Annotated in this window: 56 protein-coding genes, 2 tRNA genes and 1 pseudogene (1 of these 59 running past the window's edge); 22 read left to right on the top strand and 37 right to left on the bottom strand. The window is 61.9% G+C overall.

Going from position 1 to position 54,506, the window contains the following annotated elements; genetic code table 11:
• Nucleotides 1–786, bottom strand: the beginning of a protein-coding gene (gene lepA, locus HMPREF2792_RS02090) for a translation elongation factor 4 (RefSeq protein WP_070519533.1). It extends 1,062 nt beyond the left edge of the window; 786 of the gene's 1,848 nt are visible here — the first part of the coding sequence; the start codon lies at nucleotides 784–786; the stop codon falls past the left edge of the window.
• 18 nt (nucleotides 787–804) lie between these two features.
• On the opposite strand from lepA, the gene HMPREF2792_RS02085 reads away from it, so the two are divergent.
• From HMPREF2792_RS02085 to HMPREF2792_RS02070, 4 genes are all read left to right on the top strand, one after another.
• A complete protein-coding gene (locus tag HMPREF2792_RS02085) occupies nucleotides 805–1,326 on the top strand; it encodes a type II toxin-antitoxin system PemK/MazF family toxin (protein WP_070519531.1) in 522 nt (173 codons plus the stop codon).
• Between the two features lie 118 nt (nucleotides 1,327–1,444).
• Nucleotides 1,445–1,708: a 30S ribosomal protein S20 gene (gene rpsT / locus HMPREF2792_RS02080; RefSeq protein ID WP_070519529.1), complete on the top strand. Its 264-nt coding sequence runs from the start codon at nucleotides 1,445–1,447 to the stop codon at nucleotides 1,706–1,708.
• A complete protein-coding gene (locus HMPREF2792_RS02075) occupies nucleotides 1,709–2,518 on the top strand; it encodes a DNA adenine methylase (protein ID WP_070519526.1) in 810 nt (269 codons plus the stop codon).
• Nucleotides 2,511–3,689 carry a type II restriction enzyme gene (locus tag HMPREF2792_RS02070; protein ID WP_232748429.1) on the top strand — a complete coding sequence of 393 codons (1,179 nt, stop codon included), beginning with the start codon at nucleotides 2,511–2,513 and terminating at the stop codon, nucleotides 3,687–3,689. Before HMPREF2792_RS02075 ends, HMPREF2792_RS02070 begins: the two co-directional genes overlap by 8 nt.
• Here HMPREF2792_RS02070 and HMPREF2792_RS02065 read toward each other — a convergent pair.
• From HMPREF2792_RS02065 to HMPREF2792_RS01970, 20 genes are all read right to left on the bottom strand, one after another.
• Nucleotides 3,686–4,327 carry a LysE family translocator gene (locus HMPREF2792_RS02065; RefSeq protein ID WP_070530474.1) on the bottom strand — a complete coding sequence of 214 codons (642 nt, stop codon included), beginning with the start codon at nucleotides 4,325–4,327 and terminating at the stop codon, nucleotides 3,686–3,688. The two genes, HMPREF2792_RS02070 and HMPREF2792_RS02065, sit on opposite strands and share 4 nt — an antisense overlap.
• The gene (locus HMPREF2792_RS02060; protein WP_070530472.1) at nucleotides 4,324–4,692 is read right to left on the bottom strand and encodes an ankyrin repeat domain-containing protein; all 369 of its coding nucleotides are present in this window, start codon (nucleotides 4,690–4,692) and stop codon (nucleotides 4,324–4,326) included. The genes HMPREF2792_RS02065 and HMPREF2792_RS02060 overlap by 4 nt, the downstream gene beginning before the upstream one ends.
• A gap of 11 nt (nucleotides 4,693–4,703) precedes the next feature.
• Nucleotides 4,704–5,651: a DNA polymerase III subunit delta gene (holA, locus tag HMPREF2792_RS02055; RefSeq protein WP_070519517.1), complete on the bottom strand. Its 948-nt coding sequence runs from the start codon at nucleotides 5,649–5,651 to the stop codon at nucleotides 4,704–4,706.
• Complete coding sequence (locus tag HMPREF2792_RS02050; RefSeq protein ID WP_070530470.1) at nucleotides 5,648–6,898, bottom strand: ComEC/Rec2 family competence protein; 1,251 nt, start codon at nucleotides 6,896–6,898, stop codon at nucleotides 5,648–5,650. The genes holA and HMPREF2792_RS02050 overlap by 4 nt, the downstream gene beginning before the upstream one ends.
• Nucleotides 6,895–7,497, bottom strand: coding sequence for a ComEA family DNA-binding protein (locus HMPREF2792_RS02045; protein ID WP_070530468.1), 603 nt, complete (start codon nucleotides 7,495–7,497; stop codon nucleotides 6,895–6,897). Before HMPREF2792_RS02045 ends, HMPREF2792_RS02050 begins: the two co-directional genes overlap by 4 nt.
• 103 nt (nucleotides 7,498–7,600) lie before the next feature.
• Complete coding sequence (locus HMPREF2792_RS02040; RefSeq protein ID WP_070530465.1) at nucleotides 7,601–8,389, bottom strand: DegV family protein; 789 nt, start codon at nucleotides 8,387–8,389, stop codon at nucleotides 7,601–7,603.
• Nucleotides 8,389–9,087, bottom strand: coding sequence for a histidine phosphatase family protein (locus HMPREF2792_RS02035; protein ID WP_070530463.1), 699 nt, complete (start codon nucleotides 9,085–9,087; stop codon nucleotides 8,389–8,391). Before HMPREF2792_RS02035 ends, HMPREF2792_RS02040 begins: the two co-directional genes overlap by 1 nt.
• A complete protein-coding gene (rsfS, locus tag HMPREF2792_RS02030; protein ID WP_070530462.1) occupies nucleotides 9,084–9,551 on the bottom strand; it encodes a ribosome silencing factor in 468 nt (155 codons plus the stop codon). The genes HMPREF2792_RS02035 and rsfS overlap by 4 nt, the downstream gene beginning before the upstream one ends.
• A gap of 107 nt (nucleotides 9,552–9,658) precedes the next feature.
• Nucleotides 9,659–10,276: a nicotinate-nucleotide adenylyltransferase gene (gene nadD, locus HMPREF2792_RS02025; protein ID WP_070530460.1), complete on the bottom strand. Its 618-nt coding sequence runs from the start codon at nucleotides 10,274–10,276 to the stop codon at nucleotides 9,659–9,661.
• A complete protein-coding gene (locus tag HMPREF2792_RS02020) occupies nucleotides 10,269–11,126 on the bottom strand; it encodes a cutinase family protein (RefSeq protein ID WP_070530457.1) in 858 nt (285 codons plus the stop codon). Before HMPREF2792_RS02020 ends, nadD begins: the two co-directional genes overlap by 8 nt.
• Nucleotides 11,127–11,136: 10 nt before the next feature.
• Nucleotides 11,137–12,057, bottom strand: a complete 921-nt coding sequence (locus HMPREF2792_RS02015; protein WP_070530455.1) for a cutinase family protein — start codon at nucleotides 12,055–12,057, stop codon at nucleotides 11,137–11,139.
• A gap of 64 nt (nucleotides 12,058–12,121) precedes the next feature.
• Nucleotides 12,122–13,390 (bottom strand): glutamate-5-semialdehyde dehydrogenase, encoded by a 1,269-nt coding sequence (locus tag HMPREF2792_RS02010; RefSeq protein WP_070530451.1) that lies wholly within the window; start codon nucleotides 13,388–13,390, stop codon nucleotides 12,122–12,124.
• Between the two features lie 75 nt (nucleotides 13,391–13,465).
• On the bottom strand, nucleotides 13,466–13,972 hold the full coding sequence (locus tag HMPREF2792_RS02005; RefSeq protein ID WP_070530449.1) for a DUF1707 SHOCT-like domain-containing protein: 507 nt from the start codon (nucleotides 13,970–13,972) through the stop codon (nucleotides 13,466–13,468).
• Complete coding sequence (locus tag HMPREF2792_RS02000; protein WP_070530447.1) at nucleotides 13,972–14,877, bottom strand: D-isomer specific 2-hydroxyacid dehydrogenase family protein; 906 nt, start codon at nucleotides 14,875–14,877, stop codon at nucleotides 13,972–13,974. Before HMPREF2792_RS02000 ends, HMPREF2792_RS02005 begins: the two co-directional genes overlap by 1 nt.
• Nucleotides 14,878–14,892: 15 nt before the next feature.
• Nucleotides 14,893–15,822 carry a D-isomer specific 2-hydroxyacid dehydrogenase family protein gene (locus HMPREF2792_RS01995; protein WP_070519494.1) on the bottom strand — a complete coding sequence of 310 codons (930 nt, stop codon included), beginning with the start codon at nucleotides 15,820–15,822 and terminating at the stop codon, nucleotides 14,893–14,895.
• Nucleotides 15,822–17,054, bottom strand: coding sequence for a glutamate 5-kinase (proB, locus tag HMPREF2792_RS01990; RefSeq protein WP_070519492.1), 1,233 nt, complete (start codon nucleotides 17,052–17,054; stop codon nucleotides 15,822–15,824). Before proB ends, HMPREF2792_RS01995 begins: the two co-directional genes overlap by 1 nt.
• A 19-nt stretch (nucleotides 17,055–17,073) precedes the next feature.
• On the bottom strand, nucleotides 17,074–18,603 hold the full coding sequence (obgE, locus tag HMPREF2792_RS01985; protein WP_070530445.1) for a GTPase ObgE: 1,530 nt from the start codon (nucleotides 18,601–18,603) through the stop codon (nucleotides 17,074–17,076).
• A gap of 155 nt (nucleotides 18,604–18,758) precedes the next feature.
• On the bottom strand, nucleotides 18,759–19,037 hold the full coding sequence (gene rpmA, locus HMPREF2792_RS01980; RefSeq protein WP_070519487.1) for a 50S ribosomal protein L27: 279 nt from the start codon (nucleotides 19,035–19,037) through the stop codon (nucleotides 18,759–18,761).
• A 43-nt stretch (nucleotides 19,038–19,080) separates the two neighbouring features.
• Complete coding sequence (gene rplU, locus HMPREF2792_RS01975; protein ID WP_010190885.1) at nucleotides 19,081–19,386, bottom strand: 50S ribosomal protein L21; 306 nt, start codon at nucleotides 19,384–19,386, stop codon at nucleotides 19,081–19,083.
• 201 nt (nucleotides 19,387–19,587) lie between these two features.
• Entirely contained in the window at nucleotides 19,588–22,740 is a 3,153-nt protein-coding gene (locus HMPREF2792_RS01970) for a translation initiation factor IF-2 N-terminal domain-containing protein (protein ID WP_070530443.1), read from the bottom strand.
• A gap of 156 nt (nucleotides 22,741–22,896) precedes the next feature.
• On the opposite strand from HMPREF2792_RS01970, the gene HMPREF2792_RS01965 reads away from it, so the two are divergent.
• A complete protein-coding gene (locus HMPREF2792_RS01965) occupies nucleotides 22,897–23,700 on the top strand; it encodes a hypothetical protein (protein ID WP_209167744.1) in 804 nt (267 codons plus the stop codon).
• Here the strand turns inward: HMPREF2792_RS01965 and arsB are convergent.
• A complete protein-coding gene (gene arsB / locus HMPREF2792_RS01960; protein ID WP_070530482.1) occupies nucleotides 23,697–24,761 on the bottom strand; it encodes an ACR3 family arsenite efflux transporter in 1,065 nt (354 codons plus the stop codon). The two genes, HMPREF2792_RS01965 and arsB, sit on opposite strands and share 4 nt — an antisense overlap.
• Before the next feature lie 114 nt (nucleotides 24,762–24,875).
• Here arsB and HMPREF2792_RS12550 point away from each other — a divergent pair, with 114 nt between their 5' ends.
• Nucleotides 24,876–25,226, top strand: a complete 351-nt coding sequence (locus HMPREF2792_RS12550; protein WP_083299213.1) for an ArsR/SmtB family transcription factor — start codon at nucleotides 24,876–24,878, stop codon at nucleotides 25,224–25,226.
• A gap of 110 nt (nucleotides 25,227–25,336) precedes the next feature.
• On the opposite strand, the gene ndk is transcribed toward HMPREF2792_RS12550, so the two are convergent.
• Genes ndk through HMPREF2792_RS01930 form a run of 6 tightly spaced genes read right to left on the bottom strand, consistent with a single transcriptional unit; the run spans nucleotide 25,337 to nucleotide 31,728 of the window.
• The gene (gene ndk / locus HMPREF2792_RS01955; protein WP_070519481.1) at nucleotides 25,337–25,747 is read right to left on the bottom strand and encodes a nucleoside-diphosphate kinase; all 411 of its coding nucleotides are present in this window, start codon (nucleotides 25,745–25,747) and stop codon (nucleotides 25,337–25,339) included.
• Between the two features lie 59 nt (nucleotides 25,748–25,806).
• The gene (locus HMPREF2792_RS01950) at nucleotides 25,807–26,118 is read right to left on the bottom strand and encodes a hypothetical protein (RefSeq protein WP_070519479.1); all 312 of its coding nucleotides are present in this window, start codon (nucleotides 26,116–26,118) and stop codon (nucleotides 25,807–25,809) included.
• Between the two features lie 5 nt (nucleotides 26,119–26,123).
• On the bottom strand, nucleotides 26,124–27,008 hold the full coding sequence (locus HMPREF2792_RS01945) for an alpha/beta hydrolase (protein ID WP_070530441.1): 885 nt from the start codon (nucleotides 27,006–27,008) through the stop codon (nucleotides 26,124–26,126).
• Nucleotides 27,009–27,017: 9 nt separating this feature from the next.
• Nucleotides 27,018–27,464 carry a DUF4233 domain-containing protein gene (locus HMPREF2792_RS01940; RefSeq protein WP_070530438.1) on the bottom strand — a complete coding sequence of 149 codons (447 nt, stop codon included), beginning with the start codon at nucleotides 27,462–27,464 and terminating at the stop codon, nucleotides 27,018–27,020.
• Nucleotides 27,461–28,990, bottom strand: a complete 1,530-nt coding sequence (locus HMPREF2792_RS01935) for a bifunctional tetrahydrofolate synthase/dihydrofolate synthase (protein WP_070530436.1) — start codon at nucleotides 28,988–28,990, stop codon at nucleotides 27,461–27,463. The genes HMPREF2792_RS01940 and HMPREF2792_RS01935 overlap by 4 nt, the downstream gene beginning before the upstream one ends.
• On the bottom strand, nucleotides 28,990–31,728 hold the full coding sequence (locus HMPREF2792_RS01930; RefSeq protein ID WP_070530434.1) for a valine--tRNA ligase: 2,739 nt from the start codon (nucleotides 31,726–31,728) through the stop codon (nucleotides 28,990–28,992). The genes HMPREF2792_RS01935 and HMPREF2792_RS01930 overlap by 1 nt, the downstream gene beginning before the upstream one ends.
• A gap of 57 nt (nucleotides 31,729–31,785) precedes the next feature.
• Here HMPREF2792_RS01930 and panB point away from each other — a divergent pair, with 57 nt between their 5' ends.
• Together panB and panC are read left to right on the top strand one after the other, a co-directional pair.
• Nucleotides 31,786–32,607 carry a 3-methyl-2-oxobutanoate hydroxymethyltransferase gene (gene panB / locus HMPREF2792_RS01925; protein ID WP_070530431.1) on the top strand — a complete coding sequence of 274 codons (822 nt, stop codon included), beginning with the start codon at nucleotides 31,786–31,788 and terminating at the stop codon, nucleotides 32,605–32,607.
• Nucleotides 32,608–32,617: 10 nt separating this feature from the next.
• On the top strand, nucleotides 32,618–33,439 hold the full coding sequence (gene panC, locus HMPREF2792_RS01920) for a pantoate--beta-alanine ligase (RefSeq protein ID WP_070530429.1): 822 nt from the start codon (nucleotides 32,618–32,620) through the stop codon (nucleotides 33,437–33,439).
• On the opposite strand, the gene HMPREF2792_RS01915 is transcribed toward panC, so the two are convergent.
• Nucleotides 33,436–34,398, bottom strand: coding sequence for a malate dehydrogenase (locus tag HMPREF2792_RS01915; protein ID WP_070530427.1), 963 nt, complete (start codon nucleotides 34,396–34,398; stop codon nucleotides 33,436–33,438). The two genes, panC and HMPREF2792_RS01915, sit on opposite strands and share 4 nt — an antisense overlap.
• Nucleotides 34,399–34,573: 175 nt before the next feature.
• Here HMPREF2792_RS01915 and HMPREF2792_RS01910 point away from each other — a divergent pair, with 175 nt between their 5' ends.
• Nucleotides 34,574–35,317, top strand: coding sequence for a TetR/AcrR family transcriptional regulator (locus tag HMPREF2792_RS01910; RefSeq protein WP_070519465.1), 744 nt, complete (start codon nucleotides 34,574–34,576; stop codon nucleotides 35,315–35,317).
• 199 nt (nucleotides 35,318–35,516) lie between these two features.
• On the opposite strand, the gene clpX is transcribed toward HMPREF2792_RS01910, so the two are convergent.
• On the bottom strand, nucleotides 35,517–36,812 hold the full coding sequence (gene clpX, locus HMPREF2792_RS01905) for an ATP-dependent Clp protease ATP-binding subunit ClpX (RefSeq protein ID WP_070530424.1): 1,296 nt from the start codon (nucleotides 36,810–36,812) through the stop codon (nucleotides 35,517–35,519).
• A 198-nt stretch (nucleotides 36,813–37,010) separates the two neighbouring features.
• Here clpX and HMPREF2792_RS01900 point away from each other — a divergent pair, with 198 nt between their 5' ends.
• Together HMPREF2792_RS01900 and fabG are read left to right on the top strand one after the other, a co-directional pair.
• On the top strand, nucleotides 37,011–38,315 hold the full coding sequence (locus HMPREF2792_RS01900; RefSeq protein WP_070530422.1) for an MFS transporter: 1,305 nt from the start codon (nucleotides 37,011–37,013) through the stop codon (nucleotides 38,313–38,315).
• 41 nt (nucleotides 38,316–38,356) lie between these two features.
• Nucleotides 38,357–39,127: a 3-oxoacyl-ACP reductase FabG gene (gene fabG / locus HMPREF2792_RS01895; protein WP_070530421.1), complete on the top strand. Its 771-nt coding sequence runs from the start codon at nucleotides 38,357–38,359 to the stop codon at nucleotides 39,125–39,127.
• A gap of 53 nt (nucleotides 39,128–39,180) precedes the next feature.
• On the opposite strand, the gene HMPREF2792_RS01890 is transcribed toward fabG, so the two are convergent.
• Together HMPREF2792_RS01890 and HMPREF2792_RS01885 are read right to left on the bottom strand one after the other, a co-directional pair.
• Nucleotides 39,181–39,804: an ATP-dependent Clp protease proteolytic subunit gene (locus tag HMPREF2792_RS01890; protein WP_070530420.1), complete on the bottom strand. Its 624-nt coding sequence runs from the start codon at nucleotides 39,802–39,804 to the stop codon at nucleotides 39,181–39,183.
• Nucleotides 39,805–39,825: 21 nt separating this feature from the next.
• Nucleotides 39,826–40,425, bottom strand: coding sequence for an ATP-dependent Clp protease proteolytic subunit (locus tag HMPREF2792_RS01885; protein ID WP_010190917.1), 600 nt, complete (start codon nucleotides 40,423–40,425; stop codon nucleotides 39,826–39,828).
• Between the two features lie 138 nt (nucleotides 40,426–40,563).
• On the opposite strand from HMPREF2792_RS01885, the gene HMPREF2792_RS01880 reads away from it, so the two are divergent.
• The 6 genes from HMPREF2792_RS01880 (at nucleotide 40,564) to HMPREF2792_RS01860 (ending at nucleotide 46,028) form a co-directional block, all read left to right on the top strand.
• A complete protein-coding gene (locus tag HMPREF2792_RS01880; protein ID WP_070530419.1) occupies nucleotides 40,564–41,244 on the top strand; it encodes a metal-dependent transcriptional regulator in 681 nt (226 codons plus the stop codon).
• A 115-nt stretch (nucleotides 41,245–41,359) separates the two neighbouring features.
• On the top strand, nucleotides 41,360–41,827 hold the full coding sequence (gene nrdI, locus HMPREF2792_RS01875) for a class Ib ribonucleoside-diphosphate reductase assembly flavoprotein NrdI (RefSeq protein WP_005324049.1): 468 nt from the start codon (nucleotides 41,360–41,362) through the stop codon (nucleotides 41,825–41,827).
• Between the two features lie 50 nt (nucleotides 41,828–41,877).
• On the top strand, nucleotides 41,878–44,073 hold the full coding sequence (gene nrdE, locus HMPREF2792_RS01870; protein ID WP_070530416.1) for a class 1b ribonucleoside-diphosphate reductase subunit alpha: 2,196 nt from the start codon (nucleotides 41,878–41,880) through the stop codon (nucleotides 44,071–44,073).
• Between the two features lie 51 nt (nucleotides 44,074–44,124).
• Nucleotides 44,125–45,150, top strand: a complete 1,026-nt coding sequence (nrdF, locus tag HMPREF2792_RS01865; RefSeq protein WP_083303852.1) for a class 1b ribonucleoside-diphosphate reductase subunit beta — start codon at nucleotides 44,125–44,127, stop codon at nucleotides 45,148–45,150.
• Nucleotides 45,134–45,406, top strand: coding sequence for a hypothetical protein (locus tag HMPREF2792_RS12950; protein ID WP_168164035.1), 273 nt, complete (start codon nucleotides 45,134–45,136; stop codon nucleotides 45,404–45,406). The genes nrdF and HMPREF2792_RS12950 overlap by 17 nt, the downstream gene beginning before the upstream one ends.
• 40 nt (nucleotides 45,407–45,446) lie before the next feature.
• Nucleotides 45,447–46,028, top strand: a complete 582-nt coding sequence (locus HMPREF2792_RS01860) for an NADPH-dependent FMN reductase (protein ID WP_070530414.1) — start codon at nucleotides 45,447–45,449, stop codon at nucleotides 46,026–46,028.
• Between the two features lie 173 nt (nucleotides 46,029–46,201).
• Here the strand turns inward: HMPREF2792_RS01860 and tig are convergent, their stop codons facing one another.
• The 3 genes from tig to HMPREF2792_RS01845 all read right to left on the bottom strand — a co-directional run bounded on the left by tig (nucleotide 46,202) and on the right by HMPREF2792_RS01845 (nucleotide 48,661).
• Nucleotides 46,202–47,557, bottom strand: coding sequence for a trigger factor (gene tig, locus HMPREF2792_RS01855; protein ID WP_070530412.1), 1,356 nt, complete (start codon nucleotides 47,555–47,557; stop codon nucleotides 46,202–46,204).
• 73 nt (nucleotides 47,558–47,630) lie between these two features.
• A tRNA-Pro gene (locus HMPREF2792_RS01850) sits at nucleotides 47,631–47,704 on the bottom strand.
• Between the two features lie 138 nt (nucleotides 47,705–47,842).
• Nucleotides 47,843–48,661, bottom strand: coding sequence for a hypothetical protein (locus tag HMPREF2792_RS01845; RefSeq protein WP_070530409.1), 819 nt, complete (start codon nucleotides 48,659–48,661; stop codon nucleotides 47,843–47,845).
• A 202-nt stretch (nucleotides 48,662–48,863) separates the two neighbouring features.
• Here HMPREF2792_RS01845 and HMPREF2792_RS01840 point away from each other — a divergent pair.
• Nucleotides 48,864–48,938 (top strand) — tRNA-Gly (locus tag HMPREF2792_RS01840).
• A 172-nt stretch (nucleotides 48,939–49,110) separates the two neighbouring features.
• Nucleotides 49,111–49,941, top strand: a complete 831-nt coding sequence (locus HMPREF2792_RS01835; RefSeq protein WP_070524646.1) for an aldo/keto reductase — start codon at nucleotides 49,111–49,113, stop codon at nucleotides 49,939–49,941.
• Here the strand turns inward: HMPREF2792_RS01835 and HMPREF2792_RS01830 are convergent.
• On the bottom strand, nucleotides 49,938–50,411 hold the full coding sequence (locus tag HMPREF2792_RS01830; RefSeq protein ID WP_046647313.1) for a ribose-5-phosphate isomerase: 474 nt from the start codon (nucleotides 50,409–50,411) through the stop codon (nucleotides 49,938–49,940). The two genes, HMPREF2792_RS01835 and HMPREF2792_RS01830, sit on opposite strands and share 4 nt — an antisense overlap.
• Before the next feature lie 107 nt (nucleotides 50,412–50,518).
• On the opposite strand from HMPREF2792_RS01830, the gene HMPREF2792_RS01825 reads away from it, so the two are divergent.
• A complete protein-coding gene (locus HMPREF2792_RS01825) occupies nucleotides 50,519–50,890 on the top strand; it encodes a hypothetical protein (RefSeq protein ID WP_070524643.1) in 372 nt (123 codons plus the stop codon).
• Here HMPREF2792_RS01825 and HMPREF2792_RS01820 read toward each other — a convergent pair.
• On the bottom strand, nucleotides 50,887–51,501 hold the full coding sequence (locus tag HMPREF2792_RS01820) for a mycothiol-dependent nitroreductase Rv2466c family protein (RefSeq protein WP_070530407.1): 615 nt from the start codon (nucleotides 51,499–51,501) through the stop codon (nucleotides 50,887–50,889). The two genes, HMPREF2792_RS01825 and HMPREF2792_RS01820, sit on opposite strands and share 4 nt — an antisense overlap.
• Nucleotides 51,502–51,602: 101 nt before the next feature.
• Between HMPREF2792_RS01820 and pepN the strand changes: the two genes are divergently transcribed.
• On the top strand, nucleotides 51,603–54,143 hold the full coding sequence (gene pepN / locus HMPREF2792_RS01815) for an aminopeptidase N (protein WP_070530405.1): 2,541 nt from the start codon (nucleotides 51,603–51,605) through the stop codon (nucleotides 54,141–54,143).
• Between the two features lie 181 nt (nucleotides 54,144–54,324).
• Nucleotides 54,325–54,506, top strand: a pseudogene (locus tag HMPREF2792_RS01810) (HNH endonuclease); the annotation flags it as partial.

Raw genomic sequence — 54,506 nt, 5'->3', positions numbered from 1 at the left:
CATGGTCGGTGAAACAATGCCCACCTCCAGAAGCTCGTGGTTGGCACCCGTGGACATCATGGTGACCTTCTGGCGCGGGGTGAGCTTGCCGTCCATCATGCGGATATAGGTCACCACGCCGCGGTAGGTGTCATAAACCGAGTCAAAGACCATGGCACGGGCCGGGGCATCGGGCCCGAACTCGGAGGTGGGCGCCGGGACAAGCTCCGCAACCTTGTCCAGCAACTCCGCCACGCCCTCGCCGGTCTTGCCGGAGACGCGCAGCACCTCTTCCGGCTCGCAGCCAATGATGTGGGCGATCTCCAGGGAGTACTTCTCTGGGTCGGCCGCGGGCAGGTCAATCTTGTTAAGGACCGGGATGATCTCCAGGTCATTCTCCATGGCCAGGTAAAGGTTGGCCAGGGTTTGGGCCTCGATGCCTTGGGCGGCGTCGACAAGCAGGATGGCGCCCTCACACGCCTCCAGCGCGCGGGAGACCTCGTAAGTGAAGTCCACGTGGCCGGGAGTATCGATCATCTGCATGACGATCTCCTCCCCCTTCAGGGGACCGGACTGGGGAATCCAGGGCAGGCGCACGTTCTGGGCCTTAATGGTGATGCCGCGCTCGCGCTCGATATCCATGTTGTCGAGGTATTGGTCGCGCATGTCGCGCTCCTCCACCACCTGCGACAACTGCAGGATGCGATCAGCCAGCGTCGACTTGCCGTGGTCGATGTGGGCGATAATGCAAAAGTTTCGGATCTTGGACGGATCCGTAAACGTAGTAGCCGCGAAGTTTGTAGACATGCGTTTAGAATAGACGACATGTCTAGGTTGGCCCGCATTCTCGGCATCGGAGGCCCCGAGCCTGTCGACGCCGGCCTCGAGCGCATCACCGAACGCTTGGGGTTGAACCAAAACGATTCCGTGACGGAACCCCGCAAGGCCGCCGATATCCGCGTCGAGGCCGCCTCCGCCCACCCGCGCAGCGTCTTCTTCACCCCCGACATGGACGGGCAGGCTGACTCCGGGGAGGTCGTGTGGGTGTGGGCGCCCTCCGATGGCAAGCAATCCCCGCCGCGCGAGCGCGCAGTGCTGATTGTCTCCCGCACGCGCACCACGGTGCTCGGCCTTCTCATCTCCTCCAACCCGGGTCACGCGAACAAAGAAGAGTGGCTCGATATCGGCACCGGCGAGTGGGATGAAACCGGCCGGCAATGCTGGGTGCGGATGGATCGAGTGCTGGAGATTTCGGAGGAACAGTGCCGCCGGCAGGGAACGCTCTTTCCGGAACGCCGCTTCGAGCGCATTGCCAACCGCCTGCGCTCCCGCTATCACTGGGCGTGATTTGGGGATTTAGCCTGCGCCCTGATAAATTTCTTGGGATGCCGGGGCACGCTGGCGGTCAGGACCTTGGGTCCGCCTTCCTCGGTAAAGAATTCCTACGACTCTAAGAGGTATATCGATGGCAAACATCAAGTCCAAGCAGAAGCGCATCCTGACCAACGAGAAGTCTCGTCAGCGCAACAAGTCCGTACGCTCCGCCGTGCGTACCGAGATCCGCAAGTTCCGCGAGGCCGTCGCCGCTGGTGACAAGGCTGCAGCCGAGAAGCAGCTGCGCGTTGCTTCCCGCGCACTGGACAAGTCCGTGTCCAAGGGCGTCTTCCACCGCAACACCGCGGCTAACAAGAAGTCCGGTATGGCCAACGCCTTCAACAAGATGGCCTAAATGAAACCGCTCCTGAAGTGGGTGGGGGGAAAGCGCCAACTGCTACCCATTATCCACTCCATGCTGCCCGAGAGCTTCGACACTTATGTCGAGCCTTTCTTGGGCGGCGGGGCGGTTCTTTTTTCTTTGGCGCCCGAACGCGCCCGGGTCAATGACCTGAACACCGAGCTCATCACCGTCTACGAGGTGGTCCGCGATGACGTGGACGAGCTCATTGCCCTTTTAAAGGGCTATCCGAATGATTCGGATTTCTTCTACGAGATGCGCGCCCGCGACCGCGAGCCGGAGTTTGCGCACTTGAGTCCCGTGGAGCGGGCTGCACGCACGATTTATTTGAATAAGACCTGCTACAACGGTCTTTATCGGGTGAATAACTCGGGTCAGTTCAACGCCCCGTTTGGCCGCTATGCCAACCCGAAGATCTGTGATGAGCCGAATCTGCGCGCGGTTTCGGAGTACCTGTCCTCCCACGACGTGACGTTCTATAACGGCGATTATGCCGCGGTGGAGGCCAACGAGGGGGATTTTGTTTACTTCGATCCGCCATACGATCCGGTCAACCCCACGAGCAATTTCACCGGCTATCAGTCGGGGGGCTTCGGCCGCGAGGACCAGATTCGGCTGAAGGAAACCTGCGATGCCCTTACTGCGCGCGGGGTGAAGTTCCTGCTGTCGAATTCGGCGACGGACTTCATCAAGGAGCTGTACGCGGACTATCGCATCGAGATCGTGGGGGCTACGCGCGCGGTGAATTCCGTGGCGTCGAAGCGCGGCAAGGTCGATGAGGTGCTCGTGCGCAATTATGCTTAACGACGCCGCCTGGGACCGTGTCTATCCCCACCTCGCCGCCGACATCGCGGACCAGGGCTATGTGGTGTTGCCCGCCGCGAAGCTCAAGGAGCTTTCCGGGCGCGAGCCGCGGTTGATGGCCAAGCATGATTTTTCCGCCGCGCGCCCCGAGGTGTTTCGGCAGCACGGGTTGTCCATGCTGCCGATTCGCCGCGATGCCTACCTGATTGGCCGCTTTGACCTGTACCAGCCTTTTCCGGAGCAGGCCGGGCCGCTGAAATCGATGCCGGTTCCGGGGCACATCCAATCCATTGACTTCGAGAACCTGACCTCGGAGGCCACAGCGTTGACCGCAGCACACTTAAGCGGCATGCTCGATGATTTCCTGGGCGGTGAGTTGGTTCCTACGGTCAGCGGGCGCATGTCGACGCTCACGCTGCCCATGCGCATCGGCGGACGCGATATCGAGGTGGACCGCGCCCAGATGGAGATCGACGCCGGCTTCGAATCCGCCGAGCACCTCGTACTCGTGGAGGCGAAGAACCACGTCTCCCCCGATTTCAACATCCGCCAGCTCTACTTCCCTTTCCGCCGCTTCTCGCTGGCTCTAGATAAAGAAGTGGTGCCAGTGTACCTGGTCTATTCCAATGGCATCTTTCACTTCTACCGCTACGCGTTTAGGCAGCCGGAGGACTTCCGCAGCATCGAGCTGGTGAGCGCGGCGCGCTACGTTTTGGGCGAGTCCGGTGTGACTGATGCGGCGGTGCGCGAGGTTCTGGAGCACACGCAGGTCCACGGCACACGCGTTCCCTTCCCCCAGGCGGATTCCTTTGCCCGCGTCATCAGCTTGCTGGAGAACCCCGTGCCGAAGGCGGAGATGCCCGAGGCCTTCGGCTTTACCCCGCGCCAGGCTGATTACTACACCAACGCCGCCCGCTACTTAGGTTTGACCAAGCTCAGCGGCACGCGCGACGAGCGCAACCTCGCCCTCGTTGAGGCGCTGGCCTCGCGGCCGGTGTTCCGGGAGATGGTACGGTATGTCGTCGATAAGCACTGCGCTCTGAGCAAGGCCGAGGCGGCCGGGTTCATGCGCGCGGCGAACCTGGGCCTGAGTGAGACGACCCTGCGCCGCCGCTCCGCCACGGTCGCGGCGTGGTCCCAGTGGCTCAAAGAACTACTCGATCAGTCCTAGGCGGCCTGGATACCGGCCCACACCAGCGCACAGCCGGCCACCACGAAGAAGGCACCGGAACCGATGTCGATCCACGGGCCAGCGGCCAGCAGGCGGCGGCGAATCGCGCGGGTCGAGATGACCGCCGAGAGAACAACGAAAAGCAGGTAGCTCGACAGCGACAGGCTCAACACCAAAGCCACCGATACCCACACCGGCGGATGCGGCGGCAGCAGCGGGGCAACCATGGCGGCGAGGAAGAGCACGATCTTAGGGTTGGATAGGTTGGTGGCCAACCCCGTGCGGAAGACCTTGCCCACCGAGCCCAAGCGGGCGGCGGCCTCCTCCTCATCCACCGGCGGCTGCTTGCGCAGCTCCAGCCCGGAGCGAATGGAAAGCACGCCCATGAAGACGAGGAAGCAACCGCCAATCACCTGAATCAGGGAGAGAACTCCCGGGAAGGCGGTCAGCAGGGCGGCCGCGCCAAACACAGTCAGCGTGCACCAGAACAGCACGCCGACCTGAATGCCCGTCGACGCCGCGATGGCGTGGCGGCGCGAGCGCGTGGCATAGCGTGTCACCAGCACAATGTCGGGGCCGGGTGCCGCCGCGCCGACGAGGTTCATGAGGAGGATGGCCGCAAACGCGGACCAGCTCATGACAGGCGCTCGAGAAGATCCTCACGGCCGAACATGCGAGCCGAGTCGAGGGCATTTGGCTGGCCGGCAGTGGGGTCGGCGCCGGCGTCGAGAAGGGCGTCGATCACCGCGTCTTCCTTCTTGAAAATAGCCCCGGCCAACGGCGACTGGCCGCGATCGTTGAGGAGGTTGACGTCGGCACCCGCCGCGGCGAGCTGGCGCACCAGCTCCGCATGGCCGTGGTAGGCGGCGAGCATGATGAAGGACTGCCCGTCCTGGTTCACCATGTCCACGTTGACGCCCTGCTTGATGTACTCGAGCAGCGTGGCATCGCCGTTGCGGGCAAAATCGAAAAGCTTGGTGGCAAAGTTCTGGATGTCATCCATGGAGGGTTAGTCTAGCGCGCCAGCTCCGCCACCCGCTTAACGGCCGCCTCGATGGCGAAGTCCTCGTCCCCGCCCTGACCCTTGACCGCGGCATCCAGCTCCGACATGAGGATCACGGCCTTGGTGATATTCTCTCCCGACCAGCGCCGCGCCACCGGCTGGGTGAGTTTGATGGCATAGGGCGCCATGCCGGTCTGGGAGGCCAGGGAATACTGATCCCCGCGCGCGGTGTAGAGGCGCGCGATGTTGCCCACCTTGTTCGCCAGGGCAGATGCAATGGCCACGGGGCTCGCCCCCAACTGCAGCGCGCGGCGGCACGTGGACACCGCCGCCTCCACGCGGCCTGCCACAGCGGCATCCGCGATATCCCAGTTGGCCACCTCGGCCACACCTACGTAGTACGCGTGCACCGCCTCGCGGGTCACCTTGCCGCCTGTGTCGAAGACGAGCTGCGAGATGGCGGAGGCGAGCTCGCGGAGGTCGGAGCCGACGCCGTCGAGAAGCGCCTGCACCACATCCGGTGTAGGCCGCACCCCATGCGAGGCGAACTCACGCGTAGCCCACTGCGCGAGCTCGTTCGGGTAGAGGGAAAAGACCTCATGCACCTCGGCCGTCTTGCGCAGCGCCGCGATGAGCTCCGGCGGCTTCTTCTTTTTCTTCAGCGTCTTCGCCGTCACCGAGTACATCAAAATGAGCGTGATACCGGGCATGGGGTTAGCGCAGGCGTCGAGGAGGATCTTCGTGACCTCCTTGCCGGCCCTCTCCACGTCGCTGATGACGATGACGCGGTCCTCCCCAAACAAGGAGGGGCTGGTGGCTTCCAGGATTTCGCCCTCGCTGACCTCGGAGGCCTTGAGCTTGGTTACCTCGCCCTGTTGGATGGAAAGGCGGGCGCGCTCGGCCAGGAATTCATCATCGCCGAGGATGAGGTGCACGGGGGCAGAAGACATGCCTGTCATCTTAGCAACGCCGCAATGACCCACCCGCCAAGCAGGAGCATCGCGACGGGCCCCGCCGCCACGGTGGTCACCGGCATCGAGGAGGCGACGAAGTGGATCCAATCCGCCAGCGGCTCAATAAGGATCACCAGGGGCCTGCCCCACCCCACCTGCGCCAGGACGGCGGCGATGAGCCCCACGACGGTGATGATGGGCACGACTGGGGCCACCAGCACATTCGCGATGACAGACACCACCGAGACCCGCCCGCTCATCAGCGCAATGAGCGGCATGGTCACGATGTCCGCGGCGATGGCCACCGCAAAGGCCCGGGCCACAATGCCCGTGCCCAGCACCCGCAATAGCAGCGGGCTGAGTACTACGATGCCGGCGGTGGCCGCCACGGAGAGCGCGAAGCCGAAGCTGACCGCTAGGTCGCTGTCCGCCGCGAGCAGAAAGAGCACGCCAAGAGCCAGGGCATGGAGCGGTTCCATCTTCGAGGAGCTGAGCACCGCCGCCAGTCCCGCCAGCCCGGCGACGGTGGCGCGCTGGACGGAGGGTTCCCACCCCACCAGTGCTACGAACAACGCCAACGCGCTTGCCGACGCCCCCACTCTCACCCTCTGCCCCGGCACCACCAACGCGGCCGCGGTACACACGATGGCAACGTTGGAGCCGGACACAGCACTCAAATGCGATAGACCCGTGTCGATGTAGAGCTGCTTATCCTCGGGGCTTTGCAGGCTGGTATCGCCCAAGACCATGCCGGGGATAAGGCCGTTGTCACACACGGCACGGAAGTTTTCTGCGACCGTCGCCGTCCAGCTATGGGCGTGCGCGGTGAGCTCGCCGCTGAAGATGGTTGTGCCCACCCCTACCTGATCCGAGGGGCCGGGGTGACCGTGCACCGTCACCAGCGAGCCACCGAAGGCCTCCGGTTCCTCCTTGAGGAAGACGGGCAGCTGCGCCGGGTAGCCCGGCACGCGCAGGCGCACCATCCACCCGGATGCCGTCTGAACCGGGTCGGCGGCGAGCTTTCCCGTCACCTCCGAGCCGAAGTGGAACGCCGCGGCGCGCACCGAGCGCACATAAGCCAGGGTGGCGAAGATGACCCCGCTCGCCGCGCACAAGATGCCCTGCCCGCGCCACTGACCACGCGCTAGCGCGAAACACACCAGCCCGCTCAACAACCACGGATGCCCGAAAAGCACGGCGAGCGTGGCCAGCCACGCCACCACCGCAGCGGGCACGAGCCGCAGCTCTCTCACGGCCGGACCTTGTCCTTCAGCTTGGCAAACTTCGCCGGCCCAATGCCGGAGACGTCCATGAGCTGCTCCACGGTGGTGAAGCTGCCGACCTCCTCGCGGTGCGCGATGATCGCCGCCGCCGTGGCCGGGCCAATACCCGGAAGCTCCGTTAACTCCTCCTCGCTGGCGGAGTTGAGGGAAACGAGCCCCTCTCCCGCTGCCTCTAGGGCATTGGGTGGGCCGCCGACGGTGATCTGCTCGCCGTCGTTAAGCTTCTGCGCCAGGTTGAGGTTATCGGTGGGCACGCGCGGGCGCGCCACCTCGAGGGCGTCGTTAATGCGCGCGCCCGGCGCCAAGGTCACCAGCCCGGGCTGCTCTACCTCACCCACGACCGCAACCACGATATCCGCCGCTGCCTCGCTGCTCGGCGCGGCAACCTCATAGGGGTTCTCCGCACTGCGGCTCGCCCCCAGCCAGGCCAGGAGTGCAACGCCGGCTACGCCTACAACAGCCAGCGCCAACCAGGGCGGGACGCGCACGCGCGGAAAGTCGACGTTGAGCAGTTCTTCTTCCCCGGTCGGGCGGGTGAGGTCGCGGAGGCGATCAGCAATGGCGTTCATGCCCGCGACGCTACGCAGCGTCCACACCCCCGTCGAGGGCTTAAGCCGCAGCCTGTGGATAACTTGTTGAAGGCGTCAACAACGTCTTAGCTCGGCCCCGCCGTCAGCTAAAGACCGCGGAGACGCCGATGGCACCGGGGCCGACGTGGACTGCGAGGACGTCGATAAGCGGCACCAGCATGAAAGAGGAATCCGGCAGGGCCAAACGCAGCAAGTCCTCCAGCCGGCGGGCCGAGACCTTGTCCTCGTTGTACTGCACCGCGATGAAGGCCGGCTTGCCCTCGGCGCGGGAGGCCACCAGGTCCACGAGCTTGGTAAAGGCCTTGGTTTGGGTGCGGGTCTTGCCCACCATCTCCAGCTTGCCGCCCTGAATGGCCATGATCGGTTTAGTAGCCAGGAGTGCGGTGGACAGCATCGCCGTGGCCGCGGACATGCGCCCGGAGCGGCGAAGCTCCTCCGTCGAGCTGAGGTAGACCAAGGTGTGCCCGCGCTCAAGGGTGTTGATGGCTGCGGCATAGCACTCGTCGAGCGAAGCGCCCTCTTGCGCAAGCTTGGCCGCCGCCATAGCAGCCGCGCCCATCGCCATGCCGGCAGTGCCGGAATCAATAACACGCACGGTGTTCGGGAAAACGCCGGAAGCGGTCACCGCCGCCGACCACGTCGAGGACAGATCCTTCGACAGATGGATGGCCAGCACACCATCATCACCGGAGCGCTCCATCTGCCGCCCGTATAAAGCAGCCAGCTCAAGGGCAGTCAAACCGGAAGTGGACAGCTCCGCACCATCCTTGCCATGGCTTTCCATGACGTGCAGGTCCACGACGCATATGCCGAGCTCCTCGACGATATCCTCCGGCAAGCCCGCGGCGGAATCGGTAACAACGCGGATCACTAGACGTCCGCCCCCGCGCCCCCGATGACGGCGCCGCCCATATTCCAGCCATCGAAGTACCACTGGGCGCGGCCGACGTTCTCCGGGGTGAATTCCAGCGGAGACAGCGGCCGTGCAGCATCAAACTCGGGCCGCGCGGTCAGCTGCGACCAGTGCGTATTCTTCAGCCCAGACAGGATCCCGTACTGGTGGTGTTCCAAGCCCAGCAGGTGGCAGGTCAGCGCTGAAATGGCGCCGCCGTGCGCGACGACGAGGACAGCCCCCTCATCCCACTGCGGGTGATTCTGCATGAGCTCATCAATCACGGGGCGGGCACGGTTGGCCACATCGACGCGGCTTTCGCCCTGCGGCGGCGCCCAGGTGGGGTCGTGGCGCCACAGCGCACGCGCCCCAGGAAACTGCTCATCTACTTCAGCGGAGGTCATCCCCTGCCACTCACCGAGGTGGGTTTCGCGCAGGCGCTTATCGACGGACACCTCAAGCCCCAAGCGCCGAGCAATAATCTCGGCGGTATCGCGGGCACGGATGAGGTCCGAGGAGACAATCGCGGTAATCCCTTTGTCCTCGAGCAGATCCGCGGCGGCGCGAGCCTGGGAGTGGCCCGCTTCCGAAAGCTCGGTATCCAGGTGCCCCTGCATCCGGCCGGTGGCGTTATAGGTGGTCTGGCCGTGGCGGATGAGGAGGAGGCGGCGGGTCATAATTCGTCGTCTTCCGGCTCTGGCTGGGCCAGGGGAAGCTCATCGAAGGAGTCGATGTCGCGAGGGTTGACGTCATTGGACCACTCGCCGGGGCGCTCCGGGGTGTCTATACCGGGGATGTCGAGAAGCGGGCAATCGTGGTAGAGGCGGTCCAGGCCATAGAACTCGCGCTGATCGTTGCGCTGGACGTGGACCACGATGGGGCCGTAATCGAGCAGTACCCATCGGTTCTCGCGGTTGCCTTCGCGGCGCTTGGGCTCGAAGCCCTGCTTGGTCAGCTCGTCTTCAACTTCCTCCACGATGGACGCCACCTGGCGCTCGGTATCGGCGGAGGCCAAGACGAAGACCTCGGTAATCGCCAGCACGTCGGAAACATCAATAGCAGCGATGTTGGTGGCCAGTTTCTCATCCGCAGCCAGGGCGGCGGTTTCCGCCATGCGGCGTGCTTCATCAGTAATCGACATGACAATCCCTACACAAGTACTTTTCTGCTTAAGAACTCTAGTCTTACACGACAAGGCTCATTTTCCTAGTCGAATTCCCCCGCCCGACTACCGGAAAGGCACAGACGTTACAGGGGCTTTTCCGGGTGCGGACCATAGAGGTGGTTCTTTGCGATGTATTGCACCACCCCATCCGGCACGAGGTACCACACCGGCTGGCCCTGCTGCGCGCGGGCGCGGCAATCAGTAGAGGAAATGGCCATGGCGGGGATTTCAATCAGCTCGATGTCATCTTGGGAATCCTGCGGCAGCATGTCCTTGCGCAGGTCATAGCCTGGACGGGTCACGCCAACGAAGTGAGCCATCTCCAGCATCTCCTCCCAGTTGCGCCAGCTCATGATGGAGGCCACCGAATCCGCGCCGGTGATGAAGTAGAGCTCGGCGTCCGGGAAGATTCCGCGCAGATCCCGCAGCGTATCGATGGTGTAGGTGGGCCCTTCGCGGTCGATGTCCACGCGGGAAACGGTAAAACGCGGGTTCGACGCCGTGGCCACCATGGTCATCAGGTAGCGGTGCTCGGCGGCAGTGACCTGCTTGTCTGCCTTTTGCCAAGGCTGGCCGGTGGGGACGAAGACCACCGTGTCGAGGCGAAAGCGGTGGGCTACTTCGCTGGCGGCGACGAGGTGACCGTTATGGATGGGGTCAAAGGTGCCGCCCATGATGCCGATGCGTTGCGGACTAGTCATGGCTGGTGAGTATACCGGCCACGGAGTCGATGACCTGCATGTCCTGCCCGGAAGGCTCCGCCAAGAAATAGGAGGCATGGCGCTCGGCCTTGGTGGCCAGGGCGCGGTTAGCGGCGTCGAGGGAGAAGTCGCAGACGAAATCCCCTTCCAGGCAATAATCGACGTAGCGCTGCGCCGGCAGCCCGGTGCGGTTCTTAGCCCACGGCACTTGGTGCAAGGGGTTGCCAAAGGTGAGCACACCATGCAGGCGCCCGGATTCTGCGAGGTACTCCTCCGTGCTCGTCGCAACAAGCGCTCCTTGCGAATAGCCAGCGGCTACCCAACGCGGGTGGCAGCCGGTGGTGGCTTCATAGTTGTCCACCACCTTCGGCGCATTGCGGGCGCCGGTACGCAGGCTGTCGGCAGCTCCAAACGTCACCGAATACGCCATCTCCCCGAGGGAATGCTCCTGGAGAATCCCGAGCGCTCGCTGCACAAGCTGAAGCGGGCCCAAGTCTTCCCCCTCCTGCGCCAAGGGCGGCAGGTTCATCGAGGCCGGGTACGCCTCCGGCCCCAAAGCCAGAACATAAACGCCATCCATTGTGCCGGGGTGGCGCTGCTCTACCTGATGGAACAGAGCGGCAAAGTTGCGTCCCTCAAAGCCGGTCGATTCCGGCGCACGCTCGGAGTAACGCTGCGGGCCTACGTATTCGCCCTGTTCCTCGTTCTGGTCTGAACCGCGCGCGACAAGCACCACGGTGTCGGGGCACGTGCCGACACCACTCGCCGAGGCCACCGGCGCGCTAAGAAGGGACGCCGCCGTGCCAAGGGCGGCAGCTACACAGGAAACACGAAAAGAAAGAGACTTCATTCTTTCCTGTTTAGCGGAAACGGACGCCATCTACCATGCGGCCGATGGAATCGTAGACCTGGTTATCCCACTGGTGGTTGGTGAAGAAGTACTGGCCATGGGAGCCGCCGGTGGGCTTGGCGGCGTAGAGGGTCTGGGCGGAGAGGTCGCACACGGCGTCGAGCGGCAGGCAGTAGTCCACGCGGCTGACGTTGGCGCGCATCTGCGGGAAGTAGCCCATCGGGCCGCCCGCGCCCTGGGTTGCACCGACGACGGCCGGGTCCCCTGCGCGGGTCAGCGGGTTACCAAAGGTCACGACGCCTGCGAGCTGACCGCGGCGGGCCAGTTCCACCTCGTGGTTGGACAGGATCATGGCGCCCTGGGAGTAACCGGACAGGATGTATTGCGGGTGGCAACCGGTGGCGGCTTCATAGCTGTTGATCGCGCTGGTCACTCCACGATTGCCGGTCTGCACGGAGTACATGAACTGGTTGATGGCGGAGACTGCGGTGTTGATGACCGGGTTGGCGTACTGCGTGGCCAGGCGCACGAGGTCAGCCGCGGTGTTCGGAACCGTCTCGTTCGGAACAGAGTATTCCGGGTAGGTCGCCGGATAGTACTGCGGCTCCAGGCCCAGCACGTAGACGTCCTTCATCAGCGAATTTCCGCCGTGAGTGGCCTGGTAGCGTGCCTCGGCGCCCTGCAGCATGGCGCGGATGGATTCGCCCTCCCATCCATTGGAGGCGCGGCCGCCCTGGTTCGAATACTGCGTGGGGTAGACCTGACCGTTTTGGCCGGAGCCGCGCGCGGCGACGACGACCACTGCGGGGCACTGTTCGTCAGCGTGCGCGGCGGGTGCGGAGATGGTTTGCGGGACAATGAAGGCGGACACGGCCATGACGGCGGCGGCCACGGAGGAAGCAATGCGGGACAGCATGGGAGAAGGCACCATTCAGTTCTTTGTTATTACCGCGCTTTAGAATACCCAGTGCTCCCCCGGCGCGCAGCACGAACCCCTAAGGGCGGGTCTGGCCGGTGCCCTGCAACACCCATTTGGTGGATGTTAGCTCCGGCAGCGCCATCGGGCCGCGCGCATGCAGCTTCTGGGTGGAGATGCCGATTTCGGCGCCCATGCCGTATACCTCACCATCGGTAAACGCGGTGGAGGCGTTGAGCATGACCGCTGCGGCATCTACCTCGTTGGCGAAGGTCAGCAGCACGTCAGCATCCTGGGCCGCAATGGCCTCAGTGTGGCCGGTGGTGTACTCGGCAATGTGCGCGATGGCGCCGTTGACGCCGTCGACCACCTTGGCGCAGATATCCATGGAGAGGAATTCTTCGCGCCACTCCTCGTCGGTGGCCTCCACGGCGTCCTCAACGCCGAAGGCCTCGAGCTCCTTCACGTCGCCGTGGATGGTGACCCCTGCCTCCTGAAGGGAGGTGATGATGCGGAGCTTCGAGGCGTCGTCAAGGGCAGCGTCGATCAGCACGCCTTCCGTGGCATTGCACACCGAGGTGCGGCGGGTCTTGCCGTTGATCACCATGTCGATGGCCTTGTCCAAGTCGGCGGAGGCATCGACGTAGAAGTGGCAGTTGCCAGTACCGGTCTCGATGGCGGGGACGGTGGCGTTTTCCACGACGGCGTTGATGAGGCGCGCGCCGCCACGCGGGATGACCAGGTCCACCAGGCCACGGGCGGTGATGAGGTCCTGCACGGAATCGTGGGTCTCACAGGGCAGAAGCTGCACGCCTTCGCGCGGCAGATCGAACTCCACGAGGGTGTCCTGGAGGAGCTCAACGAGCTTGGCGTTGGAGTTCTTCGCGGACTTCGAGCCGCGCAGCAGCGGCACGTTGCCGGACTTCAGGGCCAAGCCGAAGGCATCGACGGTGACATTCGGGCGGGCCTCATAGACCATGCCCATCACGCCGAGCGGCACGCGGACCTGCTTCATCTGGATGCCATTATCCATGGTGCGACCCTGCAGAATCTCCCCTACTGGGTCCTGGAGGGAGGCTACCTGGCGTAGGCCGCCGGCAATGCCCTCGATGCGGGCTGCATCAAGCGACAAGCGGTCGATGAGGGATTCGGACATGCCGTTGGCGCGGCCGGCCTCGATATCGAGCTGGTTCGCCGCGAGGATGTCCTCGGTGTGCGCAATCAGATTCTCAGCGGCGCGGTTGAGGATTTCATTCTTGCGCGGGGTGGGCAGCTGCGCGAACTGTGGCGCCACCGCCTTGGCGGCGCGGGCTTTGGACAGAACTTCTTCACGTTCGGTGTTGCTCATGCCATACCAGCGTACGGAAGGTCTGCCCGCTTGTCAGGGTTTTGTACAGCTATGGGCTCATAATGAGCGCCAGTCTTAGGCCCCAAGCTCGCGGCGGCGCTCCGCCGCGGCACGCAGGCGCTCAGCGCGCTTTTTCTTTTCCCCTTCGGAAAGCTCATCGAAGAGCTCTTCATCCGACTCGCTGAACTTCAGTACCCCGCGCGCAGCCCAAGAAGCGAAAAACGCGATGACGGGCGAGATCCAGAAATAGCTCCAGTCGAAGACAAAGAGGCCCAGGAAGAGCGCGATCATCGCTACCGACCAAATGACGGAATCCACTATCTGCACCTTGCGGCCGCGGGCGAGCATGTCCTCCAGCTCCGCCTCGTGGCAGCGTGCGGGTGTTGTGGCGCTGGGGGTGGCAAGCTCCGGCAGGTCCGCAAAGAGCTTTTCGACGTCTCCGCGCGTGCGCGCCGCGGCAGCCTCGCCGGTGCGCTGCTCAAATTCATCGGGGCCCAACGCACCGTTGACGAAGTGCTGGCTCAGTTGCTCCAGGGCCTCAGAGCGCTCCGCATCACCAACGCGGATATCGGGGTTCTCCATTAATAACCTGCCTTCGGGTCAACCAGAGTAGGCAGCTTGTCCCCCGCCGCGAAAGCCTTGGCCACTTTGACGGTGTGCGCGCCAATTTTTTCTCGCACGGAGCGCTGCGTATTGGCAATGTGTGGGGTGATAACCACGCGCTTATCCTGCCACAGCGGGTGATCCTCCGGCAACGGTTCAGGGTCGGTGACGTCGAGTGCCGCACCCGCAATCTCCCCTTCCTCCAATGCCGCAACGAGGTCCTCAGTCTTGACGAGCGGGCCGCGGCCCACGTTGACCACGACCGCGTGATCCGGCATCTGCTTAAAAGACTCCGCGTCCACCATGTGGCGGGTCTCCGGGGTCAGCGGGGCGATGAGCACGAAGTAGTCTGCTTGAGGCCAGACCTTGTCCACTTCAGAAATCGGGTAAGTCTCCTCCGCGCCCTCGACCGGCTTGCCGGAGCGGTTCACCGCGATGATGCGCGGCCCAAAGCCGGAGAGCATGCTGATCAGACGCTTGCCAATGCCACCGGCACCAATAATGGCCACCGTCTTGTCGTCATAAAGATAGGAAGTGTGCGCCTCCATCTCTGCATAGGAATCAAACGTGCCGTTCACGCGGCGGTGCGCATGCAGCTGCGCCAAAAGCAGCGCGATGGTGGATTCCGCCACCGTGTTGTCATAGACACCGGCGGCGTTCGACCACGGCACGCTGCTCCCCTTCATCACTTCAAGCACGTGGTCCACGCCCGCCGAAGGAATCTGCACGAAGCCAATGTTCTCCGGCAGCGGCTCCGGGAAGTCGGTGCCATCGCCGGTGTAGATGAGGAAGGAGGCCTCATCTAGCGGGGCGCGCTCAAAGCCCGCGGCGTCGAGCACCTCGATGGTTTCCTCCCAGGGGTGTGGTTCGATGGCGTACTTCATGCACATCCTCCTTAGCTAGTAGCCGGCGTCCGGGTCGACGCGGGTGGGCATATCCTCGCCGCGCTCCCACGCGGCGGCGTTGGCATTGAAGATAGCACCCAGGTGGTACTGGGCCACGTGATCCGAGGCCGCCATGTGCGGCGTCAGCGTGGCGTTGGGTAGATCGTAGAGCGGGTGGCCATCCGGAAGCGGCTCCGGGTCCATGACCTCCAGGCCCGCGCCGGCAATCTCGCCCGTGCGCAGAGCCTCTACGAGATCGTCCGTGACCACGGTGCTGCCGCGGCCGACGTTGACGAACACCGCCGAAGGCTTCATGGCGCGGAACACCGCTGCGTCGAAAAAGGCTTCCGTGGCGGCCGTCGCCGGCAAAATGCTCACGACGAAATCCGCTTTATCCCAGGCCTCGTCGGCGCGCTCGATGGGCAACGTCACGTCCGCTCCCTCTACCGGGCGGCCCGAGCGGTTCACCGCGGTGATGTGCACGCCGAAGGGCGCGAGGTAGACCATGAGCTGCTTGCCGATGCCTCCCGCGCCCACGATGACCACACGCGTTGGCCCCTGCTGCTCATAGAGCCAGGCTTGGGATTCATCGAGCTCACGCGCCACCGACCAGGACTTCGCGAGGGCGAAAGCCTTGTGGTGGTGCGCCTGGGAGAGCATGAGTCCCAGTGCAGATTCCGCCACGGGCTTGGCAAAAGCACCCGCGGAGTTACACCACGGCAGGCCATCGCGCCGGATGAGCCCGGCATCGATGTGGCGGTTAACCCCAGTGAAGCAGTACTGCACCCACTTGATGTTCTCGGGAATCTCCGGGGTCTGCGCCGGGTCCGAGGCGGTATTCACAAAGACCTCGGCTTCCGCCAAACTTTCGACGCGCTCGTGTCCGGCTGCGTCGATATCTGCCACAGTTGCCGCCCACTCGTCGGGGCCCATGAAATAGCGCATTAAATACGGGAGGCGAAGTTGGACAGGTAGTCGGCATGGACAACCGGGCGGCGCATATCCTCCGGCAGCTCCTCGGTGTGCTTGCCCAGCAGGTTGTGCAGCGTGGTGGAGTCATAGCCCACCTCGCCGCGGCCGATGACCTGGCCCTTGGGACCCATGATGTCCACGATCTCGCCGGCGTTGAACTCGCCCTTAATGTCGGTAATGCCCACGGCCAGCAGGGAGTTTCCGCCGCGGACCACGGCCTCCATGGCGCCCTCGTCCAAGCGCAGGGAGCCGCCGGTATCCGCGCAGTAGAGAGCCCAGAACTTCCAGGCGGACAGGCGGCGTTCCTCACGGGTGTGGAAGACGGTGCCTACGGAGGCGTCGTCAAGCGCCTGCCCAATATTATCCGCCGAGGTCAACAGCACCGGGATGCCGCCACGCGTGGCCAGGCGGGCAGCCGAGACCTTCGTGGCCATGCCGCCGGTGCCGACCTTGCCGCCATCGCCGGCCACGACCGCCTTGAGATCCTTGCCGGTGCGCACCTCCTCCACGAACTTGGCGTCCGGCTCGGCCGGGTTCTTGTCGTAGAGGCCGTCCACGTCGGAGAAGAGGAAGAGGGCATCCGCGCCGACCAGATTGGCCACGAGCGCCGACAGGCGGTCGTTATCACCGAAGTGCATCTCGGAGGTGGCCACGGTGTCGTTCTCGTTGACGATGGGCACCGTGCGCATCTGGCGCAGACGGTCAATGGTGCGCTGGGCGTTGCGGGCGCGATCGCGCTTGCCGACGTCCGACGCGGTCAGCAGCACCTGCCCAATGGTGCGGTTATAGCGGGCAAAGGACACGCCCCATTCGTAGGCGAGGTGCACCTGGCCCACCGCGGCGGCGGCCTGCTTGGTGGCCAAATCGGTGGGGCGCGTGGTCAGGCCCAGCGGGCCCATTCCGGCGGCCACGGCACCGGAGGAGACGATGATGATGTCGGAGACGTTCATGCGTGCGCAGACGGCGTCGACGATCTTGTCGATCTTCTCGGTGGAGGTCACGAAGTCATCGCGCGTTAGCGACGAGGATCCGATTTTGATGACGATGCGCTTGGCTTTGGAGATCTCCTCGCGCAGCGGCGAGGAGAAACCGCTGGATTTCTCCGATAGCGTGGTGGTCTCCGGGTAGTCCACGTCCGGGGTCGGCCCCTCGAAGGGTTCAAGGGGGAGAGGATAGTCGAGCTGGTTGTCGTGTTCGGATGACATACCGGCTCAGTATACCGGGCTAACCCTGCCAGCGATCGCGGTTCGCGGACTCGCGAGTGACTTCCCCGTCCGTGCCAAAGTCGAACTCGTCCACGAGGCCGCGGCGCGCCTGGGAGGCGCGCTTGCGCTCAGCGGCGGAGACGCGGTCGGTGCCCATGAGGCGGCCGTCCTGTCCGCGGCCCGCATCAGTTGCGCGGCCACCGGCCATCGGCTCGTACTCGAAGGTGATGTCCCCGATGGTGACCGGGCAGCCTTCCTCCGCGCCCTGGCGGTGCAGCTCTTCCTCGACACCGGCCTTGGCCAGGCGGTCTGCGAGGTAGCCCACGGCCTCGTCGTTTTCGAAGTCGGTCTGGCGAATCCAACGGTCGATCTTGTCGCCCTCGACGATGAATCCGCCCTCCACCTCGGGATCGGGGCGGACGGTGAAGTCCGCGAAGGAGCCCTTCTTTTTCTTGCCCACGGACTTGGGCTGAATGATGGTGTGGTTCTTGTCCACCGCCGCCTTGGGCTGTGACTTGCGGTGTTCTTTCACCATCTCCATCAGCTTGTATTTGAGGGGCTCTAGCCCCTTGCGCGCCACCGCGGAAATGATGAAGACCGGCCAGCCGTACTTCTCCTCGAGGTCACCCTTGACGAATTCCGCGAGCTCCTCTGCCTCGGGAACATCCGCCTTGTTAAGGATGATGACGCGCGGGCGCTCGCGCAGGTCACCAAGCCCGGTGTCCTGTTCCAGGAGCTCCTGGTACTTGGCCAGCTCGGTCTCGAGCGCCTCGATGTCGGAGAGCGGATCGCGGCCCGGTTCGATGGAAGCGGTATCCACCACGTGGGCGAGAACCGCTGTGCGCTCGATGTGGCGCAGGAAGTCGAGGCCTAGGCCCTTGCCCTCGGCGGCTCCCGGGATGAGGCCCGGGACATCCGCCATGGTGAAGGATTCGTAGCCCATGTCCACCACGCCCAGGTTGGGCTGGAGGGTGGTGAAGGGATAGTCACCGATCTTCGGCTTGGCTGCCGAAAGCACAGAAATGAGGGAGGACTTGCCCGCGGAGGGGAAACCGACGAGCCCAACGTCCGCCATGGACTTCAGCTCGAGGATGAGGTCGCGCGCCTGGCCCGGCTCGCCCTGCAGCGCAAAGCCCGGGGCTTTGCGGGCGGCCGAGGCTAGCGCTGCGTTTCCCAGTCCGCCGAAACCACCCTCCGCGGCCACGAAACGGGTGCCCGGGACCGTGAGATCCGCGAGCATCTCCCCGTCCTCGGTATAGACCACGGTGCCTTCAGGGACCTCGAGGATGAGGTCCTCGCCGCGCGCGCCGTTGCGCCAGTCACCAGCGCCGTTGCCGCCGCGGCCGGACTTCAGGTGCGGGCGGTAGTGGAAATCCATGAGGGTGTGGATCTGGGGTGAGACCTCCAGCAGGATGTCTCCGCCGTGGCCGCCGTTGCCGCCATCGGGCCCGCCGAGCGGCTTAAATTTTTCGCGGTGGACGGAGGCGCAGCCGTGTCCGCCGTCGCCTGCCTGCAAGTGCAAAACCACTCGGTCAATGAATCGTGCCATGCCCGCTAGTCTAACGGTTCCTGGCATACCGTCCTAGTTGAGCACTGCGGGGAACTGAAGCCAATGCCCCCTGGTTTTTCACGCTCCCCACCAAGCCGGCGCTCGAAAACGCCCAAATCCCGAGCGGGACGCTCGGGATTTAAGACTTTATGCTCTTAAGCAGTTGCTTCTGCAACAACCTCTTCGGCCGGAACAATGTTGACCAGACGACGTCCACGCTTGACGCCGAACTCAACAGAGCCTGCCGCGAGAGCGAACAGGGTATCGTCGCCGCCGCGACCAACGTTCTCACCCGGGTGGAACTTGGTGCCGCGCTGACGCACGATGATCTCGCCGGCCTTAACCTGCTGACCACCGAAGCGCTTAACGCCGAGGCGCTTGGACTCGGAATCGCGACCGTTGCTGGAGCTGGAAGCACCCTTCTTGTGTGCCATGTGGTTTCCCCTCCTTCAGGGATGAATTAGAGCCGGTTAAGGCTTACTTGATACCGGTAATCTTCAGCGTGGTCACCGGCTGACGGTGACCAAGGCGACGCTTGTAACCAGTCTTGTTCTTGTACTTGAGGATGTCGATCTTCGGGCCCTTGCCCTGCTCGACAATTTCAGCGGAGACGGAGACCTTCTCCAGGTCTGCAGCCTTCGACTTGACGGTTGCGCCATCGACGAGCAGAACCGGGGTGAGAGCAACGGAGGAACCCGGCTCACCCTCGATCTTCTCGACCTTGACGAGGTCACCTTCAGCAACCTTGTACTGCTTTCCGCCGGTCTTGACGATCGCGTACATAGAGGGCTACCCCTTATCTAAACTCGGCTCGCTAGCAGCTGGGTGGTGCCGCTAGCGAATGGACATTGGACATTGGCGTTTAGAACCACATCCGCGAGAGACGTGCGGGAACCGCAGCGCGTCCCATCGAGCGCATTCATGGTCTAAACAGCGACTGTCAAAGACTACCCCGTGAGGGGGCGAAAAGGCAAAACGCCTTTTCTAGCGCGACCTGCGCCGTGCTACTCGACGCCTCCCGCGCCCGCCCTTTCGCGCCTTCGACGCTGTGGTCTGTGCGGAAGACTCTCGCCGCTGCGCCTCGCTCCCCTGTCCGCGTTCATTCGACCTCTGGGTGGCTTGGCTCTGCGCCATCTTGCGCACCACTCGGCGACGGCCGCGGCTGCGGGTCGCGCGCACGCTCATGTTCTCGCTCGACTCCGCGCCCTTGCGCTCTGCCTTGGCCTTCTTCTTAGAGGCGGCTAGCTGAGCGTCCTTGGCCGGGGCCTCGTCCTGCGCGAAGTCTTCACGCTTTGGGCGAATATCCGAGCGGGAGTTTCCGCGCGTGCGGCGCTTGCGGCGCGGTGACTTCTCAAAGGCTTCGACAGCCTCATCATAGGTCTGCTCCGAGCGCTGCGTGGATGCCTTTTCCGCACCGGCGTGCTCATCGCGCTTGCCGTGCTTCGCGCGCGAGCCCTCACTCGTCTCCTCGCGTTGTGGCTCCCGGAAGGTACGCGTTGCCCGGCGCGGCTTGCGCGAGCGCTTCGCCTTCGCCTTCGAGCGCTTCGCGTCCAGGCTTTCCGCTACGGCATAGCCAATGGAGGCGCTATCCGGGGTATCCGGCTCGTCCTCGTCGACGACGACCACGTTGGCCACGAGCTCCTCCAAGGAGGACTCGTCATCGCGCGAAACTTCCTTTTCTGTGGCAGTTTCGTGCTCGGCGGCGGCTTCCTCGTCGTCGCGGTGCATGCGCACGGCAGCCGGGTGCTGCTTCGGATCGCGCTGCGGTGTGCGGCGCTCCTTGCGGCTACGGCGCTGCGGCTTCGAGTTCTCCTCCTCGGCATCCTCATCAACCGGGTACTCGTGAATGATGATTCCCCGGCCATGGCAGGCCTCGCACTCGGTGGAGAAAGTCTCGATGAGGCCTGTGCCCACGCGTTTGCGCGTCATCTGCACCAGGCCCAGTGAGGTGACCTCAGAAACCTGGTGGCGCGTCCGGTCACGTCCCAGCGCTTCCTTGAGGCGGCGCAGCACAAGGTCCTGGTTTTCCGGCAGCACCATATCGATGAAGTCCACGACGATCATGCCGCCGATATCGCGCAGGCGCATTTGGCGCACGATCTCCTCGGCCGCCTCGAGGTTATTGCGGGTCACCGTCTCCTCGAGGTTGCCACCGGAGCCGGTGAATTTGCCCGTGTTGACGTCAATGACCGTCATGGCCTCAGTGCGGTCAATAACGAGGGTGCCGCCAGACGGCAGCCACACCTTGCGACTCAGGGCCTTCTGCAGCTGCTCATCAATGCGGTAGGCGCTGAAGGCATCCTCGCCATCGTGGTCGCGGGCGTCATAGCGCACAACGCGGTCCGCCAAGTCATGCGCCATGGAGTCCACATAGGCGCTGACCGTGTTGTAGGAACGCTTGCCGTCCACAACCAAGGTGCTGAAGTCCTCGTTGAAAAGGTCGCGCACGACCTTAATGAGCAGGTCCGGCTCTTCGTACAAGGTGACCGGCTTGGCACCCTTCGTTGCCTTCTCGTGCGCGGCGCGGGCGCTAATGTCCTCCCACAGGGAGTGCAGGCGGTTGACGTCGGACGCGATGTCCTCCTCCGACACGTTCTCCGCTGCGGTACGAATGATGGCGCCGCCATCCCCCGGGATGACGCGCTCCAGAATCCCCTTGAGGCGCTTGCGCTCCGGCACCGGCAGCTTGCGGGAGATTCCCGCGCTGCGCCCGCCGGGCACATACACCAGGAAGCGGCCGGCCAAAGAAATCTGGGTGGTCAGGCGCGCGCCCTTGTGGCCGATGGGATCCTTGGCCACCTGAACTAGGACCTGATCACCGGACTTCAAGGCATTTTCCACCTTGCGGCCGCGTCCGCCAATGCCCAATGCGCGCCAGTCGATGTCGCCCGCGTACAGCACGCCGTTTCGGCCCTGTCCAATATCGACGAAGGCTGCCTCCATCGAGGGCAGCACGTTTTGCACGCGGCCCAAGTAGATATTGCCAATTTGGGAGGGGTGCGTCTCCGTCGTGACGAAGTGCTCGACCAGGAGATCATCCTCCAGCACACCGACCTGGGTGATGATGCCCGCACTGTCGGTGCGCTGCTTATCGCGCACCACCATGGTGCGCTCTACAGATTCGCGGCGCGCGAGAAACTCCGCTTGGGAGACGATGTGCTGGCGCTCGCGGCCCTTCTCCCGCAGCTCCGCACGGCGGCGGCGCTGCGCCTCGATGCGGGTTGAGCCCTTGATGGCCTTCGGCTCTTCAATGTGCTCGACTTCCTCGCGGGCTGGCCCGCGGCTTTCCGCCCCGCGGCCACGGGAAGTTCCGCGGCTGCCGCGACGGCGACCACGCGGTTGGTTCGACGGCGCCGAATCTTCCTCGGTTTCTTCCACGCGCTTTTCTGGCTTCTGGCGCTTGGTCAGCGGAGTGATCTTCGGCGCCATGAAGACCGGCGCGAAGTCGTACACGTCCGGGTCTTCCTCAGCCATCGGGGTGATCAGCGGGGTGAGGTCCTCGTCCTCGGCGCTATCACCGGCCTCGGCGAGCGCCTCGTGCAGCATTTCGGCATCGACCTTGTCGACGATCTGCGAAATCTCGTTATCAACGTTCTTGCGCACGCGCTCGCGCAGCTTTTCTTCTTCCTCGCTCAGCTGCTCCGGCTGCTCTGGCTGCGCAGTAGTCTCTTCCGGTACGGGTTCCTCTGCCTGCTCCTTCGGCTCAGCCTTCTTGCCTGCCTTGCTCACGCGCTTCGCCGCGCGCTTGGCGCGCTTCTTCTTCACGGTCTTCTCCGGCTTTTCCTCAGCCGGGGCTTCAGTAGTTTCTTCGACAGGTTCTTCGGGGGTCTGCGCAGCATCAGCCGTGGCTGCAGCCTGGTCGGTGCCCTCGGTGGCGGCCTGGTCGGTGTCCTCGGGGGCGGGCACGAGGACGTCGATAAGCTGGCCCACCTCTTCCGGCGTAAGTGTGGACTGTGCGGACTTCTTGATTCCCATCTCCGCGAACTGGGCCACCAATTCCTTGGAAGCCACGCCCACCTGCTTGGCCAAGGCATAAAGGCGAGTCTTGGGAGCGAGTGCCTCGCGGTCAATCCCCGCTACAGCCGCGGCCAACGTCGATTCAATACGTTCTTCTTCTGTTTTCTTCTTGGATGCCATCAGCGGCTAATCTCCTGACGTTGTGCTCACCCCGGGCGCAGGTTGCCGCCACACGGTGGTGAGTCTTTGAAAAATTCTCATCATCTTTATTAAGTTGTCAGCGCCTTCTATTCTGGCACAGAGCTCGATTAAGGCTCACATGTTAGTATCGCCGCTATGTCCAACGGCGCGCCCACAAACACACCTGCAGAGCGGAAAATACCTGTCCACGCGCCACGCACTGTGGCGCAGGCGCGCGCCCGCAACGAGATCGCGCTGCGGAATATCGTGACCGTAGCCGTACCCGCGGGCATCGCTTCAGGCCTTCGCGTCGTTGACTTCCCCTATCCCTACGCGGTCCCGGTCTACGCGGTGCTCATCATGGTGATGCTCTACGGAGCCTTCCGCATCATTCGCAGCAAACCAAAGTTTGTACAAGCCGCGCAGGAAGAGTTTCGGGCGGGCGACTACCCCACCCTTGCCTACTTGTTGCCGGTGCTCGCCATCTTTTCGCCGCTTATCACCGAAGGGATTAAGTCCACCGGGATTCTCGGCGATATATCGCTCAACCCCATCCTCGTCGCAGCGGGCCACACGGCCTTTGCCATACCGGCGTTCATCATCGGTGGCCGCGCCTTCGGCACCACCTCTTTCCGCGTGGGCAAGCGCCGCATCAAAGCCATCACAGAAAAGGACAGTTTGGATGGCGTCACAGAGAAAAGCATTGCCGCCGTTGAGGAACACCCAGAGGCCCTCAGCGGATTGGTGGCGGCGGGCGCCGTTACCGGTAACACGATTTCCATCCCAGCATTGAGCAAGCTACTCGGCTACGAGGAGGGGCTCGAGGAGGAAATGCGCGAGCTCGAGAAGGCAGGCGTGGTGAAGATGTCTGGCTTGATATACGGCAAAGGAAAACGCACCTACAACATCACGCTTACCGAGGCAGGTGTGCGCAGCATGGACGCCGCGCACACACGCTAGCGTGGAAGGGTGTCATCGCCCGGAAAGAGCTTCGGCCCGATCCACAGCATAAGGTAGACCAAGCTCACGAGAACGGGGATTTCAACGAGAGGACCAATCGTTCCGGCTAGGGCCTGGGCAGAAGTCGCGCCGAACGTTCCAATGGATACCGCGATCGCAAGCTCAAAATTGTTTCCTGCAGCAGTAAAAGCCACGCTGGCAGATTGCGCATAGTTCATCCCTACGGACTTAGCTACGCCCAATGACAACACAAACATGCCAACGAAATAGATAACTAATGGCACAGCAACGCGTGCTACCGCTGCTGGCTGCTCCACGATGTTTTCGCCTTGCAGAGAAAACAGCAGAACGATGGTGTAAAGCAATCCGATCAGAGCCAGAGGCGATACAGCAGGGAGGAAGCGGTCCTCAAACCACTCTCTTCCCTTCGCCTTTTCGCCCCAGAAGCGGGACAACGCACCCAAAAGGAACGGAATGCCCAGGAACACGAGAACAGCCTTGACGATGGCCCAAAAAGAGAACTCTGCACTCGTGGTATCAAGTCCCAACCAGCTTGGGAGGATGCGAAGGTAGAACCATCCCAACACGCCAAACATGGCCACTTGGAAAACAGAGTTAAGCGCGACAAGGATCGCCGTTGCCTCGCGGTCAGCACACGACAGATCCGACCACACGAGCACCATGGCGATACAGCGAGCAAGACCCACAATGATCACGCCGGTGCGAAGCTCCGGCTGGTCAGCCAAAAAGAGCCATGCCAGGGCAAACATGAGCGCAGGCCCCACCAGCCAATTGAGGACGAGCGACACCACCATAAGACGGCCATCAGTAGCAATTTCCCGGGTTTTCTCATAGCGGACCTTCGCCAAAGGCGGATACATCATGAGGAGGAGGCCAATTGCGATCGGAATGGAAATCCCACCAATTTTGACGGCCCCTAAGGCGTGACCAATTCCGGAGAGAAAGTGGCCGAAAAGCAGTCCAATGGCCATCGCCAAGATGATCCACACGGGTAGAAAGCGGTCAAGAAAAGACAACGTGGGACGCTGCGGCAGGGCCATGTCTTCCTCTTCCTTCATTGTTGAACAGAGCAGGATACGAAAGTGCAATATACAGCTCGTATTGATGCACGTCAATATGATTACGAAGGCAAGCATAGCCCATATACTGAACACATGGCTTCCTCCCCCGCTCCCAAGACCAGCGCTGACGCGGCTGAGTGTTGTTCCCTCAGCACGGGCCCTCTGAGCGCCGCCGAGGCGGCGCACTTTTCCCAGCAATTTAAAGTCCTGGCTGACCCAGCCCGCCTCCGGCTCCTGTCCATTCTGTGTGATGAAGGGTGCGGACCGATGAGCGTCACGAAACTCACAGAGCTCACCGCACTGAGCCAACCCACAGTCTCCCACCACTTGGCACGTCTGCGGGAAGCTGGCCTCCTCACCCGAGAGCAAAGAGGCCGTACCGTCACTCATCGCGTTGAAAAAGACGCTTTTACGGCGTTGCGCACACTTCTCTCTTTCGATTGACCCGCGAACCAGCGTGCACCCGTTAGCCAGCGTGCAATAGCGGGGCGGGAAATAGAAAAAGCCCGAGCATCTGCTCGGGCTTCGTTACGCGCTCAGCGCAGTAATCATAGTTAGAGGTTCGGGAACCAGATGGAGATCTCGCGCTCAGCAGACTCCGGGGAGTCGGAACCGTGGACGACGTTCTCGCCAACGGTCAGAGCGAAGTCACCGCGGATGGTGCCCGGGGTGGCCTTCTCTACTGGGTGGGTGCCACCGGCGAGCTGACGCCATGCGGCGATGGCGGATTCACCTTCGACAACGCCCGCAACCAGCGGTGCGGAGGTGATGAAGTCAACGAGATCGCCGAAGAAAGGCTTATCCTCGTGCTCGGCGTAGTGCTTCTTTGCGGTCTCCTCGTCGGCGACGCGCAGATCCATGGCGACGAGCTTCAGGCCCTTGCGCTCGATGCGGGAGATGATCTCGCCCACGTGGCCGTTCTTCACGCCGTCCGGCTTGATGAGAATGAGTGTACGTTCAGTCATAGGGCACATAGTACAGAACAGGTGCTCCCGCGTCCCGACAGTGGGCCAATTTATAAGCGCTACGTGAGGCGGCGCACGATTTCCTCCGCGCGCTCATGGCTCGTGCCACGAAACCACATCTGCACTTGACGCACGGCCGTGCCGTATTGGCCGCTCTCCAGCAGGCCTTTCAGCTCCTCGCGGTGCCATTCTTCCAAATCCGCAAACTCCACCGGGCGCTCGTCGCGCTGCTGTTTGAGCACGCCGACGACGAGGAAGACGAAGGCCGGAATCAACAGCGCCAGCGGCAGCGCAAAGCCGCCAAAATACAGCTTGGCCACGAGAGCAGCGATGCACAGCAGGGCGGACAGGCCGTAGAGAAGAAAGAGCATGCCGGCTAGTCTAGCGCGTTCAGCGTCGACTGCAGCCAGACGCGAGAGTTCATGAGCAGGCGCTTCGCCTCCGCAGTATAGGGAGCCCACAACTCGAAGGCGTGGACGCCGCCATCCACAACCTCGCACTGCGTGGGCACGCCTGCGGACTTCAGGCGCTCGGCGTAGTCCACAATCTCGCCGTAGAAGAGCTCGCTGCTGCCCGCGTAAAGCCAGGCCGGCGGTAGGCCAGACAGATCCGCGCGGCGGCCGGGCACGGCATAGGGCGCGTCCGGGTTGCCGTTGGTGTAGTAGCGCCAGGCCTGCGCGTTGGAATCCGCATCCCAGATGGGGTTGCGGTCGGTGGACGCTGCGCGGTCATCCAGCATCGGACAAAATAGCCACTGCCCCGCCGGCTGGATTCCGCCTTCATCATAGAGGCGTTGGCACAGGGCGGCGGCGAGCCCTCCCCCGGCGCTTTGGCCGCCGATGACAATCCGATCCGGGCTAACTCCCAGCTCCTCCGCGTGCGTGAGGAGCCAGTGGTGGGCTGAGTGGACGTCGTCAAGCGCGGCCGGATAGGGATTTTCCGGGGCATAGCGATAGCGCGGCGCGATGATCGTCACGCCTACTTCTGCAGCCGTCTCCTTGAGGTGTTTGACGTCCTGGCGCGGATGGCCCATCAGTAGCCCGCCACCGTGGATCCACAGCACGGCGCCGCGTGGGTTCTCCGGGCTATAGATGGTCGCGCGGATTTCGGCGTTTCTCACCCGCCGCGTGCGCACGCCCTGGATATAGGGGGCGGGCCACAGCGCTGGAACTACACGTCCGGCGCGGCGGATCAGCGAGTTGGTCGGATCCCACAAAGATATGAATGCTGCGCCCGCGCGCAGCTCCGGCCGGATATACACCGCGGCGGCCTACTTCTCAGTCAGGTGCTGCGTAGTGAGGTAGCCGCGGTCCATGCGGGCAACGAGCACCGAGCGCATATACGCTGCCAGAGCCCAGAGAAGGGCGAAGATGATGAAGATCGTGGCCACGGACCAGTGGACCATGAAACCAAGAACAATGCCGATGACGTGGAACACGATCAATACCCCGACGATCCAGGGCTTGTTCATGAACGGGAAGGACGCTAACAGCAGCACCATAAAACCGATGACCACGCCATAGTTGAACGGGGTCCACAAGGTGCCGTCGTAGAGCTTGTACAGCATCGGCAGCGCCAGAACCAAGGTGATGAGTTCCAGCGTGAGGGAGCTGGCCACCACCATGCCACCGAATTGCTTGAGGGGATCCTTGGCCGGCGCTTGGCCTAGTCCGAGCGGGCCAATCTCCTCCTCGGGGACGGGTTTGCGGGGGCTCATGCGGGCTCCTTTCCAAAGAGTGCGCGGGCGTCACCTGCCGTGACTACCGAGCCGGTGATCACGATGCCGGATCCGGACTGTACGTCGGCCTCCTCCGCCAATTCCACGGCTTGGGTATAGGCGCTGGGCAGTTCTGGTTCGACGTACACGCGCTCCTCACCGAAGATGTCGCGGGCGAGCTCCGCCAGCTCATAGGCATCGCGGGCGCGCGGCGAGGTGTTCTGAGTAATCACGACTTCCGTGAGCACGGATTCCAGGGCGGTGAGGATGCCGGCGGCGTCCTTGTCGGCGAAGATGGACACCACGCCGATGAGGCGGGCGAAGTCGAAGTCGCGGTCGAGCGCTGCTGCTAGGGCCTTAGCGCCGTGTGGGTTGTGGCAGGCGTCCAAGAAGGTCGTGGGGCTGGTGCGCACGCGCTCCAAGCGTCCGGGGGAAACGGCCTTGGCAAAGCCGGTGCGCACGGAGGCGATATCGAGCTGATTGCCTGACGACGCCCCGAAGAAAGCCTCCACCGCCGCCAAAGCGACGGCCGCGTTCTTGGCTTGGTGCTCGCCGTGCAGCGGCAGGAAGATGTCCTCATAGAGGCCGCCGAGACCTTGGATGGTGAGCTGCTGGCCGCCGACGGCAATGCGGGATTCCAGCGCGGCGAACTCGGAGCCCGCGCGCGCTACGCCGGCGCCGACGTCGACGGTGCGCTGCAGCAGCACGCGCATGGCCTCCGGCTCCTGCTCGGCGATGATGGCGATGTTCTCCCCCGGCGTGAGCACATCATCGGCGTCGTGCTCGCGGGCTTTGATGATGCCGGCCTTTTCACCGGCGATCTCGGTGATGGTGTCACCGAGGTAATCCGTGTGGTCGAGACCCACCGGCATGACCACGGCTACCTCCGCGTTGACCACGTTCGTGGCATCCCACGTGCCGCCGAGGCCGACCTCAACCACGGCGACGTCGATAGGCGCATCGGCGAAGGCCGCGTAGGAAATACCCACGAGCACCTCGAAGGTGGACATGGGGATGTCGGAGCGGGAATCCACCATTTCCACATAGGGCTTGATTTCGCGCCAAATGCGCACGAAGTCGCGCGGGTGGATGGGGTGGCTGTCGATGCCGATGCGCTCGGTCACCAACTGCAGGTGCGGGCTGGTGACGAGGCCTACTCGGCGGTGGAAGGCGCGCAGCAGCGAATCGATCATGCGCGCGGTCGAGGACTTGCCGTTGGTGCCTGCAACCTGGATGACGTGGAAGGAACGCTCCGGGTTGCCCAAGAGATCCATGAGCATCTCGATGCGCTCGAGGCTGGGCTCAATGATAGTCTCCGGGGCACGCGCGTTGAGCTCCGCGGTCACCTGAGCCAGCTCCGCGAGCTCCTCCGGCGTGGCCTGCTCGGGCGCTGCCTCCTCGTAGTCATCCTCACCGCCGAGGTTGAGCGTTAGGCCGGAGTCGGTGATTTCGACCGGCCCGCCATCGGTGCCCTCCGCGAGGGCATCGACGACCTCAAATTCCTCGCGGTCTTTCTCCTCCGCCACTACTTGAGCCCCTCCAGACGTGCGGTGATGCGCTCGACTTCTTCCTGGGCCACCTGCTGGCGCACGCGGATCTTCTCCACGACTGCCTCCGGCGCCTTGGACAGGAAGGCCTCGTTGCCCAGCTTCTTGCCGGTCTGGTCCAGCTCCTTTTGGGCCTTGGCCAAATCCTTCTCCAGGCGCTTGCGCTCTGCGGCGACGTCGACGGCACCGGAACTGTCCAAGGTGACCTCGACGGTGGCCTGGGACAAGCGCACCTCGATGGAGGCGGACGCGGTGAAGTCCTCACCCGGCTCGGTGGTGTTGGCCAGGTTGCGGATGAGCCCTTCCTGCTCCTGCAGGTCGGCCGCGGCGAAATCGAGGCGGCCCGGGACCTTCTGCGAAGGCTTGACACCCTGGTCGGAGCGGAAGCGGCGCAGCTCGGTGATGAGCTTGTCTGCGTCCTGAATGCGGCGGGCGGCGACCTCGTCCTTCTCGGCGCCGCCGTTGGTGTGCTCCTGAGTCGGCCACTGCGCGGTGACGATGGTCTCCCCGCCGGTCAGGGCCTTCCACAGGACCTCGGTGACGAACGGCATGGTCGGGTGCAGCAGGCGCAGAACCAGGTCGAGCACGCGGCCCAGGACGATCTGGGTCGTGCGTCCGGTGGCCTGCTCCTCGGCGCTCGCCGCATCGAAGTCGCGCGGGATCTGGGTCTTGGCAATCTCCAGGTACCAGTCACACAGCTCATCCCACACGAAGTGGTAGAGCAGCTCGTTAGCCTTGGCAAACTGGTAATCATCCAGGTAGGCGTCCACCTTGGCGCGGACCTCTTCGGAGCGGTCGAGGATCCAGCGGTCGGCGTCGGTCAGCGCGTCGCGTGCCGGCAGCTTAGCCACGCCCGCGCCGTTCATGAGCGCGAACTTGGTGGCGTTGAAGAGCTTGGTGGCAAAGTTGCGGCCGGCAGCAGCAGCGTCGACAGCAAGCGGTAGGTCCACGCCCGGGTTCGCGCCGCGGGCCAGGGTGAAGCGCAGTGCGTCCGCGCCATAGTCGCGCACCCAATCCATCGGGTCGATGCCGTTGCCCAAGGACTTCGACATCTTGCGTCCCTGCTCATCGCGCACCAGGCCGTGGAGGTAGATATCCGTGAACGGAACCTGCGGGCGGCCGTCCTTGCCTTCACCGAGCAGCTCCGGAGTGTGGGCGCCGGCGAAGGTGCCGAACATCATCATGCGGGCCACCCAGAAGAAGAGGATGTCATAGGCGGTGACCAACACGTTCGTGGGGAAGAACTTCTCCAGATCGGCGGTCTTTTCCGGCCAGCCCATCGTGGAGAAAGGCCACAGCGCCGACGAGAACCAGGTATCCAGAACGTCCGGGTCCTGGACGTAGCCTTCTGGGGCTTCCTCGTCGGGGCCGACGCAGATAATGTCGCGTTGGCCGTCCTCGCCCTCCGGGCCGTACCAGATCGGGATGCGGTGGCCCCACCACAGCTGGCGGGAGATGCACCAATCGTGCATGTCATCGACCCACTCGAAGTAGCGCGGCTCCAGGGACTTCGGGTGGATGGTGGTATCGCCCTCGCGGACGGCGTCACCGGACATCTTCGCCATCTTCTCCACGGCCACGAACCACTGCAGGCTCAGGCGCGGCTCAATCGGCTCACCGGAGCGCTCCGAGTGACCCACGGAGTGGACGTAGGGGCGAATCTCCTTGACAATGCGGCCCTGCTCGCGCAGCGCCTCGCGGATCTCCACGCGGGCTTCTTCGCGGGTCAGGCCATCGAACTTCGTGCCGGTGTTCGCGATGTGGCCGGTGGTGTCCATGATCGTGGGCATGTCCAGGTCGTGGCGCAGGCCCATGGCGTAGTCATTCGGATCGTGCGCCGGGGTGATCTTCACGGCACCGGTACCGAATTCCATGTCCACATAATCATCGGCGATGATCTTCAGGCTCAAATCATCGCGGAAGGGGTGCGGCAGTTCCTTACCCACCAGGTGGGCGTAACGCTCGTCGTCCGGGTGGACGGCGATGGCGACGTCACCCAGCATCGTCTCGACACGGGTGGTGGCAACGATGAGGTGCGGTTCGTCGTCGTTCAGCGAGCCGTAACGAATGGACACGAGCTCGCCCTCGACGTCCTTATAGACAACCTCGATATCGGAGACGGCGGTCTCCAGCACCGGGGACCAGTTAACCAGGCGGTTAGCCTGGTAGATCATGCCCTCGTCGTAGAGGGTCTTGAAGATGGTCTGCACGGCGCGGGAGAGGCCATCATCCAGGGTGAAGCGCTCGCGGGACCAGTCCACCGAGTCACCGATGGCGCGCATCTGGTTCTGGATGGTGCCACCGAATTCTTCCTTCCACTCCCAGACCTTGTTGATGAATTCCTCGCGCTCATAGTCCCAGCGCTTCTTTCCCTCCTGCTCACGCAGGCGGGCCTCCACCTTGGTCTGGGTGGCGATGCCTGCGTGGTCAGCGCCCGGCAGCCACAGGGTGGCATAACCCTGCATGCGCTTGCGGCGAATGATGGAGTCGATCAGAGTGTGGTCCAAGGCGTGGCCCATGTGCAGCTGGCCGGTGACGTTCGGCGGCGGCAGCACGATGGAATAAGGCTCCGCCTCCGAGGAAGAATCCGGGGTGAAGTAACCGGCGCTTACCCAGCCTTCGTAGAGGTCTTTCTCTACTGCCTGCGGCTCCCAGGACTTGGGAAGCTGGTCCGCGCGGTTGGTGCCAACGAGTTGCTCTTTATTCTGATCAGTCACCTGGCCAACTCTACCCTGTGCGTCAACTGGCACCAGCGCCGTGTCTAGAGTAAGGGCATGTCTCACAACCCTGGCCGCCGCGCCCGTCTCCGCACCCGCCATTTCGCCCGCGCTAAAGAAAACTCTCAGGCCTTCGCGTGCCTGACGAGCTATGACTGCATGACCGCCGAAATCTTCGATGAAGCCGGGGTGGATCTCCTGCTCGTCGGCGATTCACTGGCCAATGTGGTGCTGGGCCGGGAAACCACGCTCTCGCTCACCCTGGATGAGATGATCCCCCTTGCCCGCGCGGTGGTTGCATCGACCTCCCGCGCCTTCGTGGTGGTGGACCTTCCCTTCGGCTCCTATGAGGACGGCCCCTCCCAGGCGCTGGAGACCGCGGTGCGCGTCATGAAGGAAACCGGCGCGCAGGCCGTGAAGCTGGAGGGCGGTGCGGAGCGCGCTCCCATTGTTGCCGCGCTTGTCGCCGCCGGCATCCCGGTCTGCGCCCACATCGGCTTCACGCCCCAGCAAGTCCACGCCTTGGGCGGCTTCGTGGTCCAAGGCCGGGGTGCCGGTGCGGAGAAGCTTCACGACGACGCCCGCGCCCTCGCCGAGGCCGGCGCCTTCGCCGTGGTGCTGGAGATGGTCCCGGCAGCCCTTGCTGAGCAGGTGACCAAGGAGCTGCCCATCCCCACCATCGGCATCGGCGCCGGCGCGCAGACCGACGGTCAGATTCTGGTGTGGACCGATGCCTTCGGCCTGGGCGGTCCCAAGGCGCCGCGTTTTGTGCGCCGCTACGCGAATCTGCGCGGCGCGCTGCTGGAGGGCGCGAAGGAGTACGTGTCCGATGTGAACGAACGCTCCTTCCCCAACGCCGAGGAGTCCTTCGAGGACTAAGGTTTTGGCCATGAAGATCCTCACAACTAAATCTGAACTCCGTGCCTTCCGCGCGGCAGCGTCCGGCTCCGTGGGCTTGGTGCCCACGATGGGCGCGCTTCACGACGGCCATGCTTCCCTCATTCGCCGCGCCCGCGAAGACAACGACACCGTGGTGTGCTCGGTCTTTGTCAACCCCCTCCAGTTCACGGACCTGGGCGATTGCGAAGACTACCGCGCCTACCCGCGCACCCTCGACGCGGATGCCGCGCTGCTGGACTCATTGGGAGTCGATGCGATCTTCGCCCCCAGCGTGGAGGAGATGTACCCGGGTGGTACCCCGCGGGTGTGGGTGCGCACGGGTGAGATGGGCTCGGTCTTGGAAGGCGCCTCGCGCCCCGGCCACTTCGACGGCGTCGCCACCGTGGTGAGCAAGCTGTTTCACCTTGTCGCACCAGACCGCGCTTATTTTGGGCAAAAGGATGCGCAGCAAGTAGCCATCATCCGCCGCCTGGTGGCGGACCTCGATGTGCCGCTGGACATCATCAGCGTGCCCATCGTGCGCGCAACGGATGGCGTGGCCGAGTCCAGCCGCAATGCGCGCCTCAGTGCCGCCGAGCGTGAGCAGGCGGTCGCCCTATCCCAGGCGCTCTTCGCGCTGCAGGATGGCGCCTCGCTCGAAGAAGCCGAATCCCAGCTCGCAGCCTCCCCCGGTGTGACGGTGGATTACCTCACCGTGGTGGACCCGGCCACCCTCGAGCCCGTAGATGCACAACACCGGCCCGCCTTGGCGCTGGTTGCAGCGCAAGTGGGGCCGGTGCGGCTCATCGATAACTTGGTGCTGGAGGCTTAGCCCTTCAGCAGGTGGGCTACGGCCTCTCGCTCCTCACGCAGCTCCTGCACGGAAGCCTCGATGCGCTCCTTCTGGAAATCGCTGAGCTCCAGACCTTGGACGATTTCCCACTTTCCGTCGCGGGAGACGGTGGGAAAACCTGCGACGAGACCCTCGTCCACGCCATAGGAGCCATCCGAAACGATGGCGGCGGTGCGCCAATCCTCGGTGCCATGGATCCAATCGTGCATGTGATCCACCGCGGCGGATGCTGCGGAGGCTGCCGAGGAGCGGCCACGCACAGCGATGATCTCGGCGCCGCGCTTGGCCACCTTCGGAATCATCTCCTCCTTGTACCAGGTCTCATCTACCTCAGCGTTGGAGTAGGTCAGGTCCGGGAACTGGGAGGCGGAGTGGTTGCCCCAAACGGCAACCTTGGTCAGCTCCGCGGTGGGCACTCCCGTCTTGAGGGACACCTGGCTCAGCGTGCGGTTGTGGTCCAGACGCATGAGCGCGCTGAACTGGCTCGGGTCCAGGTCCGGAGCGCTGTTCGCGGCGATGTAGGCGTTGGTATTGGCCGGGTTGCCCACGACGAGGACGCGAACATCGCGTGCGGCGACGGCGTTCAGCGCCTTGCCCTGCACGGTGAAGATAGCGCCGTTAGCCTCCAGCAGGTCAGCGCGCTCCATACCCTTGGTGCGCGGGCGGGAGCCCACGAGGAAAGCAGCCTTGGTGTCCTTGAAGGCAACCTCCGGATCATCGGTGACGGTAATGCCGCGAAGGAGCGGGAAGGCGGAGTCATTAAGTTCCATGGCCACGCCCTCAGCGGCACCAACGGCGTCCGGGATTTCCAGCAATGCGAGTTCAACTGGGGTGTCCTTGCCATAGACATCGCCAGCAGCGATGCGCCACAGCAGGGAGTACGCAATGTTGCCGGCTGCGCCGGTCACGGTGATCTTGACGGGTTGAGAAGCAGTCATGTGTGAATCCTTTCGGCTGGGTACTCACTTCCCCACCCTAGTCCCGTTTTTCGCCCCCATGGGGTGTGATTTTACCCCCGAAAGATGCGAGTTCTTTGCACTTGAACTCCATGGCCGTCTTTTTTCGGCATAGTGGACAACTGTACGCATATTCATCGACTAGACGGGACTTTCCATGAGCACTGAGACTGCAACGGTCGACTCCGGCTCTGTTGAGCACGTGATCGATGTTGCGATAGCGCAGTTTTCTGAGCACGGTTATGCCGATACCAAGCTCGAAACCGTGTCGAAGCTGTCTGGAATGTCCAAGCGCATGATCCATTACTACTTCGGGGATAAAAAGGGTCTCTACCAGCAAGCATTGGCTGCAGCTGCCCAACGGCTCAACCCTCCGGAGGGCAGCTTGGAAATCAATTCCGCGGTCCCGGTAGAGGGCGTGCGCACTTTGGTGGACTGGATGTTCCGCCAGCACGTGGACAACCCGGAGGCCATCCGGATGCTGACGATGGAGTCCTCCCACAGTGTGCTGGAGTCCTCGCACGCGCTTGTCGACGTTTCAGCGATCTCCCTCCACCTCGACAGGCTGCTTATGCTGGGCCAAGATTCCGGCGCCTTCCGCCCGGGCATTTCTGCGAACGATATCTTCACTCTGATTTCGGCGCTGACGATGTACCGGGTGACCAATCACGCGATGATGAGCAATCTGCTCGACATCGACATGCACACCCACAACAACACCGAGGGTCTGCACCGCATGGCCGTCGATGCCGTGCTGGCCTTCCTCACGGCGAACATCCCCGACATTGGCTTTGAGTCCTATCTCAAGCAGAACGAGACCGAGCTCGAAGCCGAATCCGCGCCATTGGACGTCTACTCCACCGAGGACGAAGGCGACGTGTCCCGGGACCTCTACGAGTAGAACCCTCTTCCCAGCACTGGGCGAGCAATAAAACCACAGTAAAGGAACCATTTACCCGCCGGCCCGTGCATAATCCCAGGTCACGATCTCGCGCCATAGCTAAATGGTCCCACTCATCTGGTTCCTTTGCCCCCAGCACGAAGATGGAATCTGACAGACGGCGTTTTGAGGCCTGAAAACGCCTTTTATAAGATGCCGTTTAGGCGGATTCCTTCGCCTCGTCCGAGTAGACGAACTCCGGCTCGCCGCCGTCGGTCACGCAGTCCTTCGTGATGTGGACGCTGGCAATGTCCTCGCGGTCCGGAAGGTCATACATGATGGGAACGAGCAGCTCCTCCATGATGGCGCGCAGGCCACGGGCACCAGTCTTGCGTTCGAGCGCGAGCTCGGCGATTGCCTCCAGCGCCGCATCCTCGAAGTGCAGCTCCGCACCATCCATACTGAACAGACGCTGATACTGCTTGACCAGGGAGTTCTTCGGTTCCACCAGTACCTTAACCAGCGATTCGCGGTCCAGGTTGTCCACCGTGGCAACAACTGGCAGGCGGCCGATGAATTCCGGGATGAGGCCGAACTTCACCAAGTCCTCTGGGCGCACCTGGGAGAAGAAGTCGACGGATTCCTTCTCGTCCTTGGTCTCCAGCTTGGCGCCGAATCCCACGCCCTTCTTGCCCACGCGCTCCGAAATCACCTTGTCCAAGCCCGCGAAAGCACCGGCCACGATGAAGAGGATATTCGTGGTATCCAGCTGGATGAACTCCTGGTTCGGGTGCTTACGTCCACCCTGCGGCGGAATGGCCGCCACGGTTCCCTCGAGGATCTTCAACAGCGCCTGCTGCACGCCCTCACCGGACACATCGCGGGTAATCGAGGGGTTCTCCGACTTGCGGGAGATCTTGTCCACCTCATCGACGTAGATGATGCCGTGCTGCGCGCGCTCCACATCAAAGTCCGCAGCCTGCAGCAGCTTGAGCAGGATGTTCTCAACATCCTCGCCCACGTAACCGGCCTCGGTCAGGCTCGTGGCATCCGCGATCGCAAAGGGCACATCGAGCAAACGTGCCAGGGTCTGCGCCAGGTAGGTCTTGCCGGAGCCCGTCGGGCCCAGCATCAGGATGTTGGATTTGGCAATCTCCACCTCTGCATCCTGCGTCTTCTTCCGACGACCTTCCAAGCCCGCGGCTTCTTCAGCCTTGATGCGCTTGTAGTGGTTGTACACAGCCACCGACAACACACGCTTGGCCTGATCTTGGCCGATGACATACTTATCCAGAAAAGCCGAAATCTCCGAAGGACGCGGAAGGCGCATTTCCTTCTCTTCGTTCGCCTCAGCCTGAGCCGCGCCGAGCTCCTCCTCGATGATTTCGTTGCAGAGCTCGATGCACTCGTCACAGATGTAGACGCCGCCGCCGGCGATAAGCTTCTTCACCTGCTTCTGGCTCTTTCCACAGAAGGAACACTTGAGCAGGTCAGCGCTTTCTTGCATACGTGCCATGAAGGCCTTTCAACTCTTTTCTCTGGGGTTGGGTGGAGCGATTTTACCGCAGTCCATTCCACTCTAGTAAACCACCCAGACCCGAGCGCTATTCCTCGCGCGGCGGCGCGCCATTGAATTTAAAACGGCTGTTAATGGACATAGACAGAGCGGTTCACTAACTTACATCGAAACCTCGCCATCAGCAGAAAGACTTTCATGGATATCCGCGAACTCATCGACCGCTCCCCCATGGGCGCGCGCCAGTGGCTCATCATCGCCATCGCCCTTTTCCTCAACGCTCTCGACGGCTACGACATGGTGGCCATGGCCTTCGGCGCCGGACCTGTCAGCGAAGAGTTCGCCTTGTCCGATTCCTCCCTGGGCTGGCTCCTCTCCGCCGCGCTTATCGGTATCGGCCTCGGCTCCTTCTTCCTCGCCCCGTTAGCTGACCGCCTCGGGCGCACCACGCTGATTACCGTCTCACTCATCATCGACCTCGTCGGCCTCGTTCTCACCGCCCTCGCGCCAACGTTCAGTCTTCTCCTCATCTTCCGCCTCATCACCGGCATTGGCGTCGGCGGCGTCCTCGTCTGCGTCACCGTCCTCGTCAGCGAGTATTCCAACCTGCGCTTCCGCGGACTGGCCGTCGCCATCTATGCCTCCGGCTACGGCCTTGGTGCCTCCTTCTGCGGTGTTATCGCATCAACCTTCGATAGCTGGCAACCCATCTTCTGGGTCGGCGCAACGCTCACCGTCGTGGCCCTTATCCTCACGGTTGCTGTCGTCCCCGAGTCCGCCGACTTCCTCGCCGCCCGCGGCCGCATGGACTCCGTGCACACCATCACCGAAAAACTCGGCCTCAAGGGCGAGGTCAGCGTCCGCCCGCGCAGCACCCACAAAGCGTCCTACAAGGACCTCATCTCCCCACAGTTCCTGCGCACCTCCATCAAGCTCTGGCTGGCGTTCAGCTTCATCATGTTTGCCTACAACTTCACTTCACAGTGGACCCCGAAGCTGCTCACCGTCGAGGGGCTAACCGCCCAGCGAGGCATCATCGGCGGCATCATGCTCTCCTTCGGCGGGGCTATCGGCGCCATCCTCTTCGGCCTATTCACCACGCGCATCGACGCCCGCCCACTTCTCATCGCCTTCTGCCTCGTCTCCTCCGTCGTGCTCGTCGGTTTCATCAACTCCACTGCGGTGCCCACCCTCATGTTCGCCCTCGGCGTCGGCGTAGGCCTTAGCCTCAACGCCTGCATCTCCGGCCTCTATACCGTCACCCCGGAGGCCTACCCTTCCGCACTGCGCACCACGGGAACGGGCGCCGCCATCGGCATCGCCCGCGTCGGCGCCACCCTCGCGCCCATCCTGGCCGGCTACCTCCTCGAAACAGGCTGGACCCCGACGGGCCTCTACACCCTCGCCGGTGTTACCGCGGTGCTGGCCGCGCTCTCCCTCATCGGCGTGCGTGCCTACACGGCGGCCACGAAGCACAGCACGCCACAACCGGTAGCGGCCTAGGCTGGGGCTCAGAGCCACCCTCAACCGCTAAGGAGCTTCACATGTTCGATCTTCAGGACCAGGTTGCCATCGTCACCGGCGGTGCCGCCGGCATCGGCCGCGGTATCGTCAGCGCCCTGCGCGAGGCCGGCGCGACCGTCATCATCGCTGACCTCAACGAAGAGGCCGCACACAAAACCGCCGAAGAACTCGGCGCGGACGCCCTGCTTGTCGACGTCACCTCGCGCGACTCCGTCCGCAACCTTTATGGGGACGTCGTCAAGCGCTATGGCCGCATCGACATTGTCTGTTCCAACGCCGGTGTCTTCCCCAACTGCCCGCTCGAGGACATGAGCGACGAGCAGTGGGACGCCATGTTCGCCATCAACACGCACGGTACGTTCACCGTAGTGCAGGAAGCGCTGCCTTACATGAAGAAGGCGGGCTACGGGCGCATCGTCATCACGACGTCTATCACCGGCTCGCACACCGGCTACCCGGGCTGGGCGCACTACGGCGCGTCCAAGGCCGCGCAGCAGGGCTTCATGCGTTCTGCGGCACTGGAGGTGGCGCGCGATGGCATCACCATCAATGGAGTGCTGCCAGGCAATATCCTCACCGAAGGCCTTGAAGGCCAGGGCCAGGAGTACCTCGACCAGATGGCGCGCTCCATTCCCATGCACCGTTTAGGGTCCCCGCGCGATATCGGCAATGCCGCGGCCTTCCTCGCTTCCCGCGAAGCCGGATACATTACCGGTCAGACCCTCATCATCGACGGCGGCCAAATCCTCCCTGAATCCCCCGAAGCCATCCTGCCGCCCTACGAGGCCTAAGCGCGACTAAAGCCCCGCTACCTTTCGGATAGCGGGGCTTTAATTCTGCTCAGTTAAGCGTTGAGCTTGCGGTAATCAAAGACGGTATCGATGAGACCGTATTCGACGGCTTCCTGCGCGGTAAGGATCTTGTCGCGGTCGGTATCGATGCGCACCTGCTCGGCGGTGCGGCCGGTGTGCTCGGCCAAGGTTTGCTCCATGAGGCGGCGCATGCGCTCGATCTCGTTGGCCTCGATCTCCAGGTCCGACACCTGGCCCTGCGTGCCCTGCGTGCGCGGCTGGTGAATCAGCACGCGGGAGTTCGGCAGAGCGGCGCGCTTGCCCGGAGCACCGGCTGCCAGCAGAACAGCCGCAGCGGAAGCAGCCTGACCCAGGCAGACGGTCTGCACGTCAGGACGCACATAGCGCATGGTGTCGTAGATGGCCATCAACGCGGTGAAGGAGCCGCCCGGGGAGTTGATGTACATCGTGATATCGCGGTCCGGATCCTGGGACTCCAGGACCAGCAGCTGCGCCATGATGTCGTTGGCGGAGGTGTCATCGACCTGGGTGCCCAGGAAGATGATGCGCTCTTCGAAGAGCTTGGAATACGGGTTGGTGGTCTTGGATCCCTGTGCGTTCTGCTCAATGAACTCCGGCAGAACGTAGCGGGAAGAAGGCATCTGAAGGTTAGACATGGTGATAAAGCTCCTTGTTCCCTAGTTGGTGATAGGACCGTTGACGGACTCGATGACGTGGTCGACGATGCCGTATTCCTTGGCCTGCTGGGCGGTGAACCAGCGGTCGCGGTCCGAATCCTTGGTGATTTGCTCGAAGGTCTGGCCGGTGTGCTCAGCAATCAGCTCAGCCATCTCACGCTTGGTCTGCGCGAACTGCTCGGCCTGGATGGCGATGTCTGCGGCGGTACCACCCACACCAGCGGAAGGCTGGTGCATCATGATGCGTGCGTGCGGCAGGGCGTAGCGCTTGCCCTTGGTGCCACCGGAGAGGAGGAACTGGCCCATCGAGGCAGCCAGGCCCATGCCGTACGTAGCCACATCGCACGGCGAGTACTTCATCGTGTCGTAGATAGCCATGCCCGCGGTGACGGAGCCACCCGGGGAGTTGATGTAGAGCGAAATGTCGCGCGTGGGGTCCTCTGCGGACAGCAGGAGGATCTGGGCGCAGAGCTTGTTCGCAATCTCATCATCGACCTGGGTTCCCAGGAAGATAATGCGCTCGCGCAACAGGCGCTCATACACGCTATCGCTCAGATTCATACCCGTAGACGACGAGTTCATTGAAATCTTCTCAGACATTAGTGGTTCTCCTTCAAGTGAAGAATGCTTTAACTGGCCCCACCTTACCGGCATTCCTCTCAAACTTGACCTCTGTTCGCTATGAGCGTTGGGGCGCAGCGCCAAAGGCGCATACGGAAGCTGGGTTAACATTTACTCATGTCTGTTTCCGAGCTGTCCACCAGTACCCAGAACTATTTGAAAGCTATCTGGGGGCTAAAGGAATGGTCATCCGAGCCCGTTACCGCCACACTTATTGCGGCACAGCTGGGACTCAAGCTCTCCTCGGTTTCCGATGCAGTGCGCAAAATGTCGAAGCAAGGACTCGTGTCACACACGCCCTATGGCTCTGTGGAGTTAACCGAACTTGGCAGGCAGTACGCATTGGTCATGGTGCGCCGCCACCGATTGCTTGAGTCTTTTTTGGTTCAAGCATTGGACTACACGTGGGACGAAGTCCATAATGAAGCCGAAAATCTCGAACACGCGGTGTCCGACATGCTCATAGAACGTGTGGATAAGTTCCTTGATTACCCCACTAGGGATCCACACGGCGATCCTATCCCTACGGTTGATGGACAGATCACAATCCCCAGTGCGCACCGTCTCACCGACAGCGGTGCACAATCGCAGGTGACCGTGGAACGCATTTCTGATTCCGACCCACAACTGCTGAAGTTCCTTGAAGAGCGCGGCATTGTCACTGGGGCTGTTCTTAGCACGCGCGAGGGTGCGCCCTTTTCAGACTCTCTCGAAATACAGGTGGCCGGCAGCACTCAGTGGGTAGTACTTGGACGCCCAGCTACCGACGCAGTGTTTGTAGCACACCACAGCCTTTAGACCTTCCCCTTTGTATTAATCCTGCCCTCACCTGCCCTTTTCAAAACTACGTTAGACCGTAGTTGCAACTACGGCATTGCGTAGTTATTCTTTTCGAATATCACCTATCCCACTTATGGCTAAGGCCAGGATGAGCAGGATTGCCATGTCAGACTCACCAGATTTGGTGTACTTTTCCAGCGTTTCAGAAAACACAAAAAGATTCGTTGAACGCTTAGATAGACCCGCGGTGCGCATTCCACTGCGCCCCAAGAAAACCGGGATGATCCAGGTTTCACACCCGTACGTACTCATCGTTCCCACCTACGGTGGAGGCTCGCTCAAACGCGCAGTCCCCAAACAGGTCATCGACTTCCTCAATGACCCCATCAACCGCTCCTTTATCCGGGGCGTTATTACCTCAGGGAATACCAACTTCGGAAGTGCTTACTGCGTCGCCGGACGCATCATTTCCGCCAAGTGCCACGTACCGGAGCTGTATCACTTCGAGCTTCTCGGCACACAGAAGGACATCGCCGCCGTAAAGCAGGGCCTTCAGAAGTTTTGGGAACAGCAAAAGCAGCTAACGATGACACCCCATTAATCCCCCGCAAGATGAAGAACCCATCCGCATCACACAGATTGGAAGACACAATGTGGCCTCTCGATGCCACCCCCACACAACCTCATGGTACTACGCTCCGCACCGCTTCAGCAGACAATGCCGGCGGTGTCGGCAAGCGCAAGAGCTACCACGCACTCAACGCGCAGCTGAACTTGTTCGACGCTTCTGGAAAAATCCAGTTTGACAAGGACATTCAGGCAGCACAAGACTATGTCACGCACCATGTCGCTCCCCGCATGCATCAGTTCGATTCCACCAAGCAACGCTTGGAATGGTTGGTTGATAACGAGTACTACGAGCGGGATTTCCTTGAGCTTTATGATGACGCCTTTCTGTGCGCCATGTATGACAGAGCTCATCGCGCTAAGCACCAGTTCCGCACCTTCCTCGGCGCATTTAAGTTCTTTACTTCATATGCACTGAAAACCTTTGATGGCTCCCGATTCCTAGAAGGCTACGAAGAACGCGTCGCCACCACAGCTTTATACCTTGCACAGGGCGACGAAGAGCTCGCAGAAAAGCTGGTGGATGACATCATGACCGGACGCTTCCAGCCCGCCACCCCTACTTTTCTCAACGCAGGCAAAGCCCAGCGCGGCGAAATGGTCTCCTGCTTCCTCCTGCGAATCGAAGACAATTTGGAGAGCATTGGCCGCTGCGTGAACTCTGCACTGCAACTATCAAAGCGCGGTGGTGGAGTGGCCCTGTTGCTGAGCAATCTGCGCGAATCCGGAGCCCCGATCAAAAAGATTGAGAACCAGGCTTCCGGAGTAGTCCCAGTCATGAAAATTCTCGAAGATAGCTTCAGCTATGCCAACCAATTGGGCGCCCGGCAGGGCGCTGGAGCCGTCTACCTGCATGCGCACCATCCAGATATTCTTCGCTTCCTGGATACCAAGCGGGAAAATGCCGATGAGAAAGTCCGCATCAAGACTCTTTCGCTGGGGGTTGTTATTCCAGATATAACCTTCCGGCTGGCCAAAGAGAACAAGGATATGCATCTTTTTAGCCCGTATGACATCGCTCGCGAGTACGGCGTAGCCATGTCTGACATGTCCATCACCGAGTACTACGACGAGTTGGTTGCCAATCCGCGAATTTCTCACACGACCATTAAAGCCCGCGAGTTTTTCACCACGCTGGCTGAGCTTCAGTTTGAATCTGGATACCCCTACATACTCTTTGAGGATACGGTCAACCGCGCTAATCCCCTCAAAGGACATATCAATATGTCCAATCTGTGTAGTGAGATCCTCCAGGTCAATACGCCATCCACCTACGGCGCCTCAGGTAACTACACCACCGTTGGCCAGGACATTTCCTGCAATCTAGGGTCGCTCAACATCGCTAAAGCTTTTGAATCACCGGACTTTGGGGAAACTGTTGAAACCGCGGTGCGCGCTCTCACGAAGGTCTCAGACCTAACAAATATCGAAGCTGTTCCTTCCATCGCTCACGGTAATGCATCCATGCATGCCATCGGGTTGGGTCAAATGAATCTCCACGGTTTCCTGGCTTCCAAGCGTATTCCTTATGGCTGCGCCGAAGCACTGGACTTTACAAATATCTATTTCCTGACCGTGACCTATCATGCGCTCCGTGCATCCCATGCACTCGCGGTTGAGAAAGGTCAACGATTCACTGGCTTTGAAGAATCCACCTATGCCACTGGCGCCTACTTCGACAAGTACATCGACCAAGACTGGGCGCCGGCCACTGACCACGTAAAACAGCTATTCCATGAGGCTGGCGTGCAGATTCCTCAACGCGAGGATTGGCTACGCCTCAAGAACCAAGTGATGCAAGACGGCATCTACAACGCCTACTTGCAGGCAGTTCCACCCACTGGATCAATTTCCTACATCAATGACTCCACCGCGTCCATACACCCGATTGCCTCCAAGATTGAAATACGCAAGGAAGGCCGCTTGGGGCGCGTGTACTACCCCGCACCGGAAATGACCAACGACAACTTGGAGTATTTCGATGACTCCTACACCGTGGGGTACGAAAAAATCATCGACACCTACGCTATGGCCACCCAACACGTGGACCAAGGGCTTTCCCTGACTTTGTTCTTCACCGCTGATACCACCACGCGGGACATCAACAAGGCACAAATCTATGCCTGGAAAGCCGGAATCAAGACCTTGTACTACATCCGTTTACGCCAACCTGCACTCCAGGGAACCGAGGTCGAAGGCTGCGTTTCCTGTGCTCTGTAGGAACACGGTCCTCCCCTTGTCTACAACCATTCACTCAGAAAGAAGGAAGCTATGTCTTCAACATCGAACAGTGCTGAACTAACCAGCATTTCAGTTACCCCGCCGAGCTACCGGCATGATCCTTCAGCCCGCATCCGCGCCATCAATTGGAACCGGGTGAGCGATGACAAGGATCTTGAAGTGTGGAACCGTCTCACCGCCAATTTTTGGTTGCCAGAGAAGGTGCCGCTTTCTAATGATCTCCCGGCGTGGCAGAAGATGACGCCCGAGGAACGCAACCTCACCATGCGGGTGTTCACGGGACTCACCACCCTGGATACTGTCCAGGCCACTGTGGGAGAAATCTGTCAGATTCAAGATGCCCGCACCGAACACGAGGAGGCCGTGTATACCAACATCGCCTTCATGCAGTCAGTCCATGCCCGTTCTTACTCTTCAGTGTTTTCTACCCTGAGCAGTACAAAGGAAATTGATGAAGCATACCGCTGGGCGGTGAATAATGACCTTCTCCAGGCACGCGCCAAGAAAGTGCTCGAGCACTATTTTGGGCCGGATCCACTCAAACGCAAGGTGTCATCGACGCTGCTTTCCTCATTGCTTCTCTACGCGGGTTTCTATCTTCCCTTGCACTTTTCTGTCCACGCCACCCTGACAAATACGGCAGACATGATTCGCCTCATTCTGCGTGACAAGGCAGTGCACGGCTACTACTCGGGCTACAAGTACCAGCGCGGTTTGGAATCCACGACCCCGCTACGGCAGAAGGAAATGCATGATTTCACTATTTCCTTGCTCGAAGAGCTTTATGCCCTAGAGCTGGATTATTCCGGCGAGCTATATGAGCCGTTGGGGCTCATGGATGATGTAGCTGTATTCGTTCGCTATAACGCCAATAAGGCGCTCATGAATTTGGGCTACCCGGACTACTTCCCACCTGAAGAAACGGAAGTGAACCCGGAAATCCTCGCTGCCCTAGCGCCCGGAGCAGATGAAAACCATGACTTCTTCTCTGGATCTGGTTCCTCCTATGTCATTGGTACTGCTGAAGAAACGAGTGATGATGACTGGGATTTCTAAACCGTTTCCACGACCAGACCAAGGAAGCTGGCTTGAGACCATCGCGCTGTTTGAAGCCATCCGCGAAGGAAACCAACCAGCAGCCATGCGGCTTTTGGATACGTCCGCCGCACGGGAGGCCGTCCTCGGAGGACTGTTAGGACTCATCGAACTGTACTTCCGCCATGAAGAAGAAGACAAAGTGGATAACTTTCTTACTGCCGCCCACGCCGCCGGGCCACCGCCTGCCTTTGGCTGCAAGCCTTTTCTCCCTTGACCACACGTACCTACGCCCAACTAAGAAGAAAGGACTTCCTATGACCACCCCACGCATTAGTGTTATCGTCGGCAGCCTGCGCCGCGGCTCATTTGCGCGCAAGATTGCACACGAAGTGCTCACAATGATCCCTGAAAACTACCAGGCAGACATCGTTGAAATCCGTGACTTGCCGCTCTATGACTTCGACTACGATGACCCCGCCGTCACGGACAAGCCCACTCCGGCTGAGTACACCACCTTTCGCGAGACCATCAAGAACTCGAGCGGGATCCTCTTCATTACGCCAGAGAACAACCGCACTATCCCCGCCTGCCTCAAAAACGCAGTGGACATCGGCTCTAAGCCCAACTCAGATGTGGCGTGGAAGAACCTTCCCGCAGGTATCATTAGCCACTCTGTAGGCCGCATGGGCGGCTACAGTTCACAGAAGAACCTTCGCCTCGCCCTGTCCTACTTCGATATGCCGCTTCCGGGTCAGCCCGAAGTATTTCTGGGTCAATCCCCCACCCTTTTCGAAGAGTCCGGACATCTCAATGAACGCACCGCAGACTTTGTCAAGGATTACGTTATGCGCTTCCTGCAGCTAACCGACAAGGCCTTTAGAGCCACGAACGGCTAGCGGTATCCCCAGCCAACACCCATCACGCCCTCTACGAAGTACTCAAAGACTCCTAGAGGGCGTTCACACTGACACAAACCCCGGATTCAGGCTCATCCTTGAGTTACCTGAATCCGGGGTTTCACGCGCGCTCGCCACCACACATGTGGCAGCGGCACATTACAAGCGGGAGATTACTTCTCCTCGGAAGCCTCAGCCTCGTCCTCGTCGATCTCACCGAAGTACTGGTCAACATCAACCTTGTTGCCAGCCTCGTCGGTGACCTCTGCACGGCAGATAGCCATAGCCAGGGCCTTGCCGCGGCGCACGTCAGAGAACAGGTTGCCCAGCTGGTTGCTGGACTGCAGCTGCTGGATGAACTGGTTCGGGTCCATGCCGTAGGACTGGGCGGTGAACAGGATGTGGTCGGTCAGCTCCTGCTGGGACACCTCCGGCTCCTCAACCTCAGCGAGTGCGTCCAGGAAGAGCTGGGTGCGCACGGATTCCTCAGCGGACTTGCGCGCATCAGCGTCGAACTCCTCGCGGGTGGTGCCCTGCGCCTCAAGCAGCTGAGCCAGAGCCTTCTCGTCGTGAGCCAGCTGACCCATGACCTGGTGCAGCTGAGCGTGGACCTGCTCGTCCACCACGGAGGCGGGGAGCTCAAAGTCAACGTCGGCAAGCGCGGCCTTGAGGACCTCATCGCGGATGGCGGCAGCCTGCTCGGACTTCTTGGACTCCTCGACGCGGGTCTTGGTGTCCTCGCGCAGCTCGTCAATGGTGTCGAACTCGGAAGCCATCTGTGCGAACTCGTCATCGAGATCCGGCAGCTTGCGCTCCTTGGACTGCTGGACGTGAACCTTCACGGTGGCCTCGTCGCCCTCGTGCTCACCGGACTGGATGGTGGTGGTGAACTCGTTGTCCTCGTCGGTCTTCATGCCGCGCAGAGCGGTGTCGAGGCCCTTGATCAGGTTGTCGTCACCAATGCGGTAGGTCATACCCTCGTGGGAAGCCTCATCCAGCTTGGTTCCGTCAACCTCGGTGGTGATGTCGATGATGGCGTAGTCACCAGTCTTCATCTTGCGCTTGGTGTCCTTGAGCTCACCGAAGCGGGAAGCCAGGTCCTCGAGCGCCTTGTCGACGTCCTCCTCGGAGGTCTCCAGCGCCGGCACCTTAACGGAAATCTTGGAGAAGTCCGGTACCTCGAACTCGGGGCGGATATCTACCTCAGCGGTGAACTCGACGAAGTCGTTGTCCTCCAGCTTGGCAATGTCGATCTCCGGCTGACCAATAACCTTGAGATCGTTTTCGGTAACGGCCTGCTCGTAGCGGGACGGCAGCATGTCGTTGACTACCTGCTCGAGGATGGGGCCACGACCAAAGCGGGCGTCGATAAGCTGGCGCGGAGCCTTGCCCTTACGGAAGCCCGGGATGGAAACCTGCTGCGCGATCGCCGCGTAGGCCTGAGCGATTTCCTTGTCCAGCTCAGCGAACGGAACGTTGACGGTGAGCTTGACGCGGGTATCGCTCAGCTTGTCTACGGTGGTCTTCACGAGAAACTCTCCTGATTGTGATCGTTCAAAGATGAAATTAGGGGGCCTGGATGAGTGTCCAGGCCCCCATACGTCGGGGCGACAGGATTTGAACCTGCGACCCCCTGCTCCCAAAGCAGGTGCGCTACCAAGCTGCGCCACGCCCCGTATGGAAAGCCTCTGCGCCCGGAAGTTCCGCACGCAGCTGCGCTTCATACTGGGGCTAGTGTACCGATAGCCGCTTGACTATCCCAACACCGGCCCCATTTTATGTTCATTTATGCATGTCAGAGGATATTTCTCTGCTTAGAAATCGAAGTCGAAATCAAACATTCCGCCATCGCCTCCGTCGCCACCAAAGAGGCCATCGAAGAAGCCACCATCGTCGCCTCCCCCGGCATCGCCAGCGCCCATATCACCGGCTCCGTCCATGGCACCGCCGTCCATGCCTTCAGCGCCGCCGAGGTCCCCGCCCCAGTCGCCGCTTTCAGCCGCCGCGGCGGAGTAGCCGACGCCGGACATGCCCGCGAACATGGCGTTGAACATCATGGAGTAACCCACCATCCACACGCCGGTGGTCAACGCATCAGCCCACCACGGGCGCGAGTACCAACCGGCCGGGACCGGGCGCCCAGCCACGACACCGCCCGGGTAGTAGTTCGGGGTTTGTGCAGATGCGCTTGGCGACGCCGTCAGCGTCTCCCCGTTTGCTTCCACCGTGCGGGTTTCCGTGACCTTGCCGGCCTGGCGCTGGCCCTCCAGCGGCGGGAGTTCGGGGCCTGGGTCCATGCCCATAATCTCGCGGGCGGCTGCAACATAGTAAAGACCCTCCAGCGCGGACTCACGCGCCAGCTGCGCCTGCTTTGCAGTAGTAGCCTGGGAAATCGCAGAGTTTGCGGCGGTGAACCGCTCGGATGCATCCGCCATGGCCTGCTGGGAAGCAGTATCCGTGCCGCTCAAGTTCATCACCTGACCGCCAAGACGCTCGGTCCAACGGCGCGCATCTGCCAGTGCATCTTCGAAACGCTGGGATTCTCGCAGTTCTTTCTGCTTCTTCCCGTTGCGCGAAGAAAGGAACCAAGCGCCGCCGCCGACGACGAGGATAAGGAGCAATAACGGGCTCACGAAAGCACCACTTTCACTAAAGAGTCGAATTGTGTGTTGTTGGGATTATGTACCTATCCAAAATAACGTCCTTTACCCCTTTCTAGTTCCCATTTTCCTTTCAGCGCCCGCGTGCGCTAAAGTAGTCCGCACGCCGATTCATTGGCTTTCAAGCGCAGTGTTTTCACAGTCGGAGCTTTGAAAGTTGGAGATCGTCGGTTGTGGGAATGTCGTATAGTGGCTAATACCTCAGCCTTCCAAGCTGAAGACGCGGGTTCGATTCCCGTCATTCCCTCCAAGAAAACAGCCCTACTACCTGCACAAACAGGGAGTGGGGCCGACTTTGTACTGGCCTGTACTGGCAGTCATGGTAGCTGAAATTGTAGCTGGGCTTAAGGGTCATTTTGTTGTGCGGCTTCCCCTTGCATCTTTTCTGCAAGGATGGCCGCACTCTGCGTAGAGTGGGCCGCATGACTGTACCCAATATCGAACTCCACGATGGCAACACTATCCCCCAGCTCGGCTTCGGTGTCTTCAAGGTTGACCCCGACAAGACCGAAGAGCTGGTCCTCGAAGCCCTCAAGGTGGGTTATCGCCACATCGACACCGCCGCCATCTATGGCAACGAGGAAGGCGTGGGCCGCGCAATCGCCAAGTCCGGCATTCCGCGCGAAGAACTATTTATCACCACGAAGCTGTGGAATGACCGCCAGACTGACGCGGCCGCTGCTCTCGACGAGTCCTTGGAAAAGCTGGGCCTCGATTACGTGGACCTCTACCTCATCCACTGGCCCTGCCCGGATAATGGCACTTATGTCGAAGCCTGGAGGCAGCTCATCGAGCTGAAAAAGGCCGGCAAGGCCAAGTCCATTGGTGTTTCTAACTTCGAACTGGAGCACCTGGACCAGCTGGAAACCCAGACTGATGAAACCCCCGTGGTCAACCAAGTGGAGCTGCACCCCTACCTGCAGCGCTGGCGCGAGCTCGACGCCTTCCGCGCCCACAAGGTACAGATTGAGGCTTGGGGTCCACTAGGCCAGGGTAAGACGGACCTCTTCGAACTGCCGGAAATCACCGAGCCTGCCGAAAAATACGGCGTTTCCCCCGCCCAGGTGATTATTCGCTGGCATCTACAAAACGGCGTCATCGTGTTCCCGAAGTCCGAAAACCCGGAGCGCATCGCGCAGAACTTCGATGTTTTCGGCTTCGAGCTAGATGAATCCGAGATGGCTGCAATCACCGATCTCGATCTCGGGGAAGAGGGCCGCGGCGGCACTCACCCCGCAGAGATGAACTACTAAGCCTCCGGAAGCTCCGGCGGAATGTTGGTGCGCTCGTACTCGGCAAGAATGTCGATGCGGCGCTGGTGGCGCTCAGCACGGGACCACTCCTGATCCAGGAAGGCATCCACGATAGCCAGCGCCTCCTCCTCAGAGTGCATGCGGCCGCCGATGCCGATGAGCTGAGCATTATTGTGCTCGCGGGCGAGGCGTGCGGTCTCAGGGGACCAGGCCAGCGCGCAACGTGCACCCTTGACCTTGTTAGCAGCGATCTGCTCGCCGTTTCCGGAGCCGCCGAGCACGATGCCCAACGAGCCCGGATCATTAACGGTCCGCAACGCGGCTTCAATGCAAAATGCCGGGTAGTCATCCTCGGCGTCATACTCGTGGGCACCACAGTCAATAACGTCGTGGCCCTGCTTCTTCAGGTGTTCGGCGATGATGTTCTTCATCTCGAAACCTGCGTGGTCTGCTCCTAAATAAACGCGCATGCCCCACATCTTAGCGGGCAGGACGACTGTCCGCTGAGCTCTGCCATTAATAGCGTGCGCTTGCTAAGCTCGGTGCCGCCCGCTCAAAAGAGGAGATTTTCATTCCCATGACACGACGCGTGGCCGCCCTATACCTCATAGCTTTTCTCATCGGCGCCGGTTTGTTCGCCGCAGGTTTCTTCACGGAACGCAGCTTCCTCCGGCCCCTGGTCATGGCGATCGTGATGACCGCGGCTCACCTCGGGGTGGGCGCGTGGTGGATAGCCCAGAAGCCACACCGTGCGGCTGGGATCACCGCCGGTGTGCTTGCTCTCCTCGCAGGCGCTTCATGGGCCACGTGGGTAGCCCCCGCGTGGGAGGAGTACCAAGCGCAGAGCTATCTGCCCATTATCAACATTGCTGGACTGCCGGCTTTCGTACTCACCCCTATCGTCCTAGTCTGCGTCGCCGTAGCGGCGATGCAGAATCGAGCTCGCTAGACCTGCGGGGCTTCCGTGCGGGAGCGCTTGAGCTCGAAGAAGTACGGGAACCGGGCGAGGCGCACGGAGGCGTCGAAAAGCTCGCCGGCTTCCTCGCCGGTGGGAACGCGCGTAATGACCGGGCCGAAGAAGGCGGTATCGCCGAACTTCACCACAGGGGTGCCGACCTCATCTCCGACCTCGGAGATGCCCCGGTTGTGAAACTCGGTGAGCTTGTCATCCATCTCTTCGGTGTTGGCCACGGAGGCGAAGGTGGCGGGGAGGGAGGCGTCGCCAAGCGCCTGCTTGATGATGTCGTCGTAGGCTCCGTAACCCTTCTTGCCACCCTGGCCCTCCGTGTGGATGCGGGTGCCCATCGCGGTGTAGAAGGCATCGACCTTCTCCGGGGCCTCCACGGCAATCTTGGCCGCCACGCGGGCAGGGCCCCAGTTGGCCTCCATCATCTTCATGTACTCCGGGTCCAGGTCACGGCCCTTGTTGAGCACGGACAGGGACATCGGCTCAAAAGTCACCTCGATATCGCGGACCTTCTCCACCTCCTTAATCCAGCGCGAGGTCAGCCATGCGAAGGGGCATGAGCAGTCGAACCAGAACGTCACTTGTTGAGCCACGGTAAATCTCCTTTGTTTGTGTGGTCTTTGGCACCCCACCCTAGGCGTGTGACTACGCTGGTGCAGAGACTTAAGGTACCGAGAAAGAGGAGATACAGTACATGACCTCGATTAACCTCACCCGCGAGGAAGCCCAGCAGCGCTCCGACATGGTGGAGGTAAGCCACTATGACGTCGCCCTCGACCTCACCGGGGAGGAGTTTTTCACGTCCACCACGGTGGTGAAGTTCCGGGTAAAGGAAGCTGGCTCAACCTTTATTGACCTGCGCGGGGACGAGCTTGTCGAGGTCCGACTCAACGGTGCGCCGTTGCCTATCGACGCCTACGACCCCACCTACGGCATCCCACTGTCGGGTTTGCAGGTGGCTTCTTATGAGCTAAAGGTGGTGGCGAAGATTCGTTATTCCCGCACCGGTGAGGGTCTGCACCGCTTCGTCGACCCAGTAGACGGTGAGGCCTACCTCTACACCCAGTTCGAAACTGCCGACGCCAAACGCGTCTTCGCCTGCTTTGACCAGCCGGATTTGAAGGCGACGTACTCGCTGGCTTTTGAGGTTCCGGAGCACTGGACGGTGATTACGAACTCCCCCATCACGCGTTCGGGCAATACCGTGCGCGCGGCGGTGGATTACCCACTGTCGACCTACCTTGTTGCTTTGTGCGCGGGCCCGTATGTGGGCGTGAAGGATACGTGGACAGGCATGCTGGCGGAGCACTCGGAGGGCTCACCTGCTAAGTCCGTTGAGGTGCCGCTGGGGATTTACTGCCGCCCCTCCCTGCTGGAATCGCTCGACGCCGAGCGCCTGTTCACGGAGACCAAGCAGGGCTTCGATTTCTACCACCGCAACTTCGGCTTCGCCTACCCCTTTGGCAAGTACGACCAGATTTTCGTGCCGGAGTTCAACGCCGGCGCGATGGAGAACGCGGGCTGCGTGACCATTCGCGATGAGTACGTCTTTACGTCGCAAGCCTCGCACTACAAGTATGAGCGCCGAGCGGACACCGTCCTGCACGAGCTGGCACACATGTGGTTCGGTGACTTGGTGACCATGCAGTGGTGGGATGACCTGTGGCTCAACGAGTCCTTCGCCACCTGGTCGGCGGCGATTTCCCAGGCGGAGGAGACCCAGTACGACACCGCGTGGGTGACCTTTGCCAACGTGGAGAAGGCCTGGGCCTACCAGCAGGATCAGCTGCCCACGACGCACCCGATTTCCACGGATGCTTCTGATATTGAGACCGTGGAGCAGAACTTCGACGGCATCACCTACGCCAAGGGGGCGTCGGTGCTGAAGCAGCTGCAGGCCTACGTGGGCCGCGAGAACTTCTTCGCCGGGGTACGCCGCCACTTCCAGGAGCACCAGTGGTCGAACGCCACCTTCGGGGATCTGCTGCGCCACTTGGAGGAGGCCTCAGGGCGCGACCTATCCTTCTGGGCGCAGCAGTGGTTGAAGACTTCAGGAGTCAACACGCTGGGTGTGGCGCTGGAGACGGACGAGTCCGGCACCATCACCCAGGCCTTCCTCACCCAGCGCGGCGATACTTTGCGTACGCACCGCGTCGCCGTCGGCGTCTACGCCCTGCAAGGTGAGAAGGTAGTGCGCACCGAGCGCATCGAGATGGATATCGATGGCGCCTCCACCGAAATTCCGGAACTCATCGGCCTCAAGCAGGCGGACATCGACTTCGTGCTGCCTAACGACGATGACCTGACTTACTGCCTCATCGAGCTGGATGCGGGTTCCCTTGAGTTCCTGTTGGAGAATGTCGACAAGTTCGAAGATCCCATGGCCCGCACTCTGTGCTGGTCCACCGCGTGGGAAATGACCCGTGCGGGCTCGATGCGCGCCCGCGATTTCGTGGCGCTCGTGGCCCGCGGTGCGGCGGCGGAGACCGAGCTCGCCGTGCTGGAGCGCATCCTCTCCCAGGCTACAACGGCCCAGTCCACCTACGCCGACCCGGAGTGGGCAAAGGAGGATACGCAGCTTGCCGACGCCCTCCTTGAAGGCGCCCGCTCCGATGACACCGCGCGCTCCATCGTCTTCACCCAGGCGCTGGCTGGCATCAAGCTTCACGACGCCTCCCGCGCCTTCTTCCAAGAGCTCCTTAAGACCTCCTCGGATGCGGGCCTGCGCTGGAAGGCGCTCACCGCGCTCATCGCCGATGGATCGCTTGCCGACGTCACCGGCCCCGAGGCCGCCGGCGCCGCCATGACGGCGGTGGCTGAGGAACTCAAGCGCGATAACACCGCGACAGGCTACCAGGCCTCGCTTAAGGCGTTGGCCGCGGTTAATACCGAGGACAACAAGCGCGCGGTGTGGGACGAGATTGTCGCCGGTGAACTGGGCAACCGCGACTTGGAGTCCAAGCTCGCGGGCCTGACGTTCGTAGGCGCCGATGAGCTCCTGCCGAGTGCTGAGTTCTTCGACGTGGCGGAAAAGATTTGGTCCGCGCAGTCCAACGAGATTGCTCTGACCACGGTGACCGGGTTGTTCCCGCGCTGGGATGTCAGCCAGGAGACCCTCGACCGCGCCGGCGAATTCCTCTCTCGCGACCTGGCCGGTGGCCTGCGTCGCACGGTGACCGAGCAGCGTGACCGCCTCGCCCGCGCCCTGCGCAACCGCGCCGTCGACCGCGGTTAGCACACGCGTCTAGCCCCTCCCCTGAGGGGCTTTTCTCATGCCAACTCCACGCCCACAGCCACCTTCCCCACCCATGGTGCTCATTCCTCCATTTTCGGGTTGGCCTTTCCCACACCACCTGAGCTGGGTGTTTCTTCGCTCCGGTTGCGGGGCCCACGGTGCTGTTTTAGTCTCTGTGCTCATGGGGGATATTGAAACCTACATCCGCCTACGCAACTCGGGGATTGCGCTGGTGGAACATATACCTGGCACACCCGATGGGCTCCGCGCGCTCGGCGCGGATGCCTCCGATGCCGCTGAGCTTTCACAGCTACACCAGGTTTACTTCGGCCCCACCCGCTTTAGCGGCAAACAACGCAAAGC

Origin of the sequence: Corynebacterium sp. HMSC068H04, from assembly GCF_001811255.1 — a bacterium.
Taxonomy (GTDB): Bacteria; Actinomycetota; Actinomycetes; order Mycobacteriales; family Mycobacteriaceae; genus Corynebacterium; species Corynebacterium hesseae.
The sequence above is the reverse complement of the archived record's forward strand: the minus strand, read 5'-3'. Positions and strand labels throughout refer to the sequence as shown.

What these genes read in the sequence shown, in the direction of transcription:
- HMPREF2792_RS02085 (WP_070519531.1), top strand. Translation starts at nt 805, where the DNA reads ATGTCTAGGTTGGCCCGCATTCTCGGCATCGGAGGCCCCGAGCCTGTC.
- rpsT (WP_070519529.1), top strand. Translation starts at nt 1,445, where the DNA reads ATGGCAAACATCAAGTCCAAGCAGAAGCGCATCCTGACCAACGAGAAG.
- HMPREF2792_RS02075 (WP_070519526.1), top strand. Translation starts at nt 1,709, where the DNA reads ATGAAACCGCTCCTGAAGTGGGTGGGGGGAAAGCGCCAACTGCTACCC.
- HMPREF2792_RS02070 (WP_232748429.1), top strand. Translation starts at nt 2,511, where the DNA reads ATGCTTAACGACGCCGCCTGGGACCGTGTCTATCCCCACCTCGCCGCC.
- HMPREF2792_RS02065 (WP_070530474.1), bottom strand. Translation starts at nt 4,327, where the DNA reads ATGAGCTGGTCCGCGTTTGCGGCCATCCTCCTCATGAACCTCGTCGGC.
- HMPREF2792_RS02060 (WP_070530472.1), bottom strand. Translation starts at nt 4,692, where the DNA reads ATGGATGACATCCAGAACTTTGCCACCAAGCTTTTCGATTTTGCCCGC.
- holA (WP_070519517.1), bottom strand. Translation starts at nt 5,651, where the DNA reads ATGACAGGCATGTCTTCTGCCCCCGTGCACCTCATCCTCGGCGATGAT.
- HMPREF2792_RS02045 (WP_070530468.1), bottom strand. Translation starts at nt 7,497, where the DNA reads ATGAACGCCATTGCTGATCGCCTCCGCGACCTCACCCGCCCGACCGGG.
- HMPREF2792_RS02035 (WP_070530463.1), bottom strand. Translation starts at nt 9,087, where the DNA reads ATGACCCGCCGCCTCCTCCTCATCCGCCACGGCCAGACCACCTATAAC.
- rsfS (WP_070530462.1), bottom strand. Translation starts at nt 9,551, where the DNA reads ATGTCGATTACTGATGAAGCACGCCGCATGGCGGAAACCGCCGCCCTG.
- nadD (WP_070530460.1), bottom strand. Translation starts at nt 10,276, where the DNA reads ATGACTAGTCCGCAACGCATCGGCATCATGGGCGGCACCTTTGACCCC.
- HMPREF2792_RS02020 (WP_070530457.1), bottom strand. Translation starts at nt 11,126, where the DNA reads ATGAAGTCTCTTTCTTTTCGTGTTTCCTGTGTAGCTGCCGCCCTTGGC.
- HMPREF2792_RS02015 (WP_070530455.1), bottom strand. Translation starts at nt 12,057, where the DNA reads ATGGTGCCTTCTCCCATGCTGTCCCGCATTGCTTCCTCCGTGGCCGCC.
- HMPREF2792_RS02010 (WP_070530451.1), bottom strand. Translation starts at nt 13,390, where the DNA reads ATGAGCAACACCGAACGTGAAGAAGTTCTGTCCAAAGCCCGCGCCGCC.
- HMPREF2792_RS02005 (WP_070530449.1), bottom strand. Translation starts at nt 13,972, where the DNA reads ATGGAGAACCCCGATATCCGCGTTGGTGATGCGGAGCGCTCTGAGGCC.
- HMPREF2792_RS02000 (WP_070530447.1), bottom strand. Translation starts at nt 14,877, where the DNA reads ATGAAGTACGCCATCGAACCACACCCCTGGGAGGAAACCATCGAGGTG.
- HMPREF2792_RS01995 (WP_070519494.1), bottom strand. Translation starts at nt 15,822, where the DNA reads ATGCGCTATTTCATGGGCCCCGACGAGTGGGCGGCAACTGTGGCAGAT.
- proB (WP_070519492.1), bottom strand. Translation starts at nt 17,054, where the DNA reads ATGTCATCCGAACACGACAACCAGCTCGACTATCCTCTCCCCCTTGAA.
- obgE (WP_070530445.1), bottom strand. Translation starts at nt 18,603, where the DNA reads ATGGCACGATTCATTGACCGAGTGGTTTTGCACTTGCAGGCAGGCGAC.
- rpmA (WP_070519487.1), bottom strand. Translation starts at nt 19,037, where the DNA reads ATGGCACACAAGAAGGGTGCTTCCAGCTCCAGCAACGGTCGCGATTCC.
- rplU (WP_010190885.1), bottom strand. Translation starts at nt 19,386, where the DNA reads ATGTACGCGATCGTCAAGACCGGCGGAAAGCAGTACAAGGTTGCTGAA.
- HMPREF2792_RS01970 (WP_070530443.1), bottom strand. Translation starts at nt 22,740, where the DNA reads ATGGCATCCAAGAAGAAAACAGAAGAAGAACGTATTGAATCGACGTTG.
- HMPREF2792_RS01965 (WP_209167744.1), top strand. Translation starts at nt 22,897, where the DNA reads ATGTCCAACGGCGCGCCCACAAACACACCTGCAGAGCGGAAAATACCT.
- arsB (WP_070530482.1), bottom strand. Translation starts at nt 24,761, where the DNA reads ATGGCCCTGCCGCAGCGTCCCACGTTGTCTTTTCTTGACCGCTTTCTA.
- HMPREF2792_RS12550 (WP_083299213.1), top strand. Translation starts at nt 24,876, where the DNA reads ATGGCTTCCTCCCCCGCTCCCAAGACCAGCGCTGACGCGGCTGAGTGT.
- ndk (WP_070519481.1), bottom strand. Translation starts at nt 25,747, where the DNA reads ATGACTGAACGTACACTCATTCTCATCAAGCCGGACGGCGTGAAGAAC.
- HMPREF2792_RS01950 (WP_070519479.1), bottom strand. Translation starts at nt 26,118, where the DNA reads ATGCTCTTTCTTCTCTACGGCCTGTCCGCCCTGCTGTGCATCGCTGCT.
- HMPREF2792_RS01940 (WP_070530438.1), bottom strand. Translation starts at nt 27,464, where the DNA reads ATGAGCCCCCGCAAACCCGTCCCCGAGGAGGAGATTGGCCCGCTCGGA.
- panB (WP_070530431.1), top strand. Translation starts at nt 31,786, where the DNA reads ATGTCTCACAACCCTGGCCGCCGCGCCCGTCTCCGCACCCGCCATTTC.
- panC (WP_070530429.1), top strand. Translation starts at nt 32,618, where the DNA reads ATGAAGATCCTCACAACTAAATCTGAACTCCGTGCCTTCCGCGCGGCA.
- HMPREF2792_RS01915 (WP_070530427.1), bottom strand. Translation starts at nt 34,398, where the DNA reads ATGACTGCTTCTCAACCCGTCAAGATCACCGTGACCGGCGCAGCCGGC.
- HMPREF2792_RS01910 (WP_070519465.1), top strand. Translation starts at nt 34,574, where the DNA reads ATGAGCACTGAGACTGCAACGGTCGACTCCGGCTCTGTTGAGCACGTG.
- clpX (WP_070530424.1), bottom strand. Translation starts at nt 36,812, where the DNA reads ATGGCACGTATGCAAGAAAGCGCTGACCTGCTCAAGTGTTCCTTCTGT.
- HMPREF2792_RS01900 (WP_070530422.1), top strand. Translation starts at nt 37,011, where the DNA reads ATGGATATCCGCGAACTCATCGACCGCTCCCCCATGGGCGCGCGCCAG.
- fabG (WP_070530421.1), top strand. Translation starts at nt 38,357, where the DNA reads ATGTTCGATCTTCAGGACCAGGTTGCCATCGTCACCGGCGGTGCCGCC.
- HMPREF2792_RS01890 (WP_070530420.1), bottom strand. Translation starts at nt 39,804, where the DNA reads ATGTCTAACCTTCAGATGCCTTCTTCCCGCTACGTTCTGCCGGAGTTC.
- HMPREF2792_RS01885 (WP_010190917.1), bottom strand. Translation starts at nt 40,425, where the DNA reads ATGTCTGAGAAGATTTCAATGAACTCGTCGTCTACGGGTATGAATCTG.
- HMPREF2792_RS01880 (WP_070530419.1), top strand. Translation starts at nt 40,564, where the DNA reads ATGTCTGTTTCCGAGCTGTCCACCAGTACCCAGAACTATTTGAAAGCT.
- nrdI (WP_005324049.1), top strand. Translation starts at nt 41,360, where the DNA reads ATGGCTAAGGCCAGGATGAGCAGGATTGCCATGTCAGACTCACCAGAT.
- nrdE (WP_070530416.1), top strand. Translation starts at nt 41,878, where the DNA reads ATGTGGCCTCTCGATGCCACCCCCACACAACCTCATGGTACTACGCTC.
- nrdF (WP_083303852.1), top strand. Translation starts at nt 44,125, where the DNA reads ATGTCTTCAACATCGAACAGTGCTGAACTAACCAGCATTTCAGTTACC.
- HMPREF2792_RS12950 (WP_168164035.1), top strand. Translation starts at nt 45,134, where the DNA reads ATGACTGGGATTTCTAAACCGTTTCCACGACCAGACCAAGGAAGCTGG.
- HMPREF2792_RS01860 (WP_070530414.1), top strand. Translation starts at nt 45,447, where the DNA reads ATGACCACCCCACGCATTAGTGTTATCGTCGGCAGCCTGCGCCGCGGC.
- HMPREF2792_RS01835 (WP_070524646.1), top strand. Translation starts at nt 49,111, where the DNA reads ATGACTGTACCCAATATCGAACTCCACGATGGCAACACTATCCCCCAG.
- HMPREF2792_RS01830 (WP_046647313.1), bottom strand. Translation starts at nt 50,411, where the DNA reads ATGCGCGTTTATTTAGGAGCAGACCACGCAGGTTTCGAGATGAAGAAC.
- HMPREF2792_RS01825 (WP_070524643.1), top strand. Translation starts at nt 50,519, where the DNA reads ATGACACGACGCGTGGCCGCCCTATACCTCATAGCTTTTCTCATCGGC.
- pepN (WP_070530405.1), top strand. Translation starts at nt 51,603, where the DNA reads ATGACCTCGATTAACCTCACCCGCGAGGAAGCCCAGCAGCGCTCCGAC.